This window comes from Haemophilus sputorum CCUG 13788 (assembly GCF_000238795.1).
Taxonomy (GTDB): domain Bacteria; phylum Pseudomonadota; class Gammaproteobacteria; order Enterobacterales; family Pasteurellaceae; genus Haemophilus_A; species Haemophilus_A sputorum.
The window spans coordinates 115,343-173,013 of record NZ_AFNK01000007.1; the positions used below are offsets into that span (position 1 = coordinate 115,343).

Consider the following 57,671-nt stretch of genomic DNA (forward strand, 5'->3'; position numbering starts at 1 on the left):
CGTTGATCGCCGAAATCAGAACCTGCTGGACGAATTCCTGGGGTAACTAGTTTAAAATCTTTTCCACAGTGAGTACGAAGTACTTCCACTTCTTTCGGTGAACATACTACACCATCACAACCTGCACGCTGAGCAAGATGTGCTAATCGAATTACTTGCTCCATAGGTGAAGCGTTAATTCCAATTTGTAACAAGTCTAAATCTTCCATACTTGTTAAAACCGTTACCGCAATTAATAATGGGGCATCTTTTCCATAAGGCTCAAGAATTTTTCTCGCTTGTTCCATCATGGCTAAACCGCCAGAGGCATGAAGATCAACCATCCATACGCCTAAATCAGCTGCTGAACGAACTGCTCTTGCTACCGTATTTGGAATATCATGATATTTTAAATCTAAAAACACATCAAATTTTCGATTTTGGAGCTGTTTAACAAAGTTAATGCCTAATGAGGTAAACATTTCTTTACCTACTTTTAAACGACAAAGTGAAGGATCAACCTGATCTACAAAATTCAGTGCCTCGCGCTCTGTTTCATAATCTAGTGCCACAATAACTTTACTATTCATACTGAACCCCTTTTATTAGATTGTTGTGTCTATGCTTGAAACTGGTTTAATGGTTTCCCAGTGTCTACAAGATGGACAATGCCAATTTAGTCGATAACTTTGATAACCGCAATTTAAACAACGATAATGAAAACCCTTTTTAATATGCTCACCAACCATTTTATGTAGCAAGCTTAAACTTTCTTTACCGTTACCTTCTTCTGCGTCACCCATTTGATACCGTATAAATCGGTGGAATGTTAACATATTAGGATATTGACTTACCTGCTGATAGAGTTTAGCTTGTGCTGCTTTTGTCCCGTCACGCTCTTCAATAAATTCTGTTAATGCAATATCAATATTGCTGTTATGTTTAATTTGGTTTGCTCGAATCAAGAAAAGCTCATAATTTACCGGATCATTAAAAGCCACATAGCATTCACGAATTTTTCCTAGGACTTCGCTAATATAGTCACTATCTTGATTTAGTATGTTTTCATAATAGTCTAATGCAGTCCGATACTGTTCTTTTTGTAAGTGATAATCGCCTAATAAAATAGAAGCTCGACTGCAGGCTGGCAAATAAGATAATGCTTTTTTCAAAGAATCAACAAATGCAAATTCATTATCAATTTTGACCGCTTGTGCGTATTCACAATAATAATGAGCTAGCGGTGTTTTATCTGCATCTGGCTGAATTCTTAACAATTTTTCTGAAACATTGATTGCCTTTTGCCACTCTTTAGTTTTTTGATAAATACGACTTAATTGAGTTAACGAATTAACGGCAAAATCAGGCTCATCTAGCAATAAAATATAATAATTCTCTGCACGATCATAAAAACCTGCGGCCATAAAATCATTCGCTAACTGCTGCTTTGCAAGTAGTTTTTGTTCAAATGAATAATCTGGGCTTGCATCTAAGCCTTGATGAAGTCTCAATGCCTTATCAACCTCACCTCGAGAACGAAATAAATTCCCCAACGTTAGTTCAGCTTCAAATTGCGAGTCGTTTGCGATTTGGTTTTCTGTCTCTTGCTTTTGTAACATAGAAAGAAAAACATCAACAGCTTTTTCTTGTTGATTTGATAAAAGGAAGTTAAGTCCCGTGACGTAATCACGGGAAAATTTATTTTGAAGGGTTTCTTGATCCTTTTTAACACTACGTTGCCCCATATACCAACCATATAATGCGGCAATGGGTAATAAAAGGAACAATAATTCAAGCATTATTCAGCCTTTGGCGAGGTAAGTTCAGAAATTTGTTGTGCTTGTCTTTTTACTCGGCGATTTAAAGCCATATTCTGTAATTTTAATCGTAAGTAAAAAATACCAGTAATTAGCCATCCTAAAATCAAACCAAATCCAAATAAAATAGCTACAAGGGTAGATAAGCGCAATTCACTTTGTGCAATCGCATAGTTAAAAGTAATCATTTGATCATTATTAGCACCTATTGTAATACCAACAATTGCTAGCGTAATAATCACTAATGCAGCCAAAATATATTTAATCATAATTGCTCTCCTATTGCACTTATTCTTCAGTGTCAACCAAAGACTTCAACGCTTTACCTGCTTTAAAATAAGGCACTGACTTTGCTGCCAATTCAACATTTTCGCCCGTTCTAGGATTTCTCCCTAAACGAGGGGCTCTAAAATGTAAAGAAAAACTACCAAATCCACGAATCTCTACACGAGAGCCTTGTTCCAAAGAATGTGTAATCTGTTCAAGAATTTCTTTAATACCTTCATCAACTAATTTAGTTGAAAGATTAGGCTGGGCTCTAACGAGTTCATCAATCAATTCCGATTTTGTCATGATACCCCTTCTGCGCAAGATTAATTATATTTGAGAATTCTATACTGTAAAAAACTAAAATATAACTAATCAAAGATATAAGCGGATGTGTTTTCACACACCCGCTTTCTAATTAGAAATCTCTAATTATTCGCCTTTAGCTTGAGCAAATGCTGCAGCCATTGCGTTTGGTACTTCAACTTCTTGTTTGTTTACTTGTGCAATTGCAGCTGATTCTTCAGCTTCATCTTTCGCACGAACAGATAAGTTGATTACACGAGATTTACGGTCAACACCGATGAATTTAGCTTCGATAGCATCACCTACTGAAATAACAGAAGTAATGTCTTCTACACGCTCACTTGTCGCTTCGTTAGCACGGATAAATGCTTCAACGCCACCTTCAAGTTCAACAGAAACACCTTTAGCATCTACTGCTGTTACTTTACCAGAAACGATTGCGCCTTTTTTAGTGCTATCTACGAAGTTAGTGAATGGATCAGATTCTAACTGTTTGATACCTAAAGAGATACGCTCTTTTAATGCATCTACTTGTAATACAACAGCTTCTACTTCGTCACCTTTTTTGTAGTTACGAACAGCTTCTTCACCTGATTGGTTCCAAGAAATATCAGATAAGTGTACTAAACCATCAATACCGCCTTCTAAACCGATAAAGATACCGAAGTCAGTAATTGATTTAATTTTACCTGATACTTTGTCGTTTTTGTTGTGAGTTGATGCAAAGTGTTCCCAAGGGTTTGCTTTACATTGTTTTAAGCCTAATGAAATACGACGACGTTCTTCATCAACTTCTAACACCATCACTTCAACAACATCACCTACGCTAACCACTTTAGATGGATGGATGTTTTTGTTTGTCCAATCCATTTCTGAAACGTGAACTAAACCTTCAACACCATCTAAAATCTCAACGAAACAGCCATAGTCAGTTAAGTTAGTTACTTTACCAGTTAATTTGCTGTTTACTGGGTGGTTTTGTGCGATAGCTACCCATGGATCTTGACCTAATTGTTTTAAGCCTAATGATACACGAGTTTTCTCTTTGTCGAATTTAAGTACTTTAACAGTTACTTCTTGGCCAACAGTTACTACTTCACTTGGATGTTTAACACGTTTCCATGCCATATCAGTGATGTGTAATAAACCGTCTACGCCACCTAAATCTACGAATGCACCGTATTCAGTTAAGTTTTTAACGATACCTTTAACTTCTGAACCTTCAACTAAGTTTGCTAATACTTCTTCACGATCAGCTGAGTTAGTTGTTTCGATCACTGCACGACGTGACACAACCACGTTGTTACGTTTTTGATCAAGTTTGATTACTTTAAGTTCTAAAGTTTGGCCTTCAAGATTTAAAGAATCGCGAACTGGGCGAGTATCTACTAATGAACCAGGTAAGAATGCACGAACACCGTTTAATTCAACAGTGAAACCGCCTTTCACTTTACCATTGACGAAACCAGTAACGGTCGCTTGTTCTTCGAATGCTTTTTCTAAAGCGATCCAAGCTTCGTTACGTTTTGCATCACCACGAGAAACTACTGTTTCACCGAAGCCATCTTCAACCGCTTTTAATACTACATCAACTTGATCGCCAACTTGAACTTCTAATTCGCCTTGTGCGTTCATGAATTCTGAAGCATCGATTGCAGATTCTGATTTGAAACCAGTATCAACGATTACATAACCTTTTTGGATAGCTACAACAGTACCTTTAACTACAGAGCCTAAACGAGCTTCTTGAGCTAAGAATTCTTCTAGTAGTTGAGCAAAATTTTCTGACATAATTTTCTTCTTAAATAAAATAAACGTCCATCTAACATCCTGTCAAACGGGGTTGATGATAAAAACTTAGTTTTCCCTCACTAAGTCAAAAAATAATTAAATTACGCAATACCTTTAGATGAAATATAAGCCAATGCTTGTGCAATAACTTCATCAATAGATAAATGAGTAGAATCTAATAATAACGCATCTGCTGCCGGAACTAAAGGCGCAACTTCACGATTACGATCGCGAAAATCTCGTTCTTTAATCTCGGCTAAAATATCGTCAAAATTAGCATTAAATCCTTTTTCTTGCAACTGTTTTACACGTCTTTTTGTTCTTTCTTCTGCGCTAGCGTCTAAAAATAGTTTTACTTGAGCATTAGGAAAAACAACGGTGCCCATATCACGACCATCTGCAACTAAACCATTTGCTGACGCAAAATCACGTTGGCGTTGTAATAATGCTGCTCGAACTTGTGGTAATGCCGCAACTTTAGAGGCATTTTGACCCGCTTCAGCAGTTCGAATTTGGTCACCAACATTTTCTCCATCAAGAATAACATTGACTTCACCATTTTTAGGTTCAAAACGAATATCTAATTGTCTTCCTAATTTCGCTAATGCCACTTCATCATCTAAGGAAATGCCTTTTTTTACTGCAGCTAATGCGGTAATACGGTAAATTGCTCCTGAATCTAAAAAGTCAGCTTTTAATTTTTCTGCTAATGCATGACAAAGTGTGCCTTTCCCTGCACCGCTTGGCCCATCAACTGTAATAATATAACTCATTCTACCTTACCCTAATTATCTGGGAATTCTCCGATTGTAACATTAAAGGCTAATTCAACATCACCCCGTAAAACTAACACTCGCACAACCGTACCTGGCTTAATATTTGCTAGCGCTTCCATCATTTGAGAAGGTGATTTTGCCTCAATATTTCCAACACTTAACATAATATCGCCTTGTTGAATGCCTGCTTTTTCGGCCGGACTGTCTTTTGTTACTGCGGTAATTAACACGCCTTTTTCTAAAAAGGCATTTGTTAAAACTGTATTCACACCGAAATAACCACGAATTACGCGCCCATCTTTGATGATTTTGTTCATCACATCTGATGCTTGATTGATTGGAATAGCAAAGTTTAAACCTTCAGCGATTGAATCTGTTCCCGCAATACTGAGTTCACGAATTTCACCACTATTTTTTAAACTTACCGTGTTTATCCCTATCAATTCTCCTGCCGTGTTAATCAATGCCCCACCAGAATTCCCTTTACTAATAGGCGCATCCGTTTGAATCAAATTCTGACGTGTACGATCTGAGATGGTGTTACGCCCTGTCGCACTAATAATACCTTGGCTTACACTTTGCCCAAGATTATATGGATTACCAATAGCTAACACAATATCGCCAACTTGTGGTATGCGTTTCGGATTTTGGCGAATCGTTGGCATATTTACACCATCTACTTTTAGCACAGCTAAATCAGTTAAAGTGTCTGAACCAACTAAATGAGCAACAGAATGTTCCCCATTTTGCAAATAGACTGTTATTTCTTCACCATCTTGAATAACGTGTTTATTGGTTAAGATATACCCATTTGCCGTCATAATTACGCCTGAACCTAAGTTAAGGCGATAACCTGCATTATTATTCTCATTCAAAATTTTTGTATAGATATTCACAACCGCAGGAGAGGCTTCTTTTACTGCCTTTTGATAGCTTAAAATTTCAGGCTCTGTTTTCCATTGTTCTTTAGCCCAAGGGTAAACATACAGCACAATAGCTGCACAAAAAAGCCCAAAAACGACCGCTTGTAATATCTTCTTTATCATAAATCCGCCTTTTTCAGCAAATAGAATCCATCTAAAACTGTAAATTGGCGGATTATACCATAAAGATGTTAAGCACCAAACTGTAAACTATATAATTGGCTATAGGCTCCGTTTTGCGCTAACAATGCCTGATGCGTACCTCGTTCAATAATTTTGCCCTGATCAACGACTAATATTTCATCTGCATTTTCAATAGTTGATAATCGATGCGCAATGACAAGAACCGTTTTATCTTTTTGCAATGCCGCTAGTGCAGACTGAATTGCTCTTTCTGATTCGGTATCTAATGCGGAAGTTGCTTCATCTAATACTAAAATAGGCGAGTTTCTCAATAATGCGCGAGCAATCGCTAAACGTTGGCGTTGACCGCCTGAAAGGCTTGCTCCATTTTCACCAATAACCGTATCTAACCCATCATCCAATTTTTCAATGAACTCCATGGCATGAGCGGCTTTTGCAGCGTTAATAATGTCTTCTCGACTATATTTATCGGTAGCTGCATATGCAATGTTATTGGCAATCGTATCGTTAAACAAATGCACTTGTTGCGAAACAATTGAACATTGAGCTCTTAAATTAGCTAAGCGATAATCTTGAATGTTAATGCCATCTAAAGTAATTTCACCTTGCTCAATGTCATAAAAACGGGTTAATAAATTAGCAATTGTTGATTTGCCTGAGCCTGAACGCCCAACCAATGCAATGGTTTTTCCCTGTGGTAAAGAGAAAGAAATATCATTGAGTGCAAGCCCATCTTTCCCCTCATACCCGAAGGAAACATGATTAAAGGTTATATTACCTTTGGCTCTCTCGACTTCAACCGTACCGTTATCGTTTTCTGTTTTTAAATCTAAAAATTCAAACAACGTTTGACAAGCTGCCATACCTCGTTGGAATTGAGAATTCACGTTCGTTAATGATTTTAATGGACGTAACATTGCCATCATAGAAGAAAAGACTACGGTAAAAGAACCGGCAGTTAAATCTTCAATATGTAACCCTTCAACCGTAGAAAGATAAAGAATGATAGATAATGCAAAAGATGCAATCAGCTGTACCAAACCATCAGAAATTCCATCTGCTGAAACAATTTTCATTCCTTTACGACGCATATCGTTACTTACGCGATCAAAGCGCGCTTTTTCGATTTCTTGTCCACCAAAAGAAAGCACTTCTTTATGCCCTTTTAACATCTGTTCTGTAGTAACAGTCAGCTCGCCCATAGAGCTTTGAATATTACGGCTTAATTGGCGAAAACGCTTAGAAACAATACCAATAAGCACACCAATAACTGGCGCTAACATAAATAACACCATAGAAAGCTGCCAGCTTGTATAGATCATTACAACAAATAGTGAGATCAAATAAGCCCCTTCACGCACGATGGTCACTAATGCGTGAGAAGATGAATTCGCAACCATTTCCGTATCATAAGTTACTCTTGATAAAGAACGTCCAATTGGATTCTTATCAAAATAACTTACCGGCATATATATCAGATGCTGAAAAATTGTTCTGCGCAAAGTCATCACAACATTGCCAGAACTCCACGCCAAACAATAGCCTGCAACATAATTTGTAATCCCACGCACTAAAATAAAAGCGACCACTAAAACAGACATCAATTTTAAAAACCCGTGATCAGCTTGCCCAAACCCTTCATCAAGTAATGGTTTGAGCAAATAAATCAATCCAGAGTCCACTAAAGCATTTAACACTAATGCTATCGCACCAACAATAATGCCCGATTTATATTGCTTGATAATAGGAAATAAACGCTTGAATGTCGCAAGCGTGGAAAGATCTTTTTCTTGCATAATAATGATCGCTTAATTAAATTTGCCGGCATTATACGTTACATTTATCGATAATCCAAACCGCACTAAATTGGCGATTTTGCAAATTAATAGAAAAAAATGACCGCTAGTTTAAAGACAATCGGTGCTAAAATAGAAGAAAGCACGCCACATCCGACCAATGCAATTGAGCTATAACTTCCCGTTTTCACGCTATATTCCATGCAGCGACCAGTGCCTAGTGCGTGAGAGACTGAGCCCATCGTCAATCCAATTGCACGCACATTCCTTACACCAAGCCAGTGTAATATGCTGAAACCTAACACAGAACCAAGCAAGCCCGCTAACAACACGCCCACAGCACTAATTGCTGATTTTCCGCCCAACTCTTCGACAATCGCAATCGCGATAGGCGTAGAAACTGATTTAGGTAATATAGCCGCGACAATACCTTTGCTTGCACCAAACGCAATAGCTAATGCCACCCCTGTTAACATTGAAATCAATGTACCAAAAAGCACTACCGCACTAATCGGTTTCCATTTTTTGCGAATTTGTGGCAGCTGCTCATAAAAAGGTAAAGCTAAAGCGATAACCGAAACTCCCAATAGATTATTTAACGGGAAATTTCCTTGATAGTAAGATTGATAAGGGACTTTGCCTATTTCTATCACTAAAATAATCAGAATTAACGCAATTAAGAAAGGATTTAGCAAATTAGAACGCAATTTTTTGCTGATTCGTTGCCCGAGTAAAAAGGCTGAAATCGTTAATAAAGAAAAAAGATAAACCATAATATGTCCCTATTTACGATGAAAAACCCACTGCGCAAATAGACCAATGAGGACTAATGACACCATTGTGCTAAGCATATTGGCTAAAACAAAAGAGACGAAGTGGCTTTTGAGAATATCGACGTGTTCGACAATTTCTGCACAAATTGGAATAAAGAAAATCGTCATATAACGTGTTAATGGTCTGGCAGCCGGCGTTACCCACTCTACTTTCACAATACCAATCACTAATGAGGTAAATAGTAGTAACAATCCCCAAATACTATCAGGAATGCCAATTGGTAATAATATAGATAATCCCTTTCCTAGATAAAGCATTGCAAAAAGCAAGCATAATGAAAGAAGTGTTCGAGTTATTTTTAATAACATTTATGCTCTCCTAAAAAAACAAGCGGTAGAATTTCACTTATTTTTTGCAAAGCATCAGTGCCAAATAACTACCCGTGTTGATGATTTGCAAAAAACGAAGTAAATTCTACCGCTTTTGGAGTGACTTATTTTTGATTTACCTTAATTTTCTTTTAAAAAAGCCACAACTTTTTCTAAATCTCTCGTGCGAGTCGAAGGCGGTAAACTCTTTAAAAAAGTAGCCCCATAATGACGCATGACTAAACGGCTATCACAAATCATGACCACGCCTCTATCCGTCACATCCCGAATTAAACGCCCTACCCCCTGTTTTAAGGTAATCACCGCTTCAGGAATTTGAATATCATTAAATGGATCGCCGCCTTGCAATCGACAATCTTCCATACGCGCTTTTAGAAGGGGATCATCTGGAGAGCTAAACGGCAGCTTATCTATAATCACTAAAGATAAATCATCCCCGCGCACATCAATTCCTTCCCAGAAACTTTGGGTTGCCACCAAAACTGAATGAGGCTCTTGAATAAATTTCTCCAATAACTTCGATTTGCTGGTTTCTCCCTGCAATAGCACGTTTAATTGGCTATGTTCACGCAAGAAATCTGCTAGTCCGCGCATCATATAGTATGAAGTACAAAGTAAAAAACAGCGTCCTTGATTGGCTTCAATAACTGGCATTAAAAGCTCGCCAAGCGCAGTTAGCGTATGCGCTTTGTTACTATCAGGTAAAAAACGTGGCACACATAATAGTGATTGCTTTGCATAGTCAAACGGACTTTGTAACACCATTTGCTCTGCCTCTTGAATACCTAAACGTTGGCAAAAATGATCAAACTTACCGCCCACCTCTAGCGTGGCAGAAGTAAATACCCAAGCAATTTTCTGATTTTTTAACTGTTCGCCAAATTTATCTGCCACCGTCAATGGGGTAATGTGCAAACCAAACGAACGCCCATTCGCTTCATACCAATAACAATAACCAACAACGTGCGTTTCACTCATTTTTTTAAGTAAAACTTTAACTTCTGCTAAGCGCTCAAAAATTTTATCTAAGGTTTCAGAACGCCCAAGTGATTTTTTGATGATCTGACTGAGAAAATCAATATGCTCACTGATTTTATTAAGTCCATCAACCACTTTCTTATCGACAAATAATTCGCGTAAGTTACCTCGAATCTGCCCTTCCCCGCCCATGAATAAACGGAAATCTTGTACCGATTTTTGCAATAAATCTGCTGCTTTACCTAGTTGTGCTAAATCTTTTAATTCAGTACGGTAAACAACATTGATATCTTTGCAAAGATCAAACAGTTGGCGTGAGGAAAGGGATTGTCCAAAATACTGACTAGCAATATCTGGCAGTTGATGTGCTTCATCAAAAATCACTAATTCAGCTTCTGGAATCAATTCCCCAAAACCGGTTTCTTTAACCGCCATATCCGCACAAAATAGGTGGTGATTTACCACAACCACATCTGCTTCCATCGCTTTTCGGCGCGCTTGTACTACATAACACTCTTTGTAATTTGGACAATCAGCCCCCAAACAATTTTCAGTCGTACTCACTAATTGTGGCAAAATCGGGCTATCTTCGGCAATCGTGACACATTCGCTTAAATCACCTGTTTGAGTAGACTGATGCCATTTTCGCACTTTACTTAAATCAGCTAAAACCGATTTATCACCCAATACGCCCATCGCAATAACCTGATCGAGCCTTTCTAGGCAGAGGTAATTAGCTCTCCCTTTTAATAACGCCACTTTACCTTTATATTTAAGCGCTTTTTGAATTGTGGGGAGATCTCGATTAAATAGCTGATCTTGTAAGTTTTTTGAGCCTGTAGAAATAATGGTTTTCTTGCCAGAAAGTAATGCAGGGACTAAATACGCAAAAGTTTTTCCAGTTCCGGTTCCCGCTTCTACAACCACTGGATTTGCAAATCGCACTGCATTTCCGACCGCTTGCGCCATTTTTAATTGCGCTGAACGAGGTCGAAAACCTTTGATTTTCTGACTTAACCAGCCTTCTTCACTGAAAGCATGTTCAATTTTTTCGATATATTTCATTTTCTTTTCATAGCGAAAAAAGAAAGTGCAAACCATCGCTTGCACTCTCTTTCTTGTTAAGTGAGGTTATAATTAACCTTTAGCTAGAATTTCTTTTAAGAAGCGCGCCGTATGCGAAGCTTTATGTTTAGCCACATCTTCTGGTGTACCGGTTGCAATAATTTGACCGCCACCAGCGCCACCTTCTGGCCCTAAATCAACAATCCAGTCAGCCGTTTTGATTACATCTAAATTATGTTCGATCACCACAATCGTATTCCCTTGATCGCGTAATTTATGTAATACAGAAAGCAACTGTTTAATATCGGCAAAATGTAACCCTGTTGTTGGCTCATCTAGAATATAAAGTGTTTTGCCTGTATCGCGTTTTGACAATTCTGTGGCTAATTTAACTCGTTGCGCCTCTCCTCCTGAAAGCGTGGTAGATGATTGCCCTAATCGAATATAAGAAAGACCAACATCCATTAAGGTTTGTAATTTACGCGCAATTGCTGGAATCGCATCAAAGAAAGTTCTTGCCTCTTCAACTGTCATATCTAACACTTGATGAATGCTTTTTCCTTTATAACGAATCTCTAAGGTTTCGCGATTATAACGCTTGCCTTTACAATGATCACAAGGCACATAAACATCTGGCAAAAAGTGCATTTCAACTTTAATCATGCCATCGCCCTGACAGGCCTCACAGCGACCACCTTTTACGTTAAAACTAAAACGCCCGACATTATAGCCTCTCGCTCTAGCCTCTTGAGTCCCCGCAAAAAGCTCTCGGATTGGGGTAAATAACCCCGTATAAGTCGCTGGATTTGAGCGAGGGGTGCGACCAATTGGACTTTGGTCAATATCAATGACTTTATCAAAATGCGCTAAGCCATCAATGCTTTCATAAGGTGCATAATCTGTTCTTTCCGCACGATTAAGTGCATTCTGCGCTAATGGGAAAAGCGTATCGTTAATTAGGGTTGATTTACCTGAACCAGATACCCCCGTAATACAGGTCAATAACCCAACTGGAATCTCCAATGTCACATTTTTAAGATTGTTGCCTTTCGCACCAGTTAAGGTTAACACGCGAGCTTGGTCAAATGGTACGCGTTGTGCAGGAATCTCAATTTTCTGTACGCCTGAAAGAAATTGCCCCGTTAAAGAATTCTCAACCTGCATAATTTCATTCGCGTTACCTTGTGCAATCACTTGGCCGCCATGCACGCCAGCACCAGGCCCAATGTCCACAATATGATCTGCGGCACGAATAGCATCTTCATCATGTTCAACCACAATAACGGTGTTTCCTAAATCACGCAAATGGACTAACGTTTTGAGCAAACGTTCATTATCACGTTGATGCAAACCGATTGATGGCTCATCTAGCACATACATTACACCGACTAAACCTGCGCCAATTTGGCTCGCTAAGCGAATACGTTGCGCCTCGCCACCAGATAAAGTTTCCGCTGAACGTGAAAGGGAAAGATAATTCAAACCTACATTTACCAAAAATGACAAGCGCTCACGAATTTCTTTTAAAATTTTCTCTGCAATTTTCGCGCGTTGACCTGAAAGCTTAAGGTTTTCAAAGAAAGAAAGTGCTTCGCCAATAGACTTTTCCGCCACCATCGGCAGATTAGTTTGTTCAAGAAATACATAACGTGCTTCTTTGCGTAAACGCGAGCCTTGGCAATCATTACATGGACGATTGTTAATATATTTGGCTAATTCTTCACGTACAGCGGTAGATTCTGTTTCTCGATAACGACGCGTTAAGTTATTTAATACGCCCTCAAATGGGTGTTTCCGTTTGATTTTATCGCCACGATCGTTGACATACACAAACTCAATTTCATCCTGAGAACCATGTAAAATGATTTGACGAATTTTTTTCGGTAATGATTTAAATGGCGCTTCAATATCAAATCCATAATGTTCTGCAACCGCTTTTAATAAACCAAAATAATAGAAACTACGACGATCCCATCCTTTAATTGCACCCGCTGCTAGTGAAACTTCCTCATTTTGCACTACTTTATCTGGGTCAAAAAATTGCTCAACGCCTAGCCCATCGCATGTTGGACAAGCGCCAGCAGGGTTATTAAACGAAAATAAACGCGGCTCAAGTTCAGCTAATGAATAGCCACAATGTGGGCAAGCAAAACTTGCTGAAAACATTAGCTCTTGCGCATCAGGATTATCCATATCAGCAATAACTGCTGTAGAGCCTGATAATTCTAATGCCGTTTCAAAAGATTCTGCTAAACGAGGCGCTAAATCAGCACGAACTTTAAAACGGTCAACCACCACTTCAATCGTATGTTTTTTCTGTAACTCTAGTGCTGGCGGATCAGATAAATCACAAATTTCTCCGTCAATTCTTGCTCGAATATAACCGCTTGCAGCCAAACTTTCTAACAATTTGACATGTTCACCTTTGCGTTCCTTTACAACAGGCGCTAATAACATTAAGCGCTTGCCTTCGGGTTCTTCTAAAACTCTATCAACCATTTGTGAAATGGTTTGTGCAGCGAGTGGCACATCATGATCTGGGCAGCGTGGCTCACCTACACGGGCAAAAAGCAAACGAAGATAATCGTGAATTTCTGTCACCGTTCCCACCGTAGAACGTGGGTTGTGAGAAGTAGATTTTTGCTCAATTGAAATAGCAGGAGAAAGCCCTTCAATATGATCAACATCGGGCTTTTCCATTAACGAAAGAAACTGTCTAGCATATGCTGAAAGCGATTCAACATAACGGCGTTGACCTTCAGCATATAACGTATCAAAAGCTAAAGAGGATTTTCCAGAACCAGATAACCCCGTAATGACAATAAACTTATCTCTTGGTAGGGTTAAATTGATATTTTTTAAATTGTGGGTTCTTGCACCACGGATTTCTATCGTCTTCATCACTCAATGCTCTTAAAATGGAAAGGCTAGTATTATGACACAAAAATAAAAACTGTACAAAATATCAGTTTAGGCTAGTAATTTCTGTTGAAAACCGCTAGAATGCCGCAAAATTTCACAAGCATAATTTAATACATAGAGGATGTTATATGGCAGGTATTAATAAAGTTATCATCGTTGGTAACCTAGGCAACGATCCGGAAATGCGCACTATGCCAAATGGTGAAGCGGTTGCAAACATTAGCGTAGCAACCAGTGAAACTTGGACAGATAAAACCACAGGCGAGCGCCGTGAATCGACAGAATGGCACCGTATTGTGTTCTACCGTCGCCAAGCGGAAGTTGCAGGCCAATATCTTCGTAAAGGCTCACAAGTCTATGTGGAAGGTCGCCTAAAAACACGTAAATGGCAAGATCAAAACGGTCAAGACCGTTACACCACAGAAATTCAAGGTGATGTGTTACAAATGTTAGGTGGTCGTAACCAAGCTGGTGATTTCGGTGGTAACGGAGGTGGCAGTTGGAACCAAGCACCGCAAACAACCAATTACAATCAAGGCAATACAAATTATGGCAATGGCTATTCACAATCCCCTGCGCAATCTGCACCAAAACCAGTGCAAGCTGAGCCGCCAGTGAGTAATTTCGCCGATGATGATATTCCGTTCTAAGTTACATATAACTTAGCATAGTAGACAAAATAGTTACTAATCCGTCAAAAACTATGCCAAGTGGACAAAACAGTTGCTAATGTTTATTTCTCAAAATATTAGCAACTCTTTTTATTTAAAAATCCTTTACTTAAGATTTCCTTGTTCATCCGTTTCACATCGTGAGTTATCCTCTCCGCAAATAATGCCATAATTCATTCGCACACCGCTAAGTTTAATTCCATCAAATGCACCTGAGTTATGTCCTACATTGCTATATAATTTCCCCCTATCATTAGCGTCTTCAATAGGTGGTGCAAGTAAAGAGTTTTTAAACGATTCCCGTCTACTTTTCGTATCAAGTACAGAAATTAATGTAGTTGCTGATATTACTTTTGACGCACCAGCCACAATCCCCGTAGCCAAATCTAAACCTGTACGAATATGTTCTGATGCGTAAATATCCTGAATAAGATCATCAATTTTGGCTTTGTATTGCTCTTTATTCTCTATATTGGCATTATGATAATCAGTAATCGCTTTTCTTAATTCTTTACGTTTTGGCTCTTTATAAGAGTCAATGATTTTATCTTTTGCTTCTTGAGCATTATCTAAAAAATCTTTAGTTACACTAACTTGTACCTGAATTTCTTTTAATCCTTTCTCCTTGTCAAACCGATTTTCTAATTTACCCGAACGACTTTCTGCTGTTTCAGTAGTAACTACCTGACGCTCCATAGCCTCTGATAGTGCGGGCGTTCTCACTCATACCAAAGCAAGCGGTTGATTTACTGCTAAAATTTGCAAAATTTTCGACATAATTGACCGTTTGTAACTTAAATAGCGCTAGAGGAATTTAGATTATATACTTCATCTAGCTTCACCTGCATGCCATCACTATATCCACTGATAGTTTTGCAAAATTTAATTTTTATTTTTATACCCTCATACCTAGGATAGGCTACTAAATTTTCGTTTGAATACTCGCCTCCTAGTGAAAACGGAATTATAGGCATAAGAATGTTATGTATATCCAACGCATTATTATATTTCATCCAGTCCTTAGCTAATTTATAGCCAGTATAATAATTATATTTTGATAATAATGCATGAGAAAACTCTTCTATTCCCTTCCCTATAAACTCTAACTCATCAAGTTCAAAGTCATACCTATAAAAATCATTACCTTTGATACAAAAGCCCTCACCTAAAGCATTATCGCCAAAAAATATTCCCCCTATACTCAGCTCTGATTGAATTAAGCTATTAATATTAACTAGGGTATCTATATCATAAATACGGAAAGTACTTTCAAATGCCACAAAACCATTTTTTTCTCTATATAGTTTTTTTAACTCAACTGGCAAATCTACACTCTTTATACTATTGATAGACTCACTTGATATACTGATTAATTTATTGAAGTACTTCAAATTTACTCCTTAATTTCAATTTTCACTTTATCGCCATCAGAATACTGCTTACACTGATGCCCTATACAACTACCAGCACCTCTATTATCTTTTGGGGAGATCTGTTGTCGCTTTCATCTTTGACTGTTTTTGAACTCTGTACTTACCCTCTATCCCCCAACGGTGTCTCAAAATTTGCTGCCACACTCGTACTTACTCCCACACTGCTGCCTTTGTAGTCGGCATGATTATCGAGATTCTTAGCATTCAACGTGCCTGTCGCAAAGCTGTTTTTCCCCTCCATTTCAGCTTTTTCAGTTGAGGTCACTAAACCACCTGTTAGCTCAGTATGCTGTTTTACATCAACATCATACCCATCATCCCCAGCAAATATCCCCACCTGCTGATTGACTGTCGCCATATCTGCCTTCATCTTCGATTTGCTGTAACCGGTACTACCCGATGCACCATAGCCTACCGTGACTTGGGCAGAAGCACTTTCTTGTTTGCCCTCATACTTCATCGTATCTTGCTGACTGATTTACCTTTGGTTTGTGAACCGATAATATTGGCATCACCTCCGCTTTCAATCGTAGTACGGCTATCTAGGCTGCCTACTTGGCTTCTCACCCACGCTTGGCTTTCATCATTGCCTGATTTAATCGTAAGGTCATCACTGTGTAAATTTAAACGTCCGCCTTCACCAGTAACTTTGACCGAAGCTAGTTGATCTAACACTGTACGGGCAAAGTTGCCGTCAGCACTTTGAGTGGATGAAAGGGTAGAGCTGATTTCAAGGTTTTTCCCTGCATAAAGGGATAAATCTTTCACCCGATGGTGCTTGTGTTTCACTCTTGCCAACACAAGCGGTTGATTTACCTCTAGAATTTGCAAAATCCTCAACATAATTAAGATAAGCATTGGCACTCATCAGAGACAGAGCGCCATCGGGGACTAATAACACTTCCCCTGATTCACTGGTGATATCCAACTGACGAACTGTTAAATCATTACTGGTTACCGCTCGAATACCACCTTTCGCAGAAATAACATTCCCCACTTCAGCATTGGGACTAAGCGGTAATAGTTATCAGCATCTAAAACAAATGGTAGATTTATTACTAAATTTTTAAGAAATACTATTTCTACAAGTTAATATTAAAAAATCTAGAAAAAAAAACTTTTTCTAGTTTTTTTCTTGTTTATTAGCTTTATTTGTTTTTTGCTTCCAAAAATCAATCCAATTTTCTAATGGCTGACTATAATCAAATTCTTTCATAAAATCATAAGGGTCTTCATATTTTTCTAGTGGTTTATATTCGATTAGTTCTTTAGGGGCTATTGGACTATCAATTCCCAGATCGAATCCGTGAATAGAAGCAATTTTCCCATACATTAATACTTGCATTTGCAAATAGAAATCAAACCAAACATTATTATCATAAACCGCGTTCTTAGCTAACTTAGGTTCAAGCAATTTTTCCAGTGCTATTTTCATTCCTTCATTATCTTTATTACATAACGCAATATAAAATTCATGATCAGGAATTCGTTTTTCATCTTTTTTTTGCATCTTAGAGTCATTCAGAAAATTTTCTGAGCGTACTTTCAAACTCTCCCAATCACCGGCTAAAGCCAATAAAGTATTTTTTAAAAAGAAACTATAAGTATCTTTCCTTTTATACTCTCCTAAAAAGCTGTTCCGAGAATTAATTAAAAAATGGATTAAATCTGGATTATCAGACATTATCGGTAAAAAGAAACAAGAGGTGTTATAACCACTTATCCAAGATAATTGTTCTTCACTGCTTAGTATTCGTAATTTAGCCCCAACGTAGGCATCTTGTTTGAATGTAGTAACATCAGAATGTAATAATAATTCTAGAGATGCTTTAGCTTCATAATAAACGCCTATCCTCCCCATATAAAAAGATGAATTTTCTTTTTTAGAATATATCTTATTTAAAAAAGAATTTACTCCTACTTCTTCATCTGCATATCCTTTACCTAAAATATATTCTGCACGTCCAATCACATGTTCTACACTTTCTTGATAATTACGCTTTCCTGAGCTACCCAGATAAATAGTATAATTTGCTGACATATTATTTTACTCCTTTTGAATTTGGAACTCTCACTGGAATTAGCTTAATTTTTCCATTTGTTTTATCTATACCTGCTACAACAGTTTTAATAGAATTAGGATCAGATTTTTCAATAGCTACACGTACAGCATCATCTTTAGGTAATTGATGGATAACTTTACTAATCCAGTCCTGTGATAATTGATTCGTTCTACCAACTCCTTTAGGACTGAGCTGAATCGTACCATTTCTAATTTGTTTACTATCAATAATAACAATAGATCCGTCTTTTCCGATTAGAACATGATCAAAACCATTATTTGAACCATATTTACCTCCCTTTAAAGGAGTATAACCTGAACGTTTCGCAAGCTCATTTATTAGTTTCTCAGTTAAGTCACCTTTCGGATCTCCATAATTAACTATCTTTTCAATTAAATCTTTTTCTGCTGCATTAGTTGGTTTTAATTCACAAGCCGATTTACAAACCTTACTTGCATTAATAAAGCCTTTATTTGTTGAAATAGCTATATTATCCACTTCATTGATCACTTGATTTAAGATAGAGTAATTCTTGAAACGATTAACTTGATCTATTACAGTAACACCAGATGCTTTAGCTAAATAGGCCGCCTTTTGTACAACTTTTGCTGCAGCTCCACCTAAAACAATACTTATACCCGGTATTCGAGTTATACTGCTCCCAATATATCCAAGAATTTCTCCAGCTAAAGCAGGATCATTTTTCATTGCATAATCTAAAGTATTATCGAGCTCTTCTACCGAAAGAACTATCTTATCAATTATTTCGTTAGGGTTTGTTATTGCATAAGCTAAATCCTTAATAGTTTGATCAAGGTGAATTATACTTTCTATGGATTCTACCCAACTATCAATGATTGCTTGGCCTTCTGCTTTTCTATAAGAATCCATAAATATCACCGCTTTATGCAAATCTCCATCGAAAAGCTGTTTAGCTACAAGCTCTATTTTTTCACTTTCTGTTATCCCTAGAGCCATTGAATCGACGGCGAAATAATTATTCTCCACTGCATTCTTCCCAATTCCTTGCCCTGTTTTCATTGCTTGGGCTGTTGATAGGGAATTTCCTCCACTTGACGATAATCCACTCGCCAGCCCAGCCGCTACCTGAATGAGTTCCGATACAGTCCGTTTCTCCGTTTCTGTCAAATTCTCTGACTCTTTGCCGAAGAGGTTTTTAGAGATGATGTTTGCCCCCACCTCGCCCGTTACCGCTGCAACTGCTCCTGTGCCAGCCTTACCACCTTGTGTGTAAGCCTCTACTGCTCCCCAAACGGCATGAGCAATCAGGTTCGCGACTTTATTGCCTTCGGTGGCTTTTTTGATTTCTGTGTTGATATAAGGCGAAATCGCACCTGCTGCCACACCTGCAGTTGGGCTGCCACCTAAGGCTAAACCAACCGCATTCGTTATCGTATCTACCCCTTGTCGATAGCTGCCTCCCGTTTCCCATTTCTCCGCTTCGTTTTCCAGTTCTTGGGCTTTAATTGTGTTGCCTTCAGCATTTACCTACTCTGCTTCCGCTCGTTTATTCTCTGCGAGAACGACAACTTTTCATTGATGGTTTGAAACTCTTGCGTCACTTTAACCTGATAATCCAGTTCTTTTTGTAACTGCCTTTGTCAAGCTAATTTTTTGATAAAATAATCATCAATAATATTCTAATCACAAATTACATACTCCCTTATCCCATTTAGGGTTTTGGTAACCACATTCTGCTGGCCAAAATTTCTTATACCCTTTTTTATCCATACAACTCCAGAATTTTTCATAATTATCTCTATGAAGTTTCTTTAAATTATTATCTCCATATTCCGCGCCACAGCTAACAGCATCTTTCCATCTCTGCTTAGAGTCCGTTTTTCCAATAGTTTCTAATTTCTGGTAGTGTGCTATGGCAGGAAACTCCTCCTTATTCTTATAACAATTACTAGAAACAACCTGAATGATAGGTCTAATACATTCATCTTCAAAAGAATATAAACAACCATTTAACATAAAAGCAGAAACAATTAATAATATCTTTTTCATATTAATTACCCCCTAGTTTAAACAATACTTTCATCATATCTAGACTGACTAAATCGGATATAGTGAATGCTACTGCAACAGGAATGACAAATACTTCTGTTATCATAAATTACATACTCCTTTATTCCATTTAGGATCCTGATAACCGCACTGGTTGTTTTTTATGTATATATACCCTTTATTTAGCATACATTCATCAATCTTCTGGTAAAATTTTTCAATATCCTGATGTTCAGGATAATAAGTCAAATTGTAGTCTCCATATTTTCCACCGCAAGAAACAAGGTCTTTCCATCTCTGCTCAGTGTTTGTTCGACCTAGAGTTGCTTTCTTTTGGTAACCCGCCACTAATGGAAATTCTTTTCCTTTATTCTTATGGCAGCTATTAGAAACCACTTGAATAATAGGTTTAATGCATTCATCTTCAAAAGAATATAAACAACCATTTAACATAAAAGCAGAAACAATTAATAATATCTTTTTCATATTAATTACCCCCTAGTTTAAATAGTACTTCCATCATATCTGGACTGATTAAATCAGATACAGCAAATGGTGCAGAAACAGGAATTGCAATCTCAGTTGTCCGATCGGCTAAAAACTGTTGAACATTATTTTTCAGGGAAGTATTTCCTTGTTTGTCGTACCATCTAGGTAATTGTCCTCCTAAATAATCGTGAGTTCCAGCAAAGCTCTCCACCAACATATCAGAGAAATCTCCCTTATTATATGGAAATTCTCTGCTACCTAAGTACCACCCACCTTGAATAGGTTGATATCCTCCTGTAGGTCCATATAAAGAACTTGCATTTTTATTTTGCTTAGAATCAATAGCATCCAATAATGATGGTAATTCTTTGCTTCCTTTATAAACCACCCATCCGTCATCATTAGTCTGACATCTATCAGCTCCACAAATAACATCTAAGTCAATCCGTACCCCACCTAATTTCACACCATCAAAATAACCACTATCATAGCTGTCATTTCTTAGAATCTGCCCTGTTTTCTCATCTTTAATCCCACCAAATAAACGAGAATTTTTTAGACTTTCTTCACGCATTTTGGTCGCAGCAAGTTGTAGTGTGCCTTGTGTGATCGCAATATCAGGCGTACCTGCAATAATCCCTACCGTTGTTTCTAACAATCGTTTTTGATATTGCAATTTATAAATTTCCTTATACAGTTCATCTTTTTCCTCTTCGGTTTTTGCTACTTTTATTTTCTCCCTCAATTCAGCTTGTTTTGGTAGCACATAAGCATCTATAGTCGAAAATGCATTCTTCCTAAAATCACGTGTTACTTTTACCTGAATATTGAGTTCTTTTAATACTTTCTCCTTATCAAAGCGGTTTTCCAGTTTACCCGAACGGCTTTCAGCATTATCAGCAGTAATATCGGTCTTAATTGCCTCCTTAGCTTGTTCTGCTGTTTTACCAGATCTTTCAAACTGAGCCTTATCATCTCGAATTGTCAGATTTTTGGTATTAATTCCTGATATCGTTTGACTATGCTGACTATCCTTATCAGAGCCAACACCAATAGACAAATCACCTACCAAAGATTCTTTGCCGTAAGCCAGAACTTTTTCTCCATAACCATGAGTATTATAGCCCCCCTCTGCTTGATACATTGGGTCACCATTTTCATTCACCGCCTGTTTATTACTCTGAGCAATCCCTTTATCCCCCAACGGCGTATCAAAATTTGCTGCCACACTCGCACTGACTCCCACGCTACTGCCTTTGTAGTTGGCATGATTATCGAGATTCTTGGCATTCAGCGTGCCTGTACTAAAACGATTTTTACCTTCCGCCTCGGCTTGTTCGGTAGAAGTCACTAAACCTGCCGTCAGTTCAGTATGGTTTTGGATATCAACATCATACCCATCATCCCCAGCAAATATCCCCGCCTGCTGATTAACTGTCGCCATATCTGCTTTCATCTTCGATTTGCTGTAACCAGTACTACCCGATGCACCATAACCTACCGTGACTTGGGCTGAAGCACTTTCTTGTTTGCCCTCATACTTCATCGTGTCTTGCAAACTCTGGATATTCAGGTTTTCCGCATTCACTTTGACCGATTTCCCTTTCACTTGTGAGCCAACAATATTTGTATCGCCTCCGCTTTCAATTGTGGTACGGCTATCTAGGCTGCCTACTTGGCTTCCCACCCAAGCACGGCTTTCACCATTGCCATAGCCTTTTGCCACATTGCCACCTGCCGTGACACCAAACGCAAAACCGCTTGAGCCATAGCCAACCGCCACACCAGCATTAAAGCCACTGGATTTATTTTTGCTCCGTTCAAGGTGGTTTTCATCTACTGCCAAAATGTTGACATCGCCCTCTGCTTTTAAGTATGTACCGCCTTTGCCTGATACATCAGAACCCACAATGGTTAAAGTTGAGTCTTTACCACCGCCTTTAGTTTTGATATTCAACTTACCTCCGGCGTTGATTTGGCTTTTTTCGGACTTATTCCCTTCACTATGTTGGGTTTCAACACTTTTTTGTTCGCCATAGGTTATTGACACACTCACATCTTGGCTTAGCGCTTGGGTTGGGTTTTGCCCCATTGCTTCGGCTAACTTGCCCACTTGCTCCGCTGTTCGCCATGCCTCAAAACCAGCATTCGCTGCCCCTAATGCATTGATTCTGTCGTTTTTACTGCCGCCCACCGATTTTGCAGATTTCACCGCAGAATCGACCGATTGTATCACTTGCACCACAGGAATATTAACTGCAATCGTCACGCCTTTCTGCTCATAAGTCCGTTTATAATTACTCTCATAATCCGAACGGGCTGCTGTAATGTTGGCTGATTTAGCGGTAATATTCACATCACCGTCTCGAGAAGTCACGATACTGCCGGTTTGTTGGTAATGCCCGTCTGTACGAATTATCGTATCACCTGACAAGCTGCCTACTTGGCTACGAGCCGCACTTTGTTGGGTTTGGTCTTGTTCAATCTGTTCTTTCTTCTTACCTACACTAAAGCCAATACCGCCCGTCCCCATTAAACCGCTTTTCGTTTTAATGTGTTCATCTTCAGCATAGTGCATATTAGTCGCAGAGGTAATATTCACACCAGCTTTGCCGTCAATCAGTAGTTGTTTATCGGCAACCACCGCAGAGCCGTGAATATCCACTTCGCCGGTTTCAGAGTAGAGTGTGACCTTATTGCCGTCTATCTCACTACCGATATTTTCGGTGGTATCGTGGTAGTGACGGTGGGTTTCAGTGGTTTTGCTGAACCAGCCTTTAGTACTGCCTTTCGAACTGCTTGCTAATTGTTCGGATTGCTCGCCCGATTCAATACGCACGTCACCTTTTGAGCCAACAAAGGTTTCACCGTTTTCGCTGCTCACTGTGGCTTGACGAAGCGTAGCATTTTCCATGCCGACTAAGCGAACACCGTCTTTACCCCTTAGTATTGAGCCAATTTCAGCTTGCTGGTCTAGGCGGTAGTAGTTATCCGCATTGCCGTTGTAGTGTTCTTTGTTGCTCACATTAAATGTAGTAATACTCAACACCTTATCTGCTTCCGCTTTTAAGCTGCCTTGACTTTCAATATTGGCTGCTTTAATCGTGAGGTTATCATCACTGTGTAAATTTAAACGTCCGCCTTCACCGGTAACTTTGACCGAAGCGAGTTGGTCTAACACAGTGCGGGCAAAATTGCCGTCAGCACTTTGAGTGGATGAAAGGGTAGAGCTGATTTCAAGGTTTTTCCCTGCATAAAGGGATAAATCTTTCACCGCTTCAATCTTACCGCCTAAGTTAATCAGGTTTTGTTTAGCCGATAAATCCACCGTGTCACCCAAAATCGTGCCTCGATTTTCCAGTTGATTACTGTGTAAGCGGGTTAAATCACGTCCTGCAATCACGCCACTATTTTGGAGATTATCAACATTACCGATAATTTGATTGGCTGAAATCACTGCTCCGCGGGAAGTAATGTCGCTATTACGAGCAACCAAATAAACTTGTGGCACAAGGGCTGTCACTTTTCGCCCATCTGTAAGTGTGATTTTTTTATTCACTAACCAAACCATATCCGTTGTGAGTTCTGACATCTGTTTCGCGGTTAAGCCTACACCTACTGCAAGGTTAAACTGTTTGGCGTATTTCACTCCGCTATTCATTAAGGCTTGGTATTGCTCTAAATCGTTAGAGTAACCTTCAATATAACGTCTGCCAGTCAGTTGGTTAATTTGTTCGTTAATTAAACGCTGTTCATAGAAACCATCGCCCAAACGTTTGTGTACGTTATCGTGGTTATGACGAAGTTGTTCAAACATATAGTCAGAACTAAGCCATTGTTTGCGGTCTGTAAATTTAGGATCGGTTTCGACCAGATACCCATTTGGTGAATCTGGATTGATTTTATAAAGACTTGCTTGTGGTAAACGAACATCTGGAAGATGAGTTTGTACCATCGGCATAGTCATGTTAGATACATTCTCAGCATCAAATTTTTCAACAGTTGTTTGTAATTTAGCTATGACTTGTCCGGAACTGATAATATTATGATTATCAATAATTGGAGTAAGCGTAATTTCTGCATTGGCACCAATAGAATTATCCAATTGTGTTTTCGCAATAGAAACTGTATTTGGGGTATCTACATTATTTGACACGATCGAGATGGTATCTAACTGAATATCTTTTACTTTTGTTTTACCATCAACTGCTGCACTGGATGTGATTGGTGTGCCGATAGTATTAAGTACTTGATCAAATGAAAAGTGTTCAGTTGGGTGAGCATAAGGTCCATATTTCAATCCATTATGATGGTAGTGGTAATGACCTTTTCTTCCTTTTTTCTTACGAATACGGTATTCAATACGATAAGTACCATTATCCTGACGATTAATTTCACCTATAATATCCTCATTATGAAGTTTTACTCTACCTCCATCTAATGAACTATTTTGAGTATTTTTATCAAAAATAGTATCTCCTAGCCAAAGTTGTTTACCTACTAATAAATGACTATATTTATTATGTAAATCTTCCCCATCTAACTTCAATGAACCACCTATAGCTATTTTAGCTGGATCTGTATATTCTAGTGTCGTTGTGTTCGTTGTTTGATTATAAAACCAAGAATACCAACCAAATCCTTCAATTCTCGTACCATTATTTAGTTGAAAATAAGAATATGGATTTCTAGAACCATTATTGACATTATAATAACCGTCTCTCCCTTCTCGATAACGGTCGGAATTGTTACCTAATGCATGCTCAACGATTTTTTCAACTTTAGTATCAATCCCTGTTTTTACATAGAGATCTTGATTTAATAAATGAGCGGTATTGATTTTACCGTCTCCAAGAGCCTCAATAGTTGCACTCCCATTATCTACAAAATCAGCTTTACCTGTTGCATGATAGTTTTCATCCAATTGTCCACCAATTGAAAGTTTATCTAAACTAAGAATCAGTGAGTGATCACGGTTAATCAGTTTTTCCACACCAAAATCTAATCTTTCTCTTGCAGCAATCGTACCAGCTTTAGTTTCTCCATCTACCGTTTCTGCTAAATTTTCGACCGTAGAAGAATTAAATGCCACATGATCGCCATAGATTTTTCCTGTGCCAATATTTGTTACAGTAGTACTATTGATTAAGGTTTTTACTCCATCAATTAAACCACGGTTCGTTAAGGTATTTGAATTAAGCGTTGTCTCATTTGATGAAAGTTCTGAATTGGCGTTATTCACAATGTTATTTGCTGAAATTGTCATTTTATTCGCAATTGTTTGTTCAGCATTATTAGTGAAGTCCCCCTCTGTTTTAAGAGTGAGATTGCCGGCTTCAAAAGCATTATTTAAAATAAAGCTATCTTTTAAGGTGATATTTAAGTCACCTTTAGTTCTAATATTCCCTTCAGATTCCAAACTTTTTGCATTTAAATTAATGGTTTTATTACCTTGAATTAGCCCATTATCATTATTTACTGTTAAATTACCACGATTTAATACATTCACTGTATTAACAGCTAATAATTCTCCATCCAGATTATCCAAACTATTATTTGAAGTTATAGAAACATTATTCGAACTATAAACTCCACCATGTTGGTTATTTAATAATGAAGTTTGTAAGGTAATATCTTTCCCCTGAAGACCTTGTGTCGGGATATTACCTTTTGCTTTTGTGCCTTGGTTATCAAGTTGCTCTGTATTAAGTGTTAATTTATCTGCATAAATGAGCGAACCATTATGAGATATCCCACTGTTATTGATTGTTTGTGCATTAATATTTGCACTAGAAGAAGAGAGCTTACCTTCTTGGTTATCAAGTGCTTTGGTTGATAAGGTTAAATTACCGTTACTTTGAATAATGCCCTGCTGATTTTGTGTACTGTCTACAGCAGTAATATTAAGCTCTCTTCCACCATAGAGCTTACCTTGTTGATTAAGTAGAGTGGATACTCCTTGTAAAACCACACTACCCAATCCAACAATACCTTTTTCTAGATCTTGAGTATTTCGGTTATTAATCACATTTTGGTTAGTATTAATTAAGAGTGCATTATCTGCACGAATAAGACCATTCTGATTATTCATTTCGCCTGAACTAATACTAGCCTGATTTTTAGAGAAAATTAAACCATCTTGGTTATTAATCTGTTGTTGAGCAGTATTAATGATTAACTGATTTGATGAGGTGATATTACCTTGTTGGTTATCCAAGCCTTTGGTCGTTAATGTAATCTGATTTTCTGCACCGATTATTCCTTGTTGATTATTTAGTACTGTTTGTGCAGCAATAGTTAAATTAGTAGACGTAGAAACAATTTTACCTGCTTGGTTATTAATTTTATTTGCATTCAATAAACCATTATTAACCACTAGGATTTCACCTGACTGATTTTGGATATCAGAGACTTGGAGTGTAGCATGATTCAAGACCGCAACCTGCCCGTTTTGGTTATCAAGTTGTTTAGCATTCAAGGTTAAATCCGTTACTACAATACCTTGATATTTATCTGAAAGCGTATTGCGATTATCTAAGATTTGTAATGTTGTAACCCCTGCTGTTTTTGCACGAATAGATCCATGTTGATTATTGAGAGTATTAGCATCTAGGTTCAGCGTACCATTTTGTGCTGAAATAAGACCTTTTACATTATTGAGATCTGATTGGTGACTATTAATAGTCAGTCTTTCCCCAAGGCTAGCAAGTACACCATTTTGGTTCTGAATCCCCTGTTTTACACCAACGTGTGCTGAGTGCTGTGCAATCAACTTACTCCCTTGATTGTTAAGGGCTTGTGTAGTTACATTCACTTGATTACCACTGATTTCACTCTGTTTGTTTGATTTAATGGAGTCAGCAACTAAATTGAGAATATTCGCAGTAATTAAACCTGCATTCTGAGAGAGTATATTGGTATTTAAATTAAGTTGCGATTGAGTACGTATTTTACCCTGATTATTAACGAGTGACGTAGTATTTACCGTGCTATTTTTTCGTGAAAGGATATTTCCATTATTGTTATTCAGGGAGCCTGTATTTAGAGCTAATAAATTCTGTGCAATAATCCCTCTATCACTCTGATTTTCCAATAATGTATCTTGATTGTTAATTGACTGGTTATTACTATTAATAGTAATTTCATTTGCTAAAATTAGACCTTGGTTATTTTCAATCATTCCACTATTGAGATTAATATGTTGAGCTGCAACAATATTTCCCTTTTCACTTTCTAGAGTGTGATTATTAGTATCAACTTTTAAAGAACCTTGCTGGCTACCAATAGTGCCATTTGTATTATCTAACTTACCCCCTGTTGTAATATTACCATCAAACTTCGAAATAATTTGACTATCTTTATTACTTAGCTCTGCTAACGTTGTGATATTCAGATGTTCAGCAAAAACTACACTGTGATTAATTGAACTCAATGAATTTGCAGTTAAATTTAATCCCTGTGCTTGGAGAGAGCCATTTTGCTGATTGAAATTATCTGATAATGTCATATCTGCCTGCTTAGCAGAACGAATGCTCCCTTGATCATTAGTGAGGTTTTTAGCATTTAAAGCCAAATTTTCTTGAGAGTAAATCAAGCCTCGTTGATTATCGATATTTGTAACATTAAGAGTTTGATTCCCTACACTGACAATACGCCCTTGTTGGTTGGTAATATTTGCAGACTGAATATTCATCTTACCAAGGGCTACAATCCCTTTATCTTGAGTGTCTGTTAAAGTCTGCTTATTAGATAGAGTTTGTTTCTGAGTATTAATAACAACATTTTGATTAGATTGAATTAAACCATTATCATTAATGAGTTCACCTGAGTTAATCAAAAGATTCTGATTAGATAGCATTGCGCCATTTGTCGTATTAATGTAACTTGTTCCAGCATTAACTATTAATTTACCATTTGACAATAATCGACCTTGTCGATTATCTATTCCCTGGGAATGAATACTTAAATTACCTTGTGTTTTAAAGGTACCGCCTTGGTTTTTGAGTTGATCATTGACCGAAATTTTCAGTTCATCAGTGCCGGTTTGTTCCCAAACTGCATTGTGTGTAGTGAGTGAACGTTGCTTAGCGGTGATTTTGTCTGCTTTAAGGTAGCTTTGTTGTGTTTGGAGTTCGGTAGGTGTGCTTAATGATAATGTTTTATCTGCAATCAACGTTGCACTATTCGCTTGAATGTGGCCTTGATGAGCTGTTACATTCACATCGTAAGCTGAGGTATGGCTATTATCAAGATCGATTTCTGAACCTTGAACATTTATCTTACCCGAAGCAAGATTTTTTCCCTGTAAGGTCGCTTTTGTCGTGGACAAAACCGTAATGTCTTTTCCTTGAGCAGAATTGGTTTCAAGAGAACGCACTTCACCTTGTGCGGTATCTTTGACTTCTACACCGGCAGCAATCAGTGATTGGGTTGAAGCACTCACTTTAGGTGCTTGATAGGTAATGCTACCTTTAGCAACAGATTCTCCATTCTGGGTAATTTGAGACGATGCTGTTTTATGGATATTACCATGACGAGCAACAAGAGAACCGTCTTGCTTAATATCAGCGGTACTGTTCAGTTTGATATCGCCTTGTTTATTTTCAACTTTACCTTTGTTTTCAATCCCTTGACTTGCGGTTAAAGTCACTGGTTTAACTGCATTAAGTGTGCCAGTATTGACAATTCGACCTTGACTATCAATTTGCAGGGTTTCGGCACTCGCCCCAATATGTCCAGCATTACGTACACCCACACCATTTTCTGTACCAATCAAGTGAATTTTGCCTGAATACATACCACCTAATTCACCCACATCGATTGCCACTTGTGGTTTTGTTTCTCCCGCAAGCGGTTGGTTTGTGTGAATAATTTGCAAATTTTTATCAGTTTCTGACCGCTTGACAGTATTTTTGCCCGTGATAACACTGGTCTCTTTTTTCGACCAGATGCCCGCATTGATTTCTGCTTCTCGAGTAAGAATCTCCGTATAATCCACGCGGCTGTTGTCTAAACCTTTGCCGCTGACTTTTACCTTACCCACTTCAACTTTAAAGTTATCCACTTGACCATTTTTGATTTCAGGCTTACCCGTAGTAAAAGTTGCTCGGTCAGAATTAATAATCCCACAACCTTCGCAATACAATCCGCTTGGGTTCGCAATAATCACATTGGCTTTTTTGCCTGCAACTTCCACATAACCTTTCATCACTGAAGGCTTGTTAGAATTGACCTCATTTAAAATAACTTTAGCTTCGCCACGTGCAAGGTAAGGGTTACCTTGAATAAGTCCTGCTTGTTGGGATTGGGTATTAGTACGACTGTTATTTAAAATGGCACCTTTCTCTGTAACATCAAACTCGCGGTATTTATTATGGGAAAGCCCTTTATCATTAGGTGTTTGAATATTAACTTGCGGTAATCCATTCGCAGTTTGTAATACAATAGGCTGCTGATTTTTCGGAGCAGTTTTATCGGCTTGAATAATTAAGGTTTCCGCAAGCGCATTACCCGAAAAGGCAACAAAACCCAAAGCACAGAATAGGCTAAAGGTTAATGGTTTTAATTGAGCTACCAGATGAGAAACTCTAAAGTCATTTCTTTCAGTTGATTTACCTTCTAATTTTGCTAATTCAGAAACCACCACTAAACGCTGTAAAGTTTTACTGAAAATCACGCGAAAACATTGTTTGTTCATACTTAACCCTTAAATTTTGCCAAAATTAACTTTGCCCGAAAAACTCAATTAAAAACTATAACCAAGACTAAAACCTGCAACAGCATCAGAGGTTCTAAATCCTTCTGGTTTACGCATCAATCTTCCCATAAATACATCGTAGCTAACCCCTTTTATACCACCTCGTAATCCAATCGCAGTCCCCATTAGATGATGCCCTAGTTGATTTTCCGTAGACCAGCCGGATACTCGGCCACCATCCACTGCCCAATAAAAAGCGTGGTTTGGGCTAAATTGCCAACTCAGCTCGTTTCGCCAGTTCCAGCCACGTTCACCTGAAAGGGAAAGTTCACCGTCAAAACCGCGCACGGTATAACGTCCACCAATCGAAAAACGATCTTGAGCAATCAGTGGGGTTTTATTCCATTGGGCATTCAAACTACTTTGCCACTGCCAAGCTTGATTACCCCATTGAAATAGTTTTGTTAAGCTCACACTTGCCGTAATAATTTTAGGGCGAGAGGTACCTTCACCAAATAGCTCTTCTGGTGCAGATAACGCACCTCGAGCAGCGGTTCCCCGTTTGAAATTTGCCGAAAGTTCAAATGTGGCTGTCGGGAAATATTCTTTATGATTAAATCCAGCTTCCCAACCTGCCATTCGGCGTTTTTGCACCTCAATTTCTGCACCGTCAATATAGTTTTGTGATTGACGAGACCATAGAGAGCCCGAAACAATCGTTTTACGTTTTGCATCTCGATAGAGTAGATAGGAGAGCGTGAGTTTGTCTGTATCACTTTCGCCTGCGTAGATGTAACTGTTATCAAACGCCCCAAAGACTTCTTGATAATATCGGCTCTGATTATGTGAAAAGGCTAAGTTCCAGTAGCCGAATGGTACGGAATAGTAAAGCATGAAATTTTTACTGGCTCGACGGCCTCTATCATCACCTTTTTGTTTAAGTGAGTGGGTAAAAGTTATATAGAAGAGGTCGTTTGCCGAGAAAATATTGTCTATGGAGAGTGTACCACTGGCTTGCCATTTTCCAGTTGAAGTAGAACCGGCATCATCCAGTCCTAAATTTAGGCGAAATGGAAACGCTTGGTTGTAACTGATTTTTAAATCACTGTCGCCCACTTCCGCTTTATCACTTTCACTAGGCAAAATTTCAATATTTGCCTCAACGGTTGGCACACGTTTTAAATTTTCAAGGGATTGTTCAATATCTCGGATATTGAGTAAGTCACCTGTATCAAATGTTAATCCTGTCAACGCATTCAAGCGGGTAAAACGAGGAACATTACCGCTGTCAGCCACAATCATATTACGCACTTTGCCCGGAATGACCGTTAAAACTAATTTTCCACCGCGTAAATCTTGTTCTTCGGTCACTACACGAGTTGTCACATAACCACGGCCGATAATTTCATTTTGAATTTGCTTCATCAAAACACCTAAACCTTCACCACCAAAACAATGTGGTAGCGTAAGCCTCAATGTTTGAGCCGCTTTATCAAAAGCCCATTGGAATTGACTTCGCGGGATAGAAGAGCCGTAATCGGTTAGCGTGATTTGATAAATAGGATAGCAGGGTGATTCAGTATAAGAGAGTAAAAGTGATTCAGAGGAAGAGGTATCGAAACGAATATCGGGCTGAGCTTGTAATTGTTCGGCCTGTGCCTGTTGATGTTGTTGCTGGCGTTGTTGCTGGGCAGCATCAACATTGCTTAATTGAGTATCAAGCGTATTAGCGAAAGTAGTAGTTGCTATCGCTGAAGAAATGAAGCTTAAAATTAAGGTTTGATGGTATCTCATAAGGTCAATAGAAGCTGTTATTCAGTCTAAAAGAGTGTATAAAATTCTTCACATTTTTGCAATTTTAAGTATAAAATAGCAACAAATAAAAGTGTTAATATAGAGTGTAAAAAAGATGCAAATTACTGTTTATATTTACAAATTCATTTTTAAATTTAAATATTCTTGATAAGTAATTGATTTAAAATATATTTTTTATTTACATTTTATAGATATATGTAAACAACCATTCTAAGTTTCATATATCAATATTATAAAATAAACCTAAAACACCAAGAGACTACTTTTAAAACAAGGAGTCTCTTTTTTTATATTTATTTCTACTAATTACACCTAATCAGTAAATATTTTCATTGACGACATTTATACTCATCCTAATAAACCCGCGCAACATAACTGCAATAAAAAAGCGAGATAAATTATTTCTCTCGCTTTTTTCACATTATGTAATGATGTTACATTTTCTAAAATTTATAAACTAAATTATCCTCATATTTTCCTGAATAGCTCGCTGATCCATTCACTACAATTCTTTTCGCTCCGTCAAATGACTGCCAATTATCTACTTTATCTTTCTGCATATACTCAATAAATCGAATAAATTCAGATTTCGTTGAACTGAAGAAAATATAAGGTGGTCTTGTAATATTGACTAATCGTAAGAAGTCTATTAAATCGAAATAAGTAGCTTGTTTATAGCTTTCTTGTTTGGTGCAAAGATAAGGTGGATCTAATACAAACAATGCTTTGCGATTGCCGGAAAATTTCGGTAGTAGAGTGTGGAATGATTCACGAATAATTTCAATATCGTCCAAATAGCAATCTGCCTTGGGGTAATCGGACTGACGGATACAATTCCAAAAATCATTCTGGAATAACTCATCGGTTGTAGCTACTTGCTGACCGCTAAATAATAACCAGCTTGCTAAACAATTCAAATATTTGTAGCCGTCAAACTCTTGAATAATTTTGACACATTTTGCTTTTACTTCCTTTGGCATTCGCTTGTTTTTAGGTACAGCACTGCCGACTGCGGTAAAAAGTTGTGAACGTAAGGTATTGATGTCACCTATATGGGCTAACCTTTCGGAGTAACCATCAAAATCATTGTAGATGACACGAGCTTTTGGCTTAATTGCTTTGGCTACATGACTCAATAATCCTGAACCACCGAAGGCGTCAATAATTATCCAGCCCTCTCCATCATCTTTGATGTGTTCATTAAGAATATTCTGAAAATGTTTCAAAAACATTCTTTTTTGCCCGATAAACGGTAGTGGGGCTTGTTTAAAAGTTTTTTTGTTTGCCATAGTTTTTCCTTCTATGGCGTTCTGATACTCAAGGTATTCCGACACTCAAATAAAATTATTTAGTAAAGTTAATTACTTTGCAGCGTGGGCATTTGATTTCTAAATAACCAACTGTACCCACTTTCGCCAATAATTTGTTACAAAATGTGCAACGGATTGTTTTAATTGACTGCATATATTCTCCATAATTAAAAGATTTGTTACAATCCGCCCGCCTTGCGCAAGGTAGGCGGCGTATGGCTATATGCAGGCATGTTCTGCGTAGCTGGTAATAACGCGCATTGCCGTGCCGTTATTATCGCCGTCTTTTCTTTTTAAACTTTGTGCGAGGTAAACCCTCCTTTTATCAACTCAGCTAGTTTATTCGGGCTTAACGCCTTTTTCGGTGCTACGCCAAAAATTGCCTCATAACACCACTCACTACAATAATATCGACTTGGCTTTTGCTTAAACGGTAACACGCAACCAATTGCCCCGATAAAATCGTATTTTTTGCCACCGGTACGCTGAAAAAAGTCCACAATGTCTGAATATGTGTGCACTGGGATTAAATCCCACTTATCCGCAGGCAGATGCATAGTTTTTACACGTACACCACCATCACGAGGGCTTGATGAATAGCATTGGTAAACGTTCGCTCCTGTTTTGATTGCCACCTCGCAATGGCTGTAAGGTTTACCCGTAAACAAGCGGATAATTTTATCCACCCAGTTGCCACGGGCTTTGTACATCGCTAAATAGACCACTGCGCAATCTCCTTGGTAAGCTGTTCGACCTGTTCAATCGTAGTAGCAGCTATTAAAGCATCTTCGAATTTTTGTCGCTGACCAATAATCTCACCAATTACCGCTGCAAGCTGGTCTGATTTTTCAAGTACCTTTTGGGCCAATATATCAAACGGTACGCCTCGAATTTTTGATATTTGAGTGAGCATTGGAGTTTTTGCAGATTTATCGAGGCGCCAGGATAGAGCCTCTTGCTCTTGACGATAAAAACTATCAATTTCCGTTTGCGGATAACCAGTTAACAAGCTTGCATTTAATTGATCGGCTTTATGTGCAATTAAAGTAATTAACTCATTTTTTCTTGCGTGTAATAGGTCGGCTTCATCTGATTGTTCCAGCACCCAATGTCCATTGCTCAAATGATAATACTCATTCGGAGGGGGTTCGGAACTTTGATATACTGCTTGCCCATCTGACCACGCAAATGGCGTATCATCATGTAACTCACTCTCAAGAGCATAAAAACCTGTCGGTAAGTAGCTTGGTTTATCTTGTTGATTATATTCGGCATGGCCATATTGGTTGAATACAATGTACATATTTACCTCTCTAAATAATTACCCAACTATCGTTCTTACGCAATCTGACTGCCCCCGTCAGGGTGTCAATAATAATAGAGCCATTTTTGGCAGTTGGCGTGTATCCAATCCATGGAAGATTAGCACGATAAAAAATATCACCTTTACCAGGAATAACTGGGGTTGCTCCACTATTCAACCCATTATCATAGTCAAAATCCATAAAAATGTTATTATAAGTAATACGATCGTTGCTGCGAACAGCTGCCATCCCTCCACGTAGACTAACCCCTTTAAAACTAACGTTTGAAATTGACCCAGCTGAGGCAGCAGATGGATTCACATCTAGAAACACAATAGGAGCATTATTTTTGTGCTTAGCTTGATAGAGACCACCAATCACATTTAGCCCATCAATAATACCATCCTGACCTGGTTGGCCCGCATAAGTGCTAGCCACACAGCGGATTGATTGTCTGTTGGCATCTTGTACATTATTGCCATTTAGCACAACATCCGTTGCACCATCAATTTGGATACCATCAATGCAAGAATAGTCAGCATTAACAACCTTGTTAACTGAACAACCCTCTAGGACAACACCATCAACTAACGCCAGTAAATATGCGCTGAAGTTATCTAATCCCGATGCCACATTAACGTCTTGCACGTGACAGCCAATGAATTTGATATTTTTATGACGACTCACGCGTGAGGTTGCGCCTAAAACTTTAAAACCGCATCCACCACTAGAGCGCCCTCCATGGTTACCTGATCGCTCGGATATACAATCGGTGAATGTCACATCACGAATGCCTAATTGTCCTCCTAATCTGTAGCTATGTTCAGCGGCATCAGAAACGCGCCAATGAATAAAATGGAGATTGCGACAAGAATAGGCATTTAAAGTACTTTCAATAAGTAATCCATTTTGTCCTGGTGCTCCTTGAGCGTTAGGAGATTTTGTCGAGATATTCGCGAAATTAAATACACAATCTGCAACATCCCTTAAATAAACGCCTGTCCGATACGTGTCAACTTTGATATTGCCAAAAAATGACTGGTTAACATTGAAAATAGGCATCGCAGCATCATAATTTTTGATAGTAACATGTTGTAAATGTAGCTCAGTTAATGGTGTATCTAATGCCAAAGACTGGATATGTAAACCATAATCTGAGCCAGGTCTATCTGATGTAACCGATAGATCCTTAATATCCAGTCTACTGCCTGAGATACGGATGGCTCTATCAATCGCTGACCCAGGAGAGCTAAAGCGTAAATGACTAATTTGTGTATTACCGTATATAGTAATACCATAATCCTGACTAGCGGATAACTTCCGAAATTCCGAGTGATTAGCTTTTAAATTGGTATCTTGTGGTATGGTAATAGTTTGGATACCATATTTCCGTCCTCTGGATAGTTTTAATGACTTACCCACCGCAGCCTGCAGTGCTGCTTGTAATCTAGTTGTCTCATCTCGACCATCGCCTATTAAACCAAAATCATGATCGCACAATGATGTATATAATCTTTTCCAGCGGCCTCCATTATGCTCAACAACAAAACAAGTGCCACCGTCATCAGGTGTAATTAGGTCTTGTAAATCCGCAACAAACTCTCCACCACCTGTTGTGCCGCCTGCGTAGTAGGATTTAACTAAAATACGCTGACCATGTTCAGTTGGGCGGATAGTGCGGAGTTGTTCGATACTTTCGGCTTGACCAACAAAACGGAAGCCATCGGCTTTAGTAAGTTCTATGAAAGCATTTTTATTTTGCTCACCAACCTTCTCCATTTCGCCTTTTAAGAATAGCGTACGATTTGCTAAATGTTTTAAGGGTAAATTATCAACACCTGTTGGACCACCAAGTACAGGGTCGGTTTCTTTCAGCATATAAACGCCATCTTCCCAAACGGGTTGTTCTGGTAAAAAATCGTCTTTTGTTAAAGTCGTCATTTTATCCTCTCTTATGCCGCACCACGACTATAAGTGCCGTTGCGAGTTAATGTATTGTTGTGTAAAAAAGCGTATTTTCTAAAATCAAGTGCGACAAGTTCACTGCGAGCTGGAGCAAATCGTTCAATTGTTTGACGAGCAAATTTAGCTTCAGCATAAGTAATCACGTCATTAAGCAGAATACGATATTGTGCCCAACGGTTATCATCTCCATGGAAATAGATGCCATTACGAGTAATTGCCCCCTCGTGATATTGCTTAGCAAGACGTTCAATGATTTCTACATTACCTAGACCTAGTTTTTTGCAAATTTCTTTCACCGCCCAAGGTGTGCCTTTATGCTTATGTAGTTTTACTGCCGAACTAATCAAAGTGCGTTTTGACTTAATATCATCAGCTAACAAATAACCGTCATAACCTGTCACACTCCATTTTTCTGCCACCAGTTCGATATATTTTTCATCAAGCAAATCAATCAGCGAGGTCATAATTTGCGATTTGTCTAGTTGGTCGAGCCGATTAGCTAAATCTGCCAACGTGGTGAATTTCACATCTTGGCGAATAATGTCAGCGTAAATCAGCTTAGCCATGAGATTCTCCCACCACGTTTAAGGTAATGCTTTCACACACCGCCCATTCGTTTTCCAATACTTCAGTCAAATGTGGTTCAACAATTTCCACGTTATACACACCCGACACTTTCAGCGTTGCTGCAATGGTCAGTGGCACAATATCCACGCCCAAGGTAAAGGGATCTTTTGCCAGCAACTCTTGAATCGCCTTCAAAGCACGACTTTTGGTTTCGGTGGCATTGGCTGAGGTGTAAAGCTCAAGATTTGCCACGATGTTGTAACTGACTTTTTTCGCGGGCGAGACAATCACAGTATCATTAAGAGGTCGTCGTTTATCGCCACTTAAATAGGCTTTGATTTTGTCAATTAAGAGCGGTTGAGGTACGCCACGTTTGGTTAACACTGTCATTTCTACTGTGCCGGCTTTGGGGCGTTGTACGGCAACGTCATTGATAAATGGCGTCACGCTACGTGTGTGGTAGTTATAGGCTTCAAACGTACCACAGACAGTAAACGCTTCGGGCGCAAGTAAAATGCGTTTACGGTAATCATCATCACTTTCTTCTGCGACACCACCGTCAGTTACATCAATGTTGCTGACCGTGAGTGTGCCTTGATAATCAATCTGACTTTCGAGCGTTTTCACCCGTCCAGCCTCCCAACCATTGCCTGCTTCACCTGTAAGATTGGCCACTGCCACCACATCAACAAAGCTGGCGAATTTTGATATCACCGTTTCCGTTTTGGTTGAGAAGTAAAGCGTTTCTGTGGCGCGCACCATCGTGCCAGCAGGAATGACGATTTCATCGTGTTCGGTTTCTTCCACCCGAAAACGTAAGGTGGTTTCAGCCGGTTGCGCGGCAAGGCGAATACAGCCCATTTGCTCACCGCATAAATCCAAGGCTTGCCCTGTAGCGGTTTGCGGAAAGGTTTGGCGAAAAGCCTCGTTAATCCCTTTGCGCATCAATAATTCACGGTAGGCATATAAGTTAATAATTAGCCGTTCAATATGAGCAGGTTGCAAGGTTTTGCCTGTGCGCTCTTCATATTGGGCAATGCAATCAGCAAGGATTTTTGCCACATCTTCTTCAACAATTTGAATTTCTTCACGGTTTGCAATCATAGTTGATACTCCGTTGCATAAATTTGACGTGCAACATCTTCAGCCACGCACCATTTCACCGAAAAATGAAATTCAGGAGCTTCGCCGGTAATAATGACTTCTTGCACCACGACACGCTTTTCCCATTTATCAATCGCTGTAAAAACTTCGCGCACGATATTCGGAATCGCAATATCTTCAGGTTGGTCGATATAATCGAAATGGTCGGAACCAAAATCAGGACGAAGCACATCACTGCCTTTTCGGGTGGACAGAATATTCAGAATGCACTGATGTAAATCATCTTCGCCTTGAATGGTAGCGACATCAGTGGGGGCTAATTGCCAGTGGGTATGTTGAATAGCAGTTTTCATAGCCGTGAGTGTAACGGCTATGAATGGAGAGGGATTTTAAACTAATTTAAAGAATTACTGGGGTTTACCGGAAGTGTCTCGACCACCTTGGACGCCACTATGAACATGAGAACCAAGTGAAACAGAACCTTGTTTAACACTTGGCGCAGACACCTCTTTGCTTGAGGTAATGTTGCCACTAGCATGTAATTTGCCATTGATGGTGGTGTCGCCATTGATTTCGGTTTCGGCATTCACCACCGCCTTGCCTGCAGTAACCGTTACCGTACCTGAGGTTTTTACCACGACATCACCTGTTTTACGGTTGTGAGAAATTTCAGTCCCGTTACTGAATTTATGTAACCACATTTCACTATTTGTAACAGGCACAGGGTCAATTGCATTGTAAATTGCCCCTAAAACACAACCGCTTTCACCGCGTGCATCGAGCAAAATTGCCACCAACTCACCGAGATCAGGCAGGCAGTAAAATTGATTGCCGCCTGCGTTGGGGACAAGGTAAGCCAGCCACGCCGTTTCAAAATCCTCAAGAGCAGGAATGGTTGCTTTGATACGGTGTGTTTTCGGATCAACTTGGCTGACAATACCTTCCTGATAAGTTGCACCAAAATTATGCGTGGGTTGCTGCTTTCTCATCTTTTGGTAATTCCTCACTAAATTCAATCATTTTGATTTCAAGGTCGGTGGTGTAGCCTTGCCGTTTGTCCACCGTGTGGCATGCCTGCTTGATTAAGTATTTACCGCTAAACATACCGACATTCGTCAGCCAAATGGTATTGCCGGCGACCAGTTTTGGGTTGCCAATCACGGTAATATTGCCCGCTTGTTGGTCATCATTTTCGGCAAGTGCGGCATCGGCTCGGGCGTTCATTTGTGCTTGGCTTTCACCACGGGTCACTATTTTTAAGGTATCAGCACTGCTGGCTGCCGCTTGTTTTTTCGTGGGGCGCTTTGTCTTGTGCTTTTTGGTCGATTTCAACGCCTTTTTCTCATTCTGGTTAAAGCCTGAGACTTCTACTTTTGAAACCGTGTCTTTAATGCGGTCGCGCAAGCGTAAATTTTTTACCTCACTATAATCAATCACCGCAACGGGCGTGCGTTCCTCAAGGCTTGCCATAGTGGTGAAAACCAGCGTTTGATTGACAATTTTAAAGCTGTAGTGGTATTCGTGCGCCAGCCGAGTTAAAAATTCCACGTCCCGTTCTTGGTATTGGGTAGCACGCTGAATCGGAATATCTGCTACCGTGCCTGTTACCTTGAGTTTCAACCGCTTTGCTACGGTTTTGACGATATTTGCCAGCGTGGTGTTTTCATAAGATTTCGGCTTAAGTGTTCGGTTGGCTTTGGTGACACCTGTGCTTAAGGCTTTAAGCGCAACGGCAGAACCACTATTAGGCGACCATTGCCATTCGATTTCGTCCAGCTCAAAACTACCTAAATTCACTAACGGCTCGCCTTTGTAACCTAGTTGCAAACTTAATTTATCGCCTTGAGTGGGAAACCAACTGCCGACCCATTTGCGTTCAATATCTTCAAATTCCACTTGTAATTCGTCCGACTGGTCAGAGAGATAGTCGGTATAAGTGAGTCGCAACAAATTCGGCTTCACATATTGGGTAATTTGTTTGGCTTCATACAGCAATTCAAAGTCAGGGGATTGGGATTGCACTTGCATTAGTTATCTCCTTGCAACCACGGCGGCAAATCACTGTTGTCGGTGGTTTTCACCTCTAGCACAGGCACTTTTAAAGTTTCGCCCATTGGCAACATTTCACAAAAGGGGATATGCGGATTGGCATCAATCAAGCGGTTGATTTCGTTGACCGTGCCATAATAATGATAGGCAAGGTTATCCCAACGCTCGCCCTGCTTAACCGTGTGTAAAATAATGGCATTACTCATCGTTGTCCTCCCCGCTGTCAGCACGAATGGCGATCCAAGCGGTCATTTTTGCTGAATTTTTTGCAAGAGATTCCGAGACCACGTCAGCCGATTCAATCGCTTTTACACCTAAATCGAACCATTCTCTCAACTCATCGCCCTTGATGCCTGATTTAAATAGGCTGTAAGCGGTATTTAAATGTCCTGAAAGCGTGGTTAAATCTTGCATAAATCCCGCAGCACCACGAACTCCTTCCGTCAGCGTAGCAAATGCATTACCTAAGCCTACCATTTCAGCCAAACCGCCGAAAGAACCACCTAAGGTATTCACAATGCCACTGATTTCAGACAGGGCTGCCAGAGGGTTATCTTTTAAATGCTTCACACTTTCGACCGCACTTTTGACATCTGCCACCACTTGCTTAACCTGACGTGCCACAGCAATGCCTTTGCTCATTAGTTGATTGGCTTGACTAACAAAATTACTTAAGCCCTTTGGCACAATGGAGGCAAGTGGCGAATTACCGGCTAACGATAATGCCGCACCTAAAATCCCTGCTTGTGGGTTGCCGACAAATTCCCGAAGGGTTAAGCTCACGTCACGGGCAAGTGCATTGCCTTTCCCATCAGTGAATAATACCGTACTGGTAACGTCTGTAATGACAAAATGTCCTTTGAATTTAGAGAAACCAAAGACCAATGCCAAAGCCTCTTGGCTTTCTTGCGCTGTGAGTAAGGCTTGATAGCGACTTTCTACGGGCGCAAGTTGATGATGTAGTTGTAACTGTAATGTGACATCCGTTAATGCCATGCCCATGGCTTGCAATTTCGGTTTGCCCGAAAGCACCTCGTGTTCAGCAAATACTGCAGAACGGCTTTCGTCAAAACCCGTTGGGGCAGAGAGTAAATCAAAGGCAATATTGCCTAAAAGTGCATAATTTTCCATTAGTAAGCCCCCCGTTGTCGTTGGTCTAACACGCGATTGAGTAATTGCTCAAACTCATACGCCCCCATTTTTAATGCGCTTTGTAACTGGTCGGTTACGCTTTGTGACGCATTACCGGTTACGGTAATTTGAGGGCTAAAATGCACCACAATGCCGCCTTGATGGCCTTCACTATTGGTAACAGCGTTTCTATTTAGTGGTTGATAGTTAGCAAGTAAGCTACCTTTGGCCGCGCCATCAAAACTCACTGCATCAGATAAGTTATCACTGGCTTTTTGAGCTAACGGCTGAGCTTTATCCATCCCAATTGCCAAGCCTTCCACCACGTTTACCCCGTAGCCCTTAAAAACACGGCTTGGCGAGTGAATACCTAACTTTTCCGCAAACCAGCCCTTAATGCCGTCGCCTAAGTCGGACACAATCTGCTTCGCGCCTTCCCAAGCGTTTTTGATACCGTTTACTAAGCCATCGATCATATTCTTGCCGAAGTCGGTAAACTTGCTTGGTACATCAATCCCGAACCAAGAAAGCACGGTAGAGAAAACTTGCTGGAATAAGCCAAGTGGCGACCAATTGAGAATAGTGGCAGTAATGTTGCCGATGCCTGAATCGAAAAAGTTGCTTATATTTGCCCACACTTCCGAGCAATAATTACTAATACCGTTCCAAGCTGATGAGAAAATACCTGACACTGCCGCCCATTTTTCACTAAACCACGCAGAAATCGGCTCCCAGTATTGGTAAATAAGGAATGCCCCCAATGCAATACCACCAATAATTAGCCCGATAGGGTTAGTCATTGTGGCGATTTTTAACGCATCCATTGCCATTGTTACGGTTTGAATAGCAAATGATCCTACTTGCAACACCCCACGCAAGGCGACAAAACCTGTTACCAAGCCCAGTACAAACTTAGCAGCTTCTTTATGTTGAGATATAAACGGCGTAAACCATTCCACTGCTTCCTGCAAACTTTTTGCGAAACCTTTAATATCATCAGCAAACACAGAACCTACATTGCCGACCGCACTTTCCCACGCGCCCCCTAAGCTTTCCAGAGCGGAGCCAAGTGTCTTCGTTTTTTGGGCAACACGTTCTTCAAGGCTAGCTTGGTCTTTCATTTTCTGCAAGAAATCCTGCAAACCCGCCGTGCCTTTTTCTCCTAATAACAAAGCAACGCGCTTACCTTCAGTACCAAACATTGCGTCAGCTACATCTTGTGCTGCTTGGTCGCCAAATTTCGCCCTAATTTTTTGCAGTTTCTCAAGCTCTTTGACCATTCCGTCAATGCCTTTGAAATTGCCTTTTTTATCCCAGAAATTAAACTCAAGCCCACTTTTCTCTAAAATATCCCGAGCGTTGGCTTTCATTCCTTTTTTGGCTTCGGCGATCATTTGCGGACCTTTACTCATTCGGTCAAGCATTGTGGAAAAGTTTGTCCCGAATGAGGTGCCTTCTAAGCCTTGTTGTGCAGCTAAACCTTCAATAGCAAAAAGTTTTTGCGAATTTTCTCGCCCTGTTAATTTCATTGAACGAATATTAGAAGCGTAGTAGGTCATCGCCCCATACATATCTTCCTTATTCATACCTGCGGCAAACATTGCTCGTTGCAAGTCATCAGCGGACGCACCCAATTCTGCTTCAGATAAGCCGTGTGATTCCATCATTTTAGAAAAGAACTCACCGCCTTGCATTTGATCCATATCTAACAGAACATTAAGTTTTGCCGATGTTTTTAAGCCACCGTTAATCAAGGTTTCATCAGTTACCCCTTGCATTTTCATTGCTTTGGCAAGCTTGTAGAAATCTTCTCTTGTACCTGGTAAATCTGTGCCGAGTTGGTCAGCAATTTTGCCTATTTCATTGAATTTTCCGAATGTACCATCAGCTTTCATCATTGAAATTTTCAGGTTATTTGCCGCTTCTTCCTGCTCCATAAAGGTTTTCATTACACTTGTTCCAATCGCAGCGTAAGCCAGCGTACCGAGTGCTTTACCTTTTAATTCATCGCGTTTATTTTTGGCATTTTCATAACCTGAAAGCGCCCCTTGTAGCTTTCGTTGAGCATGTAAAGAACGGTTTAATTCTTTGCCAAATTCACGTTGCTGACGGCTGACTTGGCTAATTGCTCTACCGAGCTTGTCATATTCGGTTTTCATCAAGGCAAGCCCGACACCGCCTTTAGAACTGGCGCGGCTCATTTCGGCATAGAGTGTTGCTTGCTTGGTGCGGAGTGCGTTCAGTTCGGTAGAAAATTTGGAATGAATTTGCTGATTTTTGGCAACGGCTTGACCGAGCTTGTCTAACGTGCCATTGACACCTGCAAAAGTGCTTTTGAAATTGCCCGCTAAACTTGCACCAATCACTAAACCGATTGCTAAATTGTTTGCCATTTTGTTATTCCTAAAGGTAAAATGCTAAAAAACGGAGGGGACTATGCTGACTTGGTTGAATGAAAAATTTATCGAATGGCGTGGCTTTGAAAGCTGGCAAAAAACAGCCTACAGCATTGCCTTTGGACTGTTCCTTGTGCTGTTTTTATACGGTAGCTATGAATACTGGGCATTTCATTTCACCAGCCCAGCCGAACAAAACGTTCTTTCTATCGCATTTTGGGCGATGATTTACTTTGTTTTAGTCGCTGTGCTGGGTTCAGTCGCCATTTGGCTATGCGGCTTTATCGGGGCATTGTTTGCCACTGTGTTTCAAGGTTTTTCTTGGTGCTACCGTAAAATTTGCCTGTAGCCTTCTTTGATTTGACGATTGGCTTGGAAAAGCCAGTCGTCAAGTTCTTTTAGTGTCCAGCCATCAATTTCATCTGCCGAAAAACCAAACCACCAAACAATGTCGGCAATCGCATTACTCAGTATCTCCGTCTTCACTGTCTGAACCGAACAGAAATCGTTGGATCTGTTGATAATCTTTCCATTTGATTAAGTCCATATCTTCCTGCACCAAGCCACAGCAAAGTGCAGCAACAATAATTTCACGTTCTTCAGATGTTTTACCTTGCTGACCAGCTACACGAATATCTTTCACTAATGGCTCTCGTACTTTCAATTCTTCAACCAATATGCCACCCGCAAGGTGGATTGGGCTAGATAATTTAATGGTAGTGCGAACGGCATCAACTTTTTGAGACATAAAAAACTCCTTTGTGAGTGTGTTGTTTAACTTTCACAAAGGAGTTTACTTAAATTATGTTTAAAGGTCGTTTAAACTGCTTTAAAGAAATTACTGCCCGATATTTTTGCGGTAGGTTTCTAAAATATCTTGCCCTGCAACGCGCCATTTATTGCTGAAGGCATCAAAATATAACACTTCTTTACCATCAATCATCTGCTTAACCATACTGACTTGATAAGTCATTGCGTATTCTGAATTCTCTTTAGGCTTATATTCACCCAGTGGCGCTTTGTTGAAGTTGCAGTTTAACATCATCACCAATGGCACCTCAGTTGCACGTCCTGCAGCGTTGTACACGCTCACATTAGCACGCACCTGTAGTTGTGCAGTGCGGTAAGGATTGTTGGCAATAGCTGCAACTTCAGGGTAAAAACCGTCCCACACAATTTCCCCTTCAAGGGCATTCACGCCACTTGGTAGTTTTAATGTGCCGACCAAACCTAAATTTTTATGCTCGGTCATTTCCACTTCAAATTCGGGCAACTTAATGGATTTTGCCTTGCCTAAAAAACTGTTGCCGTTGATGTACACATTGGCATTATCAATTTTGTTAATTGCGACACCGCTCATTATTGACCTCCACGGCTGGTTAAATTCACGAGATATTTACGCGTTACCACACTCTTATTACGGATACGTTCCGCAGGGATTTTCGGCGTAAAGTCATATTGTAATGGTACTAATCCTTGGCTAAAGGCATCTAACAAGTCCGCATCAGGGTCAAGAGCAACGCTATAACCCACAATGGATTTGAGTGTTCCCATATAGGTTTCAATCGTACCTAATAGGCTATCTAGTAAAGCTTCATCAATTGGACGATCTACGTATTGTAATTCTGCCTGAGCAATGCCTTCGTCAATTAAATCTGCTGTGCGTTGTACCACTTCAAACTGGCTGATATGCGTGCTGGTTGGGTAAGCAGCTAAGCGGTTGCCCCATAAGCGATAGCCTGTACCGTAGCTGTTAAATACGGTAGTAATACCACGGGAGTTAAGTTGGTTGGTTTCACTTTGTACGTCGTTAACACGCGCCGTCAGTTTAACTTCTACGCCTTGTACACCTTTAAGCTCACGGTTTGAGGTAGAGTACCAATAGCCGTGATCCACATCCACTTTCATACGCAAGCCTGCGGCGTGTGTGGCAAGACTTTCCAACGTGCCACGCTCGCCGACAACATATGGGTAAAACAGATGTACGCGGTCAGAACTGGTATAAAAGTTGATTGTGCCGTTGCTACCTCGCCCTGCAATTGCTTGAGATAAGGTTGTGCCTTTAGGTGCATTGATATAAGCAATCGCATTGAGCTTATCCGCAAGGGTGGCAAGCGATGTCATTACGCCTGCTTGTTGGTCAAATTGAGGGCAAATCACAATTTTGGCATCAGCCCCAAATTCGATAAAGCCCATTTTGAGCAACTCAAAACCTGTGCGCTTACCTGTGGCTGAATCAATACCGCCTCGCACATCACTCTCTGTTACTTTAGTTGGATCAGCATAAACATAGGTTGCTTTAAGTTCTGTTTGTGCGCGCATAAAGGTGACTTCACCGGTTAATAAATTAACGGTGTAATCTTTACCGGCACTTAATACAGTTGCACCTGATTTAATGGTTAACTCAATTAAACCTGCTTTCTGAGTTTGTGCAATAAGCGTGTCAGCATTTTGTGTTAATACTTCATCTGTTACCGTCGTGCGATGTTTTTTAGGGTCTAACACGTTAATTACATATACTGTACCTGCTTCATATCGCTTAATAATATCTAGTGCATCACAAATGGTATAACCTTTATCTACTAGATTGCCGAATTGTGCAAAATGTTTTGAGGTTTGGCACAGGGTAATTTCATTGGTTGCGCCAATCGGTGCTGTGCCAACTAAACCAATAATCGCCCCGTCAATTTGACGGATAGCGACTGTACCACCGTTAATACGTTCGGTTTCCGAACCGTGATGGAAGGCTACTGCCATATTATTCTCCTTTGGTTTTCAACCGTGTATCTAACGGTTGCGAGGTTGAGCGTTTAATTAAATGTGCAAATTTCGGTGCAGATGTAACCGCTTGTCGGTCTTCTACCTGCCATGTCTCAGTTTGTACAATAAGTTGATATTGCCAAAGCCCGTTGTCTTCACCGGCAAATTCTTCACTAATAAGATGACAAGGCGTACAGTTCGTCGGTTTAAAGCCGACTACTGCGAGGCGTAACTGGTCAAGCATTTCCAACGCACCGGTGTCATCGTGCTGACTGCGGGCAATAACTGTCAAAGCAACCAGCACCTTGCGGCGTTGTTGGATAATGTCGGTACTATCAAGGCCTTCAAATTTCGACCCTGCATACTGCACCAGCACTGCACCAAAAGGATCGAGCAGGTTGTAGTGTTCAAGGTCATCAGGGAATAGTTCGATACTGAAACTCGTGGTCTTCTGTTCGATATGATCTCTGATGCTTTGCAAAATCGGTAAAGTGGCACTCATTGATGCTCCCCTTAATAGCCCGACAAATCCAATTTCTGCGGCGCACGGGCTTTAAACTTTAAGGCGGACGGCAAACTGTCGTCTGCTGCTTCGCCCACTTCGAGCAAGCCCAAGTGCAATTTACCATCGGCAATGCGTTCCAAATCTTTCAACGCTTGTGCGTGGGCATCTTTCACATTGGGCGGAAAGCCTTTGCCGTCAGGACGGCGTGAATAGAGCCAGTAGCGAGCCAGCTGCAAGCAGATGTTGCGCACCAAGGTTGGCACTTGATTTAACGGCAACAGATAACGGGCGCGTAAATAGCCGTCCACCGTTTCAGTGGCGTATTCGCACGCTTTGGCGATTACAGCTTGATTGACTTCTGTCGCTCTGCTGTTATCCATCGAAAGTTGTCTTAACGTGATTTCGTCCATCACGTCTGTTAAATCTTGTGCCTTGATGTACATTGATTATTCGCCTTTTTTACCTTTCGTTTTGGCTTCTGCTTGTGCAATATTGGCTTCAGCCTCTTGGACATCAGCCTCAGTAACAGCTGATTCGGATTGAACTTGTTCAGATTGAACTTGTTCAGATTCAACTAACTGCACATAAAGTGCAATGCGTTCAGCTTCTTCGTCGGTCAGTTCTAACTTATCGCCTTGCTCGTAGCGTTTTCCGTTATGTAAAATTGCCATTGTGCTGATAACAGCATAGAGTTTGGTTTTGTTCATTACTTTCTCCTAATGAAACGGTGTTAAAAATCTCTCCTAACCCCTCTTTACTAAAGAGGAGGATTTTTAGGAATTACAAGCAGCCTTTGATTAAGTAACCTGCTGCACTACCGACAAGATGTGGTTTATGAATATCTGTGGTACGAATCACTTCAAGCTTGCCACCGTTTTCTTTGTAGGTGTCCACAAATAAGCCACCTTGACGGCGGACGGTGTAGCCGTAAGACGGTTCATAGACTGTGCCTTTGCGTTCTTGTGAACGTGGTGCAACATAAGCCAACACAATCGCATCAGACCAGATGTCTTTTAGCTGATAGCTTTCTTCATACACCGCTTCACCGATTTTCACGGTATCAATACCAATCAATTTGGCGAACACTTCAGGGGTGACAATCGCCACTTGTGAGTATTTGAGTTTTTCAATTACCGCTGGGTGTTCTTTCAATGCTGCCCACACATCGCCTGCAATTACGCACACATTCGGTTTACGACCAATAGCACGTTTCACTGTACGAATACCAGTATCGAACATGCCAAAAATATCGGCATCTTTGCTGGTAATTTTAGACGTACCACTTAAGGTGATTTTGTTATCACTGTTGTATTTACTTTCATCTAATGCCAGCGTTGCGACTTCTTTTTCACGACCCAGTGCAATCACATCTTGGGTGGTGTTTAAGGCGAATTGACGGAGCGAGAAAATTGCTTCGTTTTCTTCTCGGTAGTCGATGGCGTATTCCACATCATGTTCTTCTAATGCAACATCAATCGCGGTAATGTCTTCAGGAGTTAAGCGATTTGATGTGCCTCGTAAGTTACGCACCGTACTTGGTAGGCGAAATGCAAGACGATCAAATTTCGGAATTTTTCCGGCTTCTTTGTCGATTTCGACGGTTGGCATTAAGACTTCGCCCACTAACTCAAGGTTGTAATAGCCCTGAGCCAAGTTGGTTAAAACAGGATCTTGCACACGAAGTGCTTGAAGATTATGTGCTGTCATAGGTTTTCCTTATATCTATTGGTAAATGGCGTTAAATGCGGCGGTGTAGCTCACATTGTGTTCTTTGGCATAAGCACGAATTTTCTGATCGGCTTCAATGCTTGCAGGGCTTGTACCCTCAGCATATTCCACAGTACCATCTTGCGGTTCTGCAGCTTTATCTTTGGTTGCGACCTCAGAAAAATTCACCACTTGCGGTTGCGCATCCAAAAAGGCTTTGAGTTTACTGTGTAGGCTTTCGCCCTCACCAAACTCGACCACACCACCTTGTGCAGTGGTTGATGCGTAGTTCAATAAATCCACCGCTTGCTGTTTGGCAATCGGGGCGAGTTTGCCAGCTTTGACTAAGCCTTCAGCAAAATCGGCATTTTCAGCTTTAGCTTGATTGAGTTCAGCTTCTGCTTTTTCGGCTTTCGCTTTGGCGTTTTCATCTTTGAGTTGCTGATTTTCAGCACGCAAGCGGTCTAATTCCGCTTTCTCTTCTGCACTCATTTCAGGTTCTCCTTGAGTTGGTTCAGTTTGATTGGGTTCATTTGGCATTGCTTCGCAAAAATCCACAATACCTTGCTCACTTTCTGAAAATTCAGGGTTGCGCAAGCCTTTTACGGCAGGTGGCATAGCCCCTAAAAATCCAACGTGGCGCAAATAAAGCGAGCCTTGTTTTGGGTTGTCGGGGCTGTCCGCAAGGTAGAAAGAGGCTGATACTTTCTTAAACCGCCCGTCGGCAACCATATCGGCAAATTCGGGGTGAACTTGGTCAAGCTCTGCTTTCAGCACATCGCCGTCTAACTGCAAGCCTTTTACCCACGCATAGGCGGGGGCGTTCATTTGCGGGTGTCCGATTACCGCAGGGGCTTCGTGATAAGCCACATCATAGGCATCAACCGCTTGTTGCAAATCGGCAGGAGTGATTTCCACCACTGTACCGTGTGCATCTGGGCGTTTGCCTGCTTTAAAAATTTCAATCAGGGTCATTCGGTTCTCCTTGTGTTGGCAAACATCATAGAAAAAACGACCGCTTGTTACTTTTAAACTGGTTTAAGGAATGAAAATGGGAAAGAGAAAGTGAAAAGCAATTGAATGAGGCGTTTTTGCGTGTTTATCGGTGTTTATAAACACGCCCAAAGAGATTTAGGCGATAATTTATCGAATGGGATTTAAAACGCCACAATGGGCGTTTTATGCGTTATTTTTGATTTTCAGCCAAAGTGACTAACTTTGGTTAATTTGACGTTGCAAAAGTGCGGTGGCTTTTCGCAAGAGTTTTTGCTCGTCTTGTTCGCTTACGCCTAACCACGGACGTTTAGGAATGGTGACTTTCCCCCCACGCCCCGCCTTGCCACCGAATTGGTGCAAGCGGGCATATTTAGCGTCAGAACCAAACTCGACATTTTTGTCGTTGTAGTTGTAGGCGGTTTTATCCGACAAATAGCCGTCCTGTCGCAAAATCTTAGTGGACTTGCCTTTCTTCTGCTTGCGTGCCAAGGTTTTTGGCGAAAGCGACTGCCAGTTATTGCCTTCAGGATCAACTTCCTGCTTAAACCGTTCTGCGTGGATTTTCTTCAAGGTTTCGCCCAGCACACCATAGAGTTTACGAGGCTGTTTGAGTTGGCTTGCAATACGGTGGAGTTTTTCCACCGCTTGCGTGTCGTTAAGACTGATTTTAATCATAGCTAAAAGCCAGCGAGTTTATTTTTCAATACATAGCCTTCAAGCTGCCATAATTTGTCAAATGCATTTTCAAAGGCGATACGTTCACCAATTTCTTGGTTATAGGTTGCCGGTGAAACACAGGCTGATTCACCTGTCACGGTGAACCCATTGCGTAAGGTTAAAACACAAACCGTGAGCGTTTCTGTTAAACGATGGAATTTTTTATCGGTGATAATAGATTCCAAATGTTCTTGGGTAACACGTTCAGTCATTTTTATTCTCCTATTGATTAAAAAATAAGTTGGGCGTATAGTGTTTCTAACGGTGGGGGTTTCCTACTGGAAAGGTTGCGGTTCCGCCCGTATTATCCTGTTCGAATCAGGCAAACCACCGTTAGTCTAAACTCCCCCATAAAAGCTCATACGCATTTTTTAAATTTCCCCATTCTTTTGTCGGTTCAATTAAACTTGCCGTTCTTACTAAATTGATTTTGTGTGTCAGTTTTTTCTTGCTTAATTCGTCTTTGATTTTGACTTCATAATCCATTTTGATTGCCACTTTGCCTTGTTCGGTTTCATAAATGAAAAGTAAGGTCGGCAATTTCTGATCAGTTTCCAGCAAAATAGCAGTCGGATTTCTTAACATCTCCGGCAACTGCTCCCAAAACTCAATCGGCAGGTTAATACCTTTGGCTTGTTTGGTATCACGCAGGGCGTGCAGTACATCTTCATCACGCACGGCAATCACGGCAGATTGCGGAGCTTTTTCAAGTACGGTCAATTTATCAATCACTTTGGCTGGGATTATGCCCACGTTTTTCATTTGTCCACGTGCCATTTTTTCGGTGGCAACGGTATCTACCATCGACTTCATCGCGCCGTTTAACATCATCACGGCACGCGGATTTTGTAACACGTTTTCAATCAGTAGGCTGGCAAGTTTTGGCTCGGCATTGACAAATTTATTGAACAATAGCTGATCTACGTCCGCATTTCGCCTGGCGGTCAATCGCTCAAAATTATGTGGTTTGAACCCCACATCATAGCCTTTCGGGACTTTTACCATTCTTGGATTGCCTGACCTTGTACCGACCAGTTTTTCCTGCCATTCGATTTCAGGCGATGGGCTGACGGTTTTGCCCATTTCTTTCAAGTCGTCTTCATCGTGAGCTGTTACCGTACAATGGCAACCATACGCCTTGATTGGGTAGTAATAATGCCAAAATGGATCGCTTGCCGGCAAAATCGTGCCGTCCAAATCAATATGCTCTTGACGTGGGTGGGCGTTGTCGTGGTGGTGATATTCCCAATAAGGCATCACATCAACAAGGTCTAAATGCTGCTGCAACCGTCCGCGATTGTAGGCAGCGTAAACGTTGGTGTCGTAAATAATACGGGTTCGCCAATTTCTACCGCCTTTGTAATCCCAGCCTGTGCGAGCCACAATTTCATCAAACCGCTTGCGAAAGCCCTCCAGAGTTTCGCCATTGTTGATAGCTTCGTCCACCGCTTCACGAAAGGCAAGCAGGACTTCGTTGCGGTTCGCGCCTGCGACCATAAAGAAGTAGTCGTGTTCATCGCCCAGCACGTCCAAATAGCTGTTGGTGGGTAGGTTGAGTTTTTTCTCAAAGTATTTGACTTGATTTTCAAAGGTGAATTTCATTCACAAATCTCCCCTAGCCCCTCTTTACTAAAGAGGGAGACTTGGCACGCTCGTCTTCTACGGATTGTCGCCCTGCGAATTGTGCTGCCGTTGAACCCCATGCGAGAAGTTCGCCATATTCGGCATAGCTGAGTTCTGGAATTAGGCTATCGAGCTGGTTGCGGAAATCTTCCAAACTTTCGGCTTGCCCTAAGCGATCGCGAATATCGTGTAGCCAAGTTTCAACAACGGCTTCGCCTTCCACTTCCAACTGCTCGCCAATGGTTTCAATCACGCTTTTTGGGATTGGCTCGGCAAAATCCACCTTATCCGTCCCTTTCTTTTGTAAAGATGGGTTAGGGGAGATTTCTTGCATCACAATATCGCCCTCTTCAAAACCATAAGTGCGGTGGATATATTGCTCGGTAAAGCCTACTCCCATTTCAGTTAAGAGCTTATCGCGTTCGGCTTGTAGTTTGTCGATGTTTTCTTGTTCAAACAGTTCAAAGGTTGGCAAGGTGTCCACGCTGAAATTGAGTTCACAAATCCAGCTCAACAGCTGATTGAACACGCCTTCTACAAGGCTGGCGTCATCGTTGCGAATATCACGGGTGACTTCTAGCCCTGCGGTGGCAGATGCTCGGTTGGCTTCCGCTTCGGTGGTTTGGTTTTGCCCTAAAATCGCAATGGCGATTTCCGATTTGCAATACTTGATAAAGTTATCAAAGGCTTCTGATGAGCCACTCTTGTCCGAACCTTCCACTAAGCCGATTGAGCTGTCGTCAGGAATGGCGGCAACCGCTGTGCCGAGCATTGCTTCCATACTGTCGAGCAAATCTTCCACTTCGTGAACTTGGGCTTGGCGTGGGTGTTTGCCGACTAACCACGGGCTGCCGTATTTTTCGGTAAATTCCAGCCAATACTTAAAGCCAGCTTTCTTAAAAGTCGCCGCCCAAAAGCAGAGCGAGAGATCGCCCAAGCCATACGGGTTGATGTAGGTCGCATTTTGGGTGGCAAGCAATATTCGATAAGGCGGCAGTTCTTCGCCGTTGAAGTTCTCTTTGGTACGAAGTTTAAGCTGGTTTTCTTCATCGAAGACGAACCACTCTTGCGGTTTGCCTACGATTGCTGTTGGCAACAGTAAGCCGTTTTCGCTTTCCCACATTACTTCTAAGGCTTGATAGCCAAATAGCGTGGCATCTAAAATTTGGCTGATAATATGCGACATCGGCAAGCGGTCGAAAAGTGCGGTTAAAATCTCGTCCGTTTTTTCATTACCTGTCGGAGTAATTCGCCATTCCAGCCCTTTGATTGCCGCTTTGCGACGGCGAACACAGCCCCCAACGTGGCTGTCGGATAAAATTTCACGATAAGCCGAAATATCCTTGCCCATTTTCTTCAGCACAGGATCGGGGTTCGGCAGGTAGTGCATAAACGACCAATAGTCAATGGCGTTGGCACGGCTGGCGATGACGCGAATTAAATCTTGTTTTTTTGGTGTCATTGGCTTTCCTTATTTTTCATAATCCACAAAGGCGGCAAGCAATAAAAATACCCACCAAAACGGTTTGTCGTAAAAAATCAGCACAGCGGCAGAAATGGTTAAAGTTACAAATGCGATCATGGTTAATATCCTTGCGTTAATTTTCGGCTGGCTCTTGGTTTGCGACTGTGAGCTTTAACCGGCAACTGCACCAACTGACGGCTGGCATAATGTGCGAGCAATAAAGAAATTGCGGTGTCTCCGTGGCGTTTGTTTTTGCCGTCTGCACTTTTGGTTCGTTTATCGGGAATGCGTGGCACGCCTTTCACCACTTGGAACGAACGCAAATCGGCAAGAATATCGGCATCTTTTGGAATGCTGTCGAGTTCGCCATCTTCGAGCGCGGCTTTAAATGGGGCGGTGTGTTCGCGATACCATTTTTCCGATAACTGCACGCAATCCACCAATGAACCAAACGCATCGCGAGCGGCTTCGGCTAAATAGCCCCCGTTCCCTCGTGCATCAAAAGCTGCACCGGCGAAACGTGGCAAATGCTTGAGAATAAACAACACAATTTGTTCTTGTTGCTTGTAAGGCATATTGCCTAGCTCCACAATCAACCGAACGCTTTTGGTTAAGTTTTGCTGTTGTGCTAACACCACAAAGGACGTCATATCGCCACTGCGGGCAAAGTCTTCGCCTAAAAAATGTAATTGCGTTTGATCTAAGGTTTGCAAAATCGGGGCAAGCGTGGTTTCACACCAATCCTGCATTTCCTGATAGCGTGTCGGTTCAGGCACAAGGCTAAAGCCATCTTTTGCCGTCATTCGGATTACGGGCGTGCTTTCGCTCATTTGGCGTTCAATCAACGCACGTGAGAGCCATAACCCTGTGCCGTTTTTCGGTACGCAGTAGTATTCTTCTTCCGCATCTTCTTTGGTTGCCGTGTCATTGAGTAGGTTTTCTTTCCACTCAGCTTCTTTTTCGGCTGTCCATTCTTGCTTGCTGACTTGGCAAATACGTTGGTATAGCCCTTCAGCACAGGCATCATCAAGGGTAATCGTATGTACCGAGTAGCGTTTTCTGCCTGCCCGACTGTCTAAGATCAGCTCATTGAAAAGGTTGTCCGCACCGTTGTGGGTAGAAATCAACCGTACTTTTGCACCCCACATCGTAAGGGCAAGCGCGGCTTTTAATACTTCCGCAAGGTATTCGTGGAAGGCTGCTTCATCAATGACCACCACGCCTTGCATACCACGCAAGTTTTTCGGGTTGCTGGAAAGGGCTTTTACTTTGAAGCCTGATGCAAAATAGATCACATAAGTCAGAATGTCCTTATCTTCATCTTGCAACACTTCTTCTTGAATTTCGCCTGCTGCATAGTTAAACGCCCTTGCCCACATTGCCACCGCATCAATAAATTCGCGTGCCATTTCCTTGTTTGACCCAATGTAGAACACATCAGAGCCACCGTCTTTTTTAGCAAGGCTGGCAATCAAAGCATCATCAGCAGCTTCTGCCCACGTCAAACCTGTTCGACGAGATTTTTCAGCGATTTTGAGCTGGGATTTATCGGCTATCCAACGCTTTTGGTAGCCCAACAGTAGCTCGTTTGGGTCAAAGGGAATGATATCTTTCACTATGCAATACCTAAAATTTGCTGTTTGATTTTGTCTGCGGTTTCTGCCGACAAGCCAGCCTGAATTACGATTTTTTCCGTTTCTTCAGCAGCAAGTTCCGCACGCCGTTTCACATCAGCTTGATAGACTTTGAGCTTAGTGCTTGCTTGAATGAGTGATGCCACATTTTTGCCTGCAAAACTTAGGGCTTGGAATTTCTCCATCGGGGTCATCTCATCATCTTCGGCTTCTTCAATATCGACCAAGGCATCAAATAAAGACGACTGCAACATCCCCATCAAGGCTTCACTGCGTTTGTCTTCCTTATCTTCTGCGCCTTCAGCGATAATACGTGCGGCTTCAGTGCTGTCTTTGATTGCCTTAAAACGGCGTTCAATTTTTTGCCCATAACGATGAATTGCCGACTTGCTAATTTGATAGCCTTTTTCACGTAGTAGGTTTTCCAATTCCACATAGCCGGAAAAACCGTTCTCGGTTAAGGCTCGTTCCAGCCAACGGCGGACATCTTCAGGCAGTTTTTCGATACTTGAACGGGGAGCCATACCAGTTCCCCCTTACGCCCAATACTTTTCGGGGCGGGCAATACCGGCTTGGCAGTCGATGGTGTATTCCACAATGTCCACGCCTAGGCGGTTAATATCGGCAAACCACACGCCGTGCGGTTGTTTGGTCAGTTCCACCAGTTTACGGTCAGAAAGATATTCCAACTGCTGACGGATTTCGTGCGGTGTTACATTTGGGTAAATGCCTGCCATCACATCACGCAAAAATTGTTCGCTGGTGGTGTATGGCATGGCTTTGTGTAAAGTATTGAGCAAGTGCCAACGCATACCTTCTCGGCGGGCTTTTTCCATCATTTTGCACTCTCCATTTTGTATAAATCACTTAAGGTTTTGTGTAGGGCATCCATTTTGGCTTCCAGCACCGTTTGCCCGCGAATGTAGTCATCTCGCAACACATAAACGAGCGGCAGACTCGACTGCATTTGATTGAATTGCTTTTCCAATTCTTCCACTTTGTCATTGACTTTGAGCTGGTTTTGGTGGCGCTCCGACAGCGAGTTTTGAAACTGCGATACTAAAATCTTGGCGAAGCCAAAACAGCAACCGAGAAATGACAGCAACAACCCGACCAAGTGCCAAAATTCCACGTTAATGGTCATTACTTGTCTCCTTGCAAATCTCCCGATAAGTCGCGTTATGCACCGCAATTTGACGGAGTGTTTCAGTGGTGTCTTGCCGACTGGCTTTAATTACCCCAAAACCCGAGCAGCTTGGGTTAATCACGGAGATCGCCTTGTTGTTGCAGGCGGTTAATGACATCATCACGGCGAGAGCCACGAGTGTTTTCTTCATTTTTCTTTCTCACTTCAAAATGTTTGACTTGGGTTTGCGCTACTGCTTTTTCCTGTTGCAGTTGCTCGTTTTGCTTAGACAAGCGGTCGATTTCTTGTCGAGATTTGCGGATTTTATAGGTGGCCATCATTGCTCCTACCAGACCCACTACAACAAAGCCTAAAATCAGATAATAAATCATTCTTCACGCCCCCGATTATTTAACGCATTGGCAAAGCCTTTCGTGGCTGCACCGCCAGCACAGAAAATAGCAAACGTAGTGAATAATTCGCCCACATAGGCACGGTCAAGCCACACGGCATAAACCAAAATGCCAGCCATCAATAAAGCCCCGAAAAATTGGATAAAGGCGGTGGTGGAAAGACGACCATCGTTGTTAGTAATCAATTCTTTGAGTGCCATTAGTAACTCCAGCGTAAGTAAAACCATTGGGCAACCGTGCGACCTTTATTGATTGCACGGCTAATTTTGGCGTTATTGCTTAATTTTTTCATTGTGTTCTCCGTATTCTTCAAATCTCCCCCCGCCCCTCTTTTCTAAAGAGGGGGGCTTAATTTTTCTCCGTTTTACCGTTCCCCTCTTTTGTAAAGAGGGGTTAGGGGAGATTTATTTAAATAAATGCTCAACATTCACGACATCTTCACTATCTAGCCAGCTCCAAACATCAAAACATGGGCAGTCTTTAATCCATTCATTCGGGCTGATTGTGCCGTCGCCGTTTAGGTCTGGGCTTAAATCACGATGTCCACAAATGCGAGCGCTGGGATATTTGGCTTCAAGCTCACGCAGTAAACGATGTAGGGCTTTCCATTGAGCTTCGGTGTATTCGCCGTGATTGCGTTTGTCTTTGGTAATCCCACCGACCAAGCAAATGCCAATGCTGTTTAAGTTATGCCCTTTGACGTGTGCGCCTGTTTCGCCTTCTTTGCGACCAGTTTCGACAGTGCCGTCGGTGTCAATCACAAAGTGGTAGCC

Annotated in this window: 57 protein-coding genes (2 of these 57 running past the window's edge); 2 read left to right on the top strand and 55 right to left on the bottom strand. The window is 40.8% G+C overall.

Going from position 1 to position 57,671, the window contains the following annotated elements; genetic code table 11:
• From pyrF to uvrA, 12 genes are all read right to left on the bottom strand, one after another.
• Positions 1 to 569, bottom strand: partial view of an orotidine-5'-phosphate decarboxylase gene (gene pyrF / locus HSP_RS0102445; RefSeq protein WP_007524145.1) — the 5' portion only. 127 nt of this gene lie to the left of the window's left edge; the window shows 569 of its 696 coding nt (coding positions 1-569); the start codon lies at positions 567 to 569; its stop codon lies beyond the left edge, outside the window.
• 15 nt (positions 570 to 584) lie between these two features.
• A complete protein-coding gene (gene lapB, locus HSP_RS0102450; RefSeq protein ID WP_007524413.1) occupies positions 585 to 1,778 on the bottom strand; it encodes a lipopolysaccharide assembly protein LapB in 1,194 nt (397 codons plus the stop codon).
• The gene (locus HSP_RS0102455; RefSeq protein ID WP_007525041.1) at positions 1,778 to 2,065 is read right to left on the bottom strand and encodes a LapA family protein; all 288 of its coding nucleotides are present in this window, start codon (positions 2,063 to 2,065) and stop codon (positions 1,778 to 1,780) included. The genes lapB and HSP_RS0102455 overlap by 1 nt, the downstream gene beginning before the upstream one ends.
• 19 nt (positions 2,066 to 2,084) lie before the next feature.
• A complete protein-coding gene (locus tag HSP_RS0102460; RefSeq protein ID WP_007525297.1) occupies positions 2,085 to 2,369 on the bottom strand; it encodes an integration host factor subunit beta in 285 nt (94 codons plus the stop codon).
• A 126-nt stretch (positions 2,370 to 2,495) separates the two neighbouring features.
• Positions 2,496 to 4,160 carry a 30S ribosomal protein S1 gene (rpsA, locus tag HSP_RS0102465; protein ID WP_007525480.1) on the bottom strand — a complete coding sequence of 555 codons (1,665 nt, stop codon included), beginning with the start codon at positions 4,158 to 4,160 and terminating at the stop codon, positions 2,496 to 2,498.
• Between the two features lie 101 nt (positions 4,161 to 4,261).
• Entirely contained in the window at positions 4,262 to 4,933 is a 672-nt protein-coding gene (gene cmk / locus HSP_RS0102470; RefSeq protein WP_007523992.1) for a (d)CMP kinase, read from the bottom strand.
• Positions 4,934 to 4,944: 11 nt separating this feature from the next.
• Positions 4,945 to 5,982 (bottom strand): trypsin-like peptidase domain-containing protein, encoded by a 1,038-nt coding sequence (locus HSP_RS0102475; RefSeq protein WP_007524200.1) that lies wholly within the window; start codon positions 5,980 to 5,982, stop codon positions 4,945 to 4,947.
• A 68-nt stretch (positions 5,983 to 6,050) separates the two neighbouring features.
• Positions 6,051 to 7,799 carry a lipid A ABC transporter ATP-binding protein/permease MsbA gene (gene msbA, locus HSP_RS0102480; protein WP_010128335.1) on the bottom strand — a complete coding sequence of 583 codons (1,749 nt, stop codon included), beginning with the start codon at positions 7,797 to 7,799 and terminating at the stop codon, positions 6,051 to 6,053.
• An 86-nt stretch (positions 7,800 to 7,885) separates the two neighbouring features.
• Positions 7,886 to 8,572: an LrgB family protein gene (locus HSP_RS0102485; RefSeq protein ID WP_007524548.1), complete on the bottom strand. Its 687-nt coding sequence runs from the start codon at positions 8,570 to 8,572 to the stop codon at positions 7,886 to 7,888.
• Between the two features lie 9 nt (positions 8,573 to 8,581).
• Positions 8,582 to 8,941 (bottom strand): CidA/LrgA family protein, encoded by a 360-nt coding sequence (locus HSP_RS0102490; RefSeq protein WP_007524751.1) that lies wholly within the window; start codon positions 8,939 to 8,941, stop codon positions 8,582 to 8,584.
• Between the two features lie 141 nt (positions 8,942 to 9,082).
• Positions 9,083 to 11,005, bottom strand: a complete 1,923-nt coding sequence (yoaA, locus tag HSP_RS0102495; RefSeq protein ID WP_010128337.1) for a DNA repair helicase YoaA — start codon at positions 11,003 to 11,005, stop codon at positions 9,083 to 9,085.
• 72 nt (positions 11,006 to 11,077) lie between these two features.
• The gene (gene uvrA, locus HSP_RS0102500) at positions 11,078 to 13,906 is read right to left on the bottom strand and encodes an excinuclease ABC subunit UvrA (protein WP_007524848.1); all 2,829 of its coding nucleotides are present in this window, start codon (positions 13,904 to 13,906) and stop codon (positions 11,078 to 11,080) included.
• A 149-nt stretch (positions 13,907 to 14,055) separates the two neighbouring features.
• On the opposite strand from uvrA, the gene HSP_RS0102505 reads away from it, so the two are divergent.
• Positions 14,056 to 14,577 carry a single-stranded DNA-binding protein gene (locus tag HSP_RS0102505; RefSeq protein ID WP_007525028.1) on the top strand — a complete coding sequence of 174 codons (522 nt, stop codon included), beginning with the start codon at positions 14,056 to 14,058 and terminating at the stop codon, positions 14,575 to 14,577.
• Positions 14,578 to 14,703: 126 nt separating this feature from the next.
• Here HSP_RS0102505 and HSP_RS0102510 read toward each other — a convergent pair whose 3' ends face one another.
• From HSP_RS0102510 to HSP_RS0102630, 23 genes are all read right to left on the bottom strand, one after another.
• Positions 14,704 to 15,294: a hypothetical protein gene (locus tag HSP_RS0102510; RefSeq protein WP_007525227.1), complete on the bottom strand. Its 591-nt coding sequence runs from the start codon at positions 15,292 to 15,294 to the stop codon at positions 14,704 to 14,706.
• Positions 15,295 to 15,392: 98 nt separating this feature from the next.
• Positions 15,393 to 15,989 (bottom strand): SMI1/KNR4 family protein, encoded by a 597-nt coding sequence (locus HSP_RS0102515; RefSeq protein WP_007524117.1) that lies wholly within the window; start codon positions 15,987 to 15,989, stop codon positions 15,393 to 15,395.
• Positions 15,990 to 16,131: 142 nt separating this feature from the next.
• Positions 16,132 to 16,491, bottom strand: coding sequence for a hypothetical protein (locus HSP_RS0102520; RefSeq protein ID WP_007524121.1), 360 nt, complete (start codon positions 16,489 to 16,491; stop codon positions 16,132 to 16,134).
• A complete protein-coding gene (locus tag HSP_RS0102525; RefSeq protein ID WP_007524453.1) occupies positions 16,488 to 16,889 on the bottom strand; it encodes a hemagglutinin repeat-containing protein in 402 nt (133 codons plus the stop codon). Before HSP_RS0102525 ends, HSP_RS0102520 begins: the two co-directional genes overlap by 4 nt.
• Positions 16,890 to 17,154: 265 nt before the next feature.
• Entirely contained in the window at positions 17,155 to 18,072 is a 918-nt protein-coding gene (locus tag HSP_RS0102530) for an immunity 49 family protein (protein WP_007524786.1), read from the bottom strand.
• A gap of 1 nt (position 18,073) precedes the next feature.
• A complete protein-coding gene (locus tag HSP_RS10800; protein WP_007524968.1) occupies positions 18,074 to 19,459 on the bottom strand; it encodes a VENN motif pre-toxin domain-containing protein in 1,386 nt (461 codons plus the stop codon).
• Positions 19,460 to 19,759: 300 nt separating this feature from the next.
• Positions 19,760 to 20,125 (bottom strand): hypothetical protein, encoded by a 366-nt coding sequence (locus HSP_RS0102545; protein ID WP_007524266.1) that lies wholly within the window; start codon positions 20,123 to 20,125, stop codon positions 19,760 to 19,762.
• A gap of 102 nt (positions 20,126 to 20,227) precedes the next feature.
• Entirely contained in the window at positions 20,228 to 20,611 is a 384-nt protein-coding gene (locus HSP_RS0102555) for a hypothetical protein (protein WP_007524029.1), read from the bottom strand.
• 1 nt (position 20,612) lies between these two features.
• Positions 20,613 to 30,311 carry a two-partner secretion domain-containing protein gene (locus HSP_RS0102560; RefSeq protein ID WP_010128339.1) on the bottom strand — a complete coding sequence of 3,233 codons (9,699 nt, stop codon included), beginning with the start codon at positions 30,309 to 30,311 and terminating at the stop codon, positions 20,613 to 20,615.
• Between the two features lie 48 nt (positions 30,312 to 30,359).
• A complete protein-coding gene (locus HSP_RS0102565; protein WP_007525251.1) occupies positions 30,360 to 32,105 on the bottom strand; it encodes a ShlB/FhaC/HecB family hemolysin secretion/activation protein in 1,746 nt (581 codons plus the stop codon).
• Positions 32,106 to 32,569: 464 nt separating this feature from the next.
• Positions 32,570 to 33,415 carry a hypothetical protein gene (locus HSP_RS0102570; protein WP_007524448.1) on the bottom strand — a complete coding sequence of 282 codons (846 nt, stop codon included), beginning with the start codon at positions 33,413 to 33,415 and terminating at the stop codon, positions 32,570 to 32,572.
• Positions 33,416 to 33,470: 55 nt separating this feature from the next.
• A complete protein-coding gene (locus HSP_RS11620) occupies positions 33,471 to 33,590 on the bottom strand; it encodes a Com family DNA-binding transcriptional regulator (RefSeq protein ID WP_005693545.1) in 120 nt (39 codons plus the stop codon).
• A 139-nt stretch (positions 33,591 to 33,729) separates the two neighbouring features.
• Positions 33,730 to 34,161, bottom strand: coding sequence for a hypothetical protein (locus tag HSP_RS0102580; protein ID WP_007524252.1), 432 nt, complete (start codon positions 34,159 to 34,161; stop codon positions 33,730 to 33,732).
• Positions 34,149 to 34,739 carry a hypothetical protein gene (locus HSP_RS0102585; protein ID WP_007523972.1) on the bottom strand — a complete coding sequence of 197 codons (591 nt, stop codon included), beginning with the start codon at positions 34,737 to 34,739 and terminating at the stop codon, positions 34,149 to 34,151. Before HSP_RS0102585 ends, HSP_RS0102580 begins: the two co-directional genes overlap by 13 nt.
• Before the next feature lie 10 nt (positions 34,740 to 34,749).
• A complete protein-coding gene (locus HSP_RS0102590; protein ID WP_007525413.1) occupies positions 34,750 to 36,681 on the bottom strand; it encodes a hypothetical protein in 1,932 nt (643 codons plus the stop codon).
• Positions 36,682 to 36,692: 11 nt separating this feature from the next.
• A complete protein-coding gene (locus HSP_RS0102595; protein WP_007525255.1) occupies positions 36,693 to 37,271 on the bottom strand; it encodes a phage tail protein in 579 nt (192 codons plus the stop codon).
• Positions 37,264 to 38,376, bottom strand: coding sequence for a baseplate assembly protein (locus HSP_RS0102600; RefSeq protein ID WP_007524065.1), 1,113 nt, complete (start codon positions 38,374 to 38,376; stop codon positions 37,264 to 37,266). The genes HSP_RS0102595 and HSP_RS0102600 overlap by 8 nt, the downstream gene beginning before the upstream one ends.
• On the bottom strand, positions 38,373 to 38,729 hold the full coding sequence (locus tag HSP_RS0102605) for a GPW/gp25 family protein (protein WP_007524299.1): 357 nt from the start codon (positions 38,727 to 38,729) through the stop codon (positions 38,373 to 38,375). The genes HSP_RS0102600 and HSP_RS0102605 overlap by 4 nt, the downstream gene beginning before the upstream one ends.
• A 54-nt stretch (positions 38,730 to 38,783) precedes the next feature.
• On the bottom strand, positions 38,784 to 39,365 hold the full coding sequence (locus HSP_RS0102610) for a phage baseplate assembly protein V (protein WP_007525290.1): 582 nt from the start codon (positions 39,363 to 39,365) through the stop codon (positions 38,784 to 38,786).
• Complete coding sequence (locus tag HSP_RS0102615) at positions 39,340 to 40,404, bottom strand: phage late control D family protein (protein ID WP_010128341.1); 1,065 nt, start codon at positions 40,402 to 40,404, stop codon at positions 39,340 to 39,342. Before HSP_RS0102615 ends, HSP_RS0102610 begins: the two co-directional genes overlap by 26 nt.
• The gene (locus HSP_RS0102620) at positions 40,404 to 40,631 is read right to left on the bottom strand and encodes a tail protein X (RefSeq protein WP_005625313.1); all 228 of its coding nucleotides are present in this window, start codon (positions 40,629 to 40,631) and stop codon (positions 40,404 to 40,406) included. The genes HSP_RS0102615 and HSP_RS0102620 overlap by 1 nt, the downstream gene beginning before the upstream one ends.
• On the bottom strand, positions 40,624 to 41,556 hold the full coding sequence (locus HSP_RS0102625; RefSeq protein ID WP_007525311.1) for a phage tail protein: 933 nt from the start codon (positions 41,554 to 41,556) through the stop codon (positions 40,624 to 40,626). The genes HSP_RS0102620 and HSP_RS0102625 overlap by 8 nt, the downstream gene beginning before the upstream one ends.
• A complete protein-coding gene (locus tag HSP_RS0102630; protein ID WP_007525068.1) occupies positions 41,556 to 43,949 on the bottom strand; it encodes a phage tail tape measure protein in 2,394 nt (797 codons plus the stop codon). The genes HSP_RS0102625 and HSP_RS0102630 overlap by 1 nt, the downstream gene beginning before the upstream one ends.
• A gap of 43 nt (positions 43,950 to 43,992) precedes the next feature.
• Between HSP_RS0102630 and HSP_RS0102635 the strand changes: the two genes are divergently transcribed.
• Entirely contained in the window at positions 43,993 to 44,301 is a 309-nt protein-coding gene (locus tag HSP_RS0102635) for a hypothetical protein (RefSeq protein WP_007524604.1), read from the top strand.
• On the opposite strand, the gene HSP_RS11570 is transcribed toward HSP_RS0102635, so the two are convergent.
• From HSP_RS11570 to HSP_RS0102745, 20 genes are all read right to left on the bottom strand, one after another.
• Positions 44,280 to 44,438 carry a GpE family phage tail protein gene (locus tag HSP_RS11570; RefSeq protein ID WP_007524845.1) on the bottom strand — a complete coding sequence of 53 codons (159 nt, stop codon included), beginning with the start codon at positions 44,436 to 44,438 and terminating at the stop codon, positions 44,280 to 44,282. The genes HSP_RS0102635 and HSP_RS11570 overlap by 22 nt on opposite strands.
• Positions 44,416 to 44,700, bottom strand: coding sequence for a phage tail assembly protein (locus tag HSP_RS0102640; protein ID WP_007524759.1), 285 nt, complete (start codon positions 44,698 to 44,700; stop codon positions 44,416 to 44,418). Before HSP_RS0102640 ends, HSP_RS11570 begins: the two co-directional genes overlap by 23 nt.
• A gap of 90 nt (positions 44,701 to 44,790) precedes the next feature.
• Complete coding sequence (locus HSP_RS0102645; RefSeq protein ID WP_007525401.1) at positions 44,791 to 45,312, bottom strand: phage major tail tube protein; 522 nt, start codon at positions 45,310 to 45,312, stop codon at positions 44,791 to 44,793.
• Complete coding sequence (locus HSP_RS0102650; protein WP_010128347.1) at positions 45,312 to 46,709, bottom strand: phage tail sheath family protein; 1,398 nt, start codon at positions 46,707 to 46,709, stop codon at positions 45,312 to 45,314. The genes HSP_RS0102645 and HSP_RS0102650 overlap by 1 nt, the downstream gene beginning before the upstream one ends.
• A 1-nt stretch (position 46,710) precedes the next feature.
• Complete coding sequence (locus HSP_RS0102655) at positions 46,711 to 47,214, bottom strand: Gp37 family protein (protein ID WP_007524312.1); 504 nt, start codon at positions 47,212 to 47,214, stop codon at positions 46,711 to 46,713.
• Between the two features lie 11 nt (positions 47,215 to 47,225).
• On the bottom strand, positions 47,226 to 47,660 hold the full coding sequence (locus HSP_RS0102660; RefSeq protein ID WP_007524071.1) for a gp436 family protein: 435 nt from the start codon (positions 47,658 to 47,660) through the stop codon (positions 47,226 to 47,228).
• 3 nt (positions 47,661 to 47,663) lie between these two features.
• Positions 47,664 to 47,924 carry a DUF7210 family protein gene (locus HSP_RS0102665; protein ID WP_007524156.1) on the bottom strand — a complete coding sequence of 87 codons (261 nt, stop codon included), beginning with the start codon at positions 47,922 to 47,924 and terminating at the stop codon, positions 47,664 to 47,666.
• 73 nt (positions 47,925 to 47,997) lie between these two features.
• Positions 47,998 to 48,924, bottom strand: coding sequence for a major capsid protein (locus tag HSP_RS0102670; RefSeq protein ID WP_007524268.1), 927 nt, complete (start codon positions 48,922 to 48,924; stop codon positions 47,998 to 48,000).
• A gap of 15 nt (positions 48,925 to 48,939) precedes the next feature.
• A complete protein-coding gene (locus HSP_RS0102675) occupies positions 48,940 to 49,899 on the bottom strand; it encodes a hypothetical protein (protein WP_007524481.1) in 960 nt (319 codons plus the stop codon).
• A 237-nt stretch (positions 49,900 to 50,136) separates the two neighbouring features.
• Positions 50,137 to 50,595, bottom strand: a complete 459-nt coding sequence (locus HSP_RS0102680) for a phage virion morphogenesis protein (protein ID WP_007524687.1) — start codon at positions 50,593 to 50,595, stop codon at positions 50,137 to 50,139.
• A 2-nt stretch (positions 50,596 to 50,597) separates the two neighbouring features.
• Positions 50,598 to 50,849, bottom strand: a complete 252-nt coding sequence (locus HSP_RS0102685) for a Gp49 family protein (protein WP_007524816.1) — start codon at positions 50,847 to 50,849, stop codon at positions 50,598 to 50,600.
• A gap of 121 nt (positions 50,850 to 50,970) precedes the next feature.
• Complete coding sequence (locus tag HSP_RS0102690) at positions 50,971 to 52,239, bottom strand: phage head morphogenesis protein (protein WP_007525343.1); 1,269 nt, start codon at positions 52,237 to 52,239, stop codon at positions 50,971 to 50,973.
• Between the two features lie 13 nt (positions 52,240 to 52,252).
• Positions 52,253 to 53,722, bottom strand: a complete 1,470-nt coding sequence (locus HSP_RS0102695) for a DUF935 domain-containing protein (protein WP_007524952.1) — start codon at positions 53,720 to 53,722, stop codon at positions 52,253 to 52,255.
• Positions 53,723 to 53,844: 122 nt separating this feature from the next.
• On the bottom strand, positions 53,845 to 55,341 hold the full coding sequence (locus HSP_RS0102705) for a terminase large subunit domain-containing protein (protein WP_007524818.1): 1,497 nt from the start codon (positions 55,339 to 55,341) through the stop codon (positions 53,845 to 53,847).
• Positions 55,341 to 55,883 carry a DUF3486 family protein gene (locus HSP_RS0102710; RefSeq protein WP_007525092.1) on the bottom strand — a complete coding sequence of 181 codons (543 nt, stop codon included), beginning with the start codon at positions 55,881 to 55,883 and terminating at the stop codon, positions 55,341 to 55,343. Before HSP_RS0102710 ends, HSP_RS0102705 begins: the two co-directional genes overlap by 1 nt.
• 12 nt (positions 55,884 to 55,895) lie before the next feature.
• Positions 55,896 to 56,198 (bottom strand): hypothetical protein, encoded by a 303-nt coding sequence (locus tag HSP_RS0102715; protein WP_005661693.1) that lies wholly within the window; start codon positions 56,196 to 56,198, stop codon positions 55,896 to 55,898.
• A complete protein-coding gene (locus tag HSP_RS0102720) occupies positions 56,195 to 56,503 on the bottom strand; it encodes a hypothetical protein (protein WP_005661694.1) in 309 nt (102 codons plus the stop codon). The genes HSP_RS0102715 and HSP_RS0102720 overlap by 4 nt, the downstream gene beginning before the upstream one ends.
• 116 nt (positions 56,504 to 56,619) lie before the next feature.
• Positions 56,620 to 56,823, bottom strand: coding sequence for a DUF2681 domain-containing protein (locus HSP_RS0102730; RefSeq protein WP_007524180.1), 204 nt, complete (start codon positions 56,821 to 56,823; stop codon positions 56,620 to 56,622).
• A 50-nt stretch (positions 56,824 to 56,873) separates the two neighbouring features.
• Complete coding sequence (locus tag HSP_RS0102735) at positions 56,874 to 57,098, bottom strand: DUF2644 domain-containing protein (protein WP_007524007.1); 225 nt, start codon at positions 57,096 to 57,098, stop codon at positions 56,874 to 56,876.
• A 204-nt stretch (positions 57,099 to 57,302) separates the two neighbouring features.
• Positions 57,303 to 57,671, bottom strand: partial view of an N-acetylmuramoyl-L-alanine amidase gene (locus HSP_RS0102745; protein ID WP_007524504.1) — the 3' portion only. 177 nt of this gene lie beyond the right edge of the window; 369 of the gene's 546 nt are visible here — the last part of the coding sequence; its start codon lies beyond the right edge, outside the window; it ends in the stop codon at positions 57,303 to 57,305.

Coding starts and splice junctions, on each gene's coding strand:
- lapB (WP_007524413.1), bottom strand. CDS start 1,778: ATGCTTGAATTATTGTTCCTTTTATTACCCATTGCCGCATTATATGGT.
- HSP_RS0102455 (WP_007525041.1), bottom strand. CDS start 2,065: ATGATTAAATATATTTTGGCTGCATTAGTGATTATTACGCTAGCAATT.
- HSP_RS0102460 (WP_007525297.1), bottom strand. CDS start 2,369: ATGACAAAATCGGAATTGATTGATGAACTCGTTAGAGCCCAGCCTAAT.
- rpsA (WP_007525480.1), bottom strand. CDS start 4,160: ATGTCAGAAAATTTTGCTCAACTACTAGAAGAATTCTTAGCTCAAGAA.
- cmk (WP_007523992.1), bottom strand. CDS start 4,933: ATGAGTTATATTATTACAGTTGATGGGCCAAGCGGTGCAGGGAAAGGC.
- HSP_RS0102475 (WP_007524200.1), bottom strand. CDS start 5,982: ATGATAAAGAAGATATTACAAGCGGTCGTTTTTGGGCTTTTTTGTGCA.
- msbA (WP_010128335.1), bottom strand. CDS start 7,799: ATGCAAGAAAAAGATCTTTCCACGCTTGCGACATTCAAGCGTTTATTT.
- HSP_RS0102485 (WP_007524548.1), bottom strand. CDS start 8,572: ATGGTTTATCTTTTTTCTTTATTAACGATTTCAGCCTTTTTACTCGGG.
- HSP_RS0102490 (WP_007524751.1), bottom strand. CDS start 8,941: ATGTTATTAAAAATAACTCGAACACTTCTTTCATTATGCTTGCTTTTT.
- yoaA (WP_010128337.1), bottom strand. CDS start 11,005: ATGAAATATATCGAAAAAATTGAACATGCTTTCAGTGAAGAAGGCTGG.
- uvrA (WP_007524848.1), bottom strand. CDS start 13,906: ATGAAGACGATAGAAATCCGTGGTGCAAGAACCCACAATTTAAAAAAT.
- HSP_RS0102505 (WP_007525028.1), top strand. CDS start 14,056: ATGGCAGGTATTAATAAAGTTATCATCGTTGGTAACCTAGGCAACGAT.
- HSP_RS0102510 (WP_007525227.1), bottom strand. CDS start 15,294: ATGGAGCGTCAGGTAGTTACTACTGAAACAGCAGAAAGTCGTTCGGGT.
- HSP_RS0102520 (WP_007524121.1), bottom strand. CDS start 16,491: ATGAAGTATGAGGGCAAACAAGAAAGTGCTTCTGCCCAAGTCACGGTA.
- HSP_RS0102525 (WP_007524453.1), bottom strand. CDS start 16,889: ATGCTTATCTTAATTATGTTGAGGATTTTGCAAATTCTAGAGGTAAAT.
- HSP_RS0102530 (WP_007524786.1), bottom strand. CDS start 18,072: ATGTCAGCAAATTATACTATTTATCTGGGTAGCTCAGGAAAGCGTAAT.
- HSP_RS0102545 (WP_007524266.1), bottom strand. CDS start 20,125: ATGAAAAAGATATTATTAATTGTTTCTGCTTTTATGTTAAATGGTTGT.
- HSP_RS0102555 (WP_007524029.1), bottom strand. CDS start 20,611: ATGAAAAAGATATTATTAATTGTTTCTGCTTTTATGTTAAATGGTTGT.
- HSP_RS0102560 (WP_010128339.1), bottom strand. CDS start 30,311: ATGAACAAACAATGTTTTCGCGTGATTTTCAGTAAAACTTTACAGCGT.
- HSP_RS0102565 (WP_007525251.1), bottom strand. CDS start 32,105: ATGAGATACCATCAAACCTTAATTTTAAGCTTCATTTCTTCAGCGATA.
- HSP_RS0102570 (WP_007524448.1), bottom strand. CDS start 33,415: ATGGCAAACAAAAAAACTTTTAAACAAGCCCCACTACCGTTTATCGGG.
- HSP_RS11620 (WP_005693545.1), bottom strand. CDS start 33,590: ATGCAGTCAATTAAAACAATCCGTTGCACATTTTGTAACAAATTATTG.
- HSP_RS0102585 (WP_007523972.1), bottom strand. CDS start 34,739: ATGTACATTGTATTCAACCAATATGGCCATGCCGAATATAATCAACAA.
- HSP_RS0102590 (WP_007525413.1), bottom strand. CDS start 36,681: ATGACGACTTTAACAAAAGACGATTTTTTACCAGAACAACCCGTTTGG.
- HSP_RS0102595 (WP_007525255.1), bottom strand. CDS start 37,271: ATGGCTAAGCTGATTTACGCTGACATTATTCGCCAAGATGTGAAATTC.
- HSP_RS0102600 (WP_007524065.1), bottom strand. CDS start 38,376: ATGATTGCAAACCGTGAAGAAATTCAAATTGTTGAAGAAGATGTGGCA.
- HSP_RS0102605 (WP_007524299.1), bottom strand. CDS start 38,729: ATGAAAACTGCTATTCAACATACCCACTGGCAATTAGCCCCCACTGAT.
- HSP_RS0102610 (WP_007525290.1), bottom strand. CDS start 39,365: ATGAGAAAGCAGCAACCCACGCATAATTTTGGTGCAACTTATCAGGAA.
- HSP_RS0102615 (WP_010128341.1), bottom strand. CDS start 40,404: ATGCAAGTGCAATCCCAATCCCCTGACTTTGAATTGCTGTATGAAGCC.
- HSP_RS0102620 (WP_005625313.1), bottom strand. CDS start 40,631: ATGAGTAATGCCATTATTTTACACACGGTTAAGCAGGGCGAGCGTTGG.
- HSP_RS0102625 (WP_007525311.1), bottom strand. CDS start 41,556: ATGGAAAATTATGCACTTTTAGGCAATATTGCCTTTGATTTACTCTCT.
- HSP_RS0102630 (WP_007525068.1), bottom strand. CDS start 43,949: ATGGCAAACAATTTAGCAATCGGTTTAGTGATTGGTGCAAGTTTAGCG.
- HSP_RS0102635 (WP_007524604.1), top strand. CDS start 43,993: ATGCTGACTTGGTTGAATGAAAAATTTATCGAATGGCGTGGCTTTGAA.
- HSP_RS0102640 (WP_007524759.1), bottom strand. CDS start 44,700: ATGTCTCAAAAAGTTGATGCCGTTCGCACTACCATTAAATTATCTAGC.
- HSP_RS0102645 (WP_007525401.1), bottom strand. CDS start 45,312: ATGAGCGGTGTCGCAATTAACAAAATTGATAATGCCAATGTGTACATC.
- HSP_RS0102650 (WP_010128347.1), bottom strand. CDS start 46,709: ATGGCAGTAGCCTTCCATCACGGTTCGGAAACCGAACGTATTAACGGT.
- HSP_RS0102655 (WP_007524312.1), bottom strand. CDS start 47,214: ATGAGTGCCACTTTACCGATTTTGCAAAGCATCAGAGATCATATCGAA.
- HSP_RS0102660 (WP_007524071.1), bottom strand. CDS start 47,660: ATGTACATCAAGGCACAAGATTTAACAGACGTGATGGACGAAATCACG.
- HSP_RS0102665 (WP_007524156.1), bottom strand. CDS start 47,924: ATGAACAAAACCAAACTCTATGCTGTTATCAGCACAATGGCAATTTTA.
- HSP_RS0102670 (WP_007524268.1), bottom strand. CDS start 48,924: ATGACAGCACATAATCTTCAAGCACTTCGTGTGCAAGATCCTGTTTTA.
- HSP_RS0102675 (WP_007524481.1), bottom strand. CDS start 49,899: ATGACCCTGATTGAAATTTTTAAAGCAGGCAAACGCCCAGATGCACAC.
- HSP_RS0102680 (WP_007524687.1), bottom strand. CDS start 50,595: ATGATTAAAATCAGTCTTAACGACACGCAAGCGGTGGAAAAACTCCAC.
- HSP_RS0102685 (WP_007524816.1), bottom strand. CDS start 50,849: ATGACTGAACGTGTTACCCAAGAACATTTGGAATCTATTATCACCGAT.
- HSP_RS0102690 (WP_007525343.1), bottom strand. CDS start 52,239: ATGAAATTCACCTTTGAAAATCAAGTCAAATACTTTGAGAAAAAACTC.
- HSP_RS0102695 (WP_007524952.1), bottom strand. CDS start 53,722: ATGACACCAAAAAAACAAGATTTAATTCGCGTCATCGCCAGCCGTGCC.
- HSP_RS0102710 (WP_007525092.1), bottom strand. CDS start 55,883: ATGGCTCCCCGTTCAAGTATCGAAAAACTGCCTGAAGATGTCCGCCGT.
- HSP_RS0102715 (WP_005661693.1), bottom strand. CDS start 56,198: ATGATGGAAAAAGCCCGCCGAGAAGGTATGCGTTGGCACTTGCTCAAT.
- HSP_RS0102720 (WP_005661694.1), bottom strand. CDS start 56,503: ATGACCATTAACGTGGAATTTTGGCACTTGGTCGGGTTGTTGCTGTCA.
- HSP_RS0102730 (WP_007524180.1), bottom strand. CDS start 56,823: ATGGCCACCTATAAAATCCGCAAATCTCGACAAGAAATCGACCGCTTG.
- HSP_RS0102735 (WP_007524007.1), bottom strand. CDS start 57,098: ATGGCACTCAAAGAATTGATTACTAACAACGATGGTCGTCTTTCCACC.